General features: G+C 36.4%; 48 protein-coding genes. 32 read left to right on the top strand and 16 right to left on the bottom strand.

Annotated features, from left to right (window positions below; genetic code table 11):
• Positions 1 to 146: 146 nt before the first annotated feature.
• Complete coding sequence (locus ABIZ51_08375; GenBank protein ID MEO7088790.1) at positions 147 to 3230, bottom strand: PKD domain-containing protein; 3084 nt, start codon at positions 3228 to 3230, stop codon at positions 147 to 149.
• Between the two features lie 196 nt (positions 3231 to 3426).
• Between ABIZ51_08375 and ABIZ51_08370 the strand changes: the two genes are divergently transcribed.
• The 9 genes from ABIZ51_08370 (at position 3427) to ABIZ51_08330 (ending at position 12927) form a co-directional block, all read left to right on the top strand.
• Complete coding sequence (locus tag ABIZ51_08370) at positions 3427 to 4662, top strand: nucleoside recognition domain-containing protein (protein MEO7088789.1); 1236 nt, start codon at positions 3427 to 3429, stop codon at positions 4660 to 4662.
• Positions 4663 to 4819: 157 nt separating this feature from the next.
• Positions 4820 to 5227: a cobalamin B12-binding domain-containing protein gene (locus tag ABIZ51_08365; GenBank protein MEO7088788.1), complete on the top strand. Its 408-nt coding sequence runs from the start codon at positions 4820 to 4822 to the stop codon at positions 5225 to 5227.
• 9 nt (positions 5228 to 5236) lie between these two features.
• Entirely contained in the window at positions 5237 to 6016 is a 780-nt protein-coding gene (locus ABIZ51_08360) for an enoyl-CoA hydratase-related protein (protein ID MEO7088787.1), read from the top strand.
• Between the two features lie 47 nt (positions 6017 to 6063).
• On the top strand, positions 6064 to 7542 hold the full coding sequence (locus tag ABIZ51_08355; GenBank protein ID MEO7088786.1) for an oligosaccharide flippase family protein: 1479 nt from the start codon (positions 6064 to 6066) through the stop codon (positions 7540 to 7542).
• 10 nt (positions 7543 to 7552) lie between these two features.
• Entirely contained in the window at positions 7553 to 7987 is a 435-nt protein-coding gene (gene dut, locus ABIZ51_08350; protein MEO7088785.1) for a dUTP diphosphatase, read from the top strand.
• A 40-nt stretch (positions 7988 to 8027) separates the two neighbouring features.
• Positions 8028 to 9032 (top strand): sugar phosphate nucleotidyltransferase, encoded by a 1005-nt coding sequence (locus ABIZ51_08345; GenBank protein ID MEO7088784.1) that lies wholly within the window; start codon positions 8028 to 8030, stop codon positions 9030 to 9032.
• 17 nt (positions 9033 to 9049) lie between these two features.
• The gene (locus tag ABIZ51_08340) at positions 9050 to 10837 is read left to right on the top strand and encodes a tetratricopeptide repeat protein (GenBank protein MEO7088783.1); all 1788 of its coding nucleotides are present in this window, start codon (positions 9050 to 9052) and stop codon (positions 10835 to 10837) included.
• On the top strand, positions 10830 to 11696 hold the full coding sequence (locus ABIZ51_08335; GenBank protein MEO7088782.1) for a DUF4292 domain-containing protein: 867 nt from the start codon (positions 10830 to 10832) through the stop codon (positions 11694 to 11696). The genes ABIZ51_08340 and ABIZ51_08335 overlap by 8 nt, the downstream gene beginning before the upstream one ends.
• Positions 11697 to 11718: 22 nt before the next feature.
• Entirely contained in the window at positions 11719 to 12927 is a 1209-nt protein-coding gene (locus ABIZ51_08330) for a peptidoglycan DD-metalloendopeptidase family protein (GenBank protein MEO7088781.1), read from the top strand.
• A gap of 17 nt (positions 12928 to 12944) precedes the next feature.
• Here the strand turns inward: ABIZ51_08330 and ABIZ51_08325 are convergent, their stop codons facing one another.
• The 4 genes from ABIZ51_08325 to nadA form a co-directional block, all read right to left on the bottom strand.
• Positions 12945 to 13697: a response regulator gene (locus tag ABIZ51_08325; protein MEO7088780.1), complete on the bottom strand. Its 753-nt coding sequence runs from the start codon at positions 13695 to 13697 to the stop codon at positions 12945 to 12947.
• Positions 13690 to 17505, bottom strand: coding sequence for a PAS domain S-box protein (locus ABIZ51_08320; GenBank protein ID MEO7088779.1), 3816 nt, complete (start codon positions 17503 to 17505; stop codon positions 13690 to 13692). The genes ABIZ51_08325 and ABIZ51_08320 overlap by 8 nt, the downstream gene beginning before the upstream one ends.
• Entirely contained in the window at positions 17489 to 19003 is a 1515-nt protein-coding gene (locus tag ABIZ51_08315) for a hypothetical protein (protein MEO7088778.1), read from the bottom strand. Before ABIZ51_08315 ends, ABIZ51_08320 begins: the two co-directional genes overlap by 17 nt.
• Positions 19004 to 19071: 68 nt before the next feature.
• Positions 19072 to 20055, bottom strand: coding sequence for a quinolinate synthase NadA (gene nadA, locus ABIZ51_08310; protein ID MEO7088777.1), 984 nt, complete (start codon positions 20053 to 20055; stop codon positions 19072 to 19074).
• Positions 20056 to 20492: 437 nt separating this feature from the next.
• On the opposite strand from nadA, the gene rpiB reads away from it, so the two are divergent.
• The 3 genes from rpiB to ABIZ51_08295 all read left to right on the top strand — a co-directional run bounded on the left by rpiB (position 20493) and on the right by ABIZ51_08295 (position 23248).
• Positions 20493 to 20933, top strand: coding sequence for a ribose 5-phosphate isomerase B (gene rpiB, locus ABIZ51_08305; protein MEO7088776.1), 441 nt, complete (start codon positions 20493 to 20495; stop codon positions 20931 to 20933).
• A gap of 10 nt (positions 20934 to 20943) precedes the next feature.
• A complete protein-coding gene (locus ABIZ51_08300) occupies positions 20944 to 22323 on the top strand; it encodes a lactate utilization protein B (GenBank protein ID MEO7088775.1) in 1380 nt (459 codons plus the stop codon).
• A 172-nt stretch (positions 22324 to 22495) separates the two neighbouring features.
• Positions 22496 to 23248 (top strand): DUF2249 domain-containing protein, encoded by a 753-nt coding sequence (locus tag ABIZ51_08295; GenBank protein MEO7088774.1) that lies wholly within the window; start codon positions 22496 to 22498, stop codon positions 23246 to 23248.
• Positions 23249 to 23306: 58 nt separating this feature from the next.
• Here ABIZ51_08295 and ABIZ51_08290 read toward each other — a convergent pair whose 3' ends face one another.
• The 6 genes from ABIZ51_08290 to mnmG form a co-directional block, all read right to left on the bottom strand.
• The gene (locus tag ABIZ51_08290; protein ID MEO7088773.1) at positions 23307 to 23822 is read right to left on the bottom strand and encodes a hemerythrin domain-containing protein; all 516 of its coding nucleotides are present in this window, start codon (positions 23820 to 23822) and stop codon (positions 23307 to 23309) included.
• A gap of 86 nt (positions 23823 to 23908) precedes the next feature.
• Positions 23909 to 25012: an AI-2E family transporter gene (locus tag ABIZ51_08285; protein MEO7088772.1), complete on the bottom strand. Its 1104-nt coding sequence runs from the start codon at positions 25010 to 25012 to the stop codon at positions 23909 to 23911.
• Positions 25013 to 25100: 88 nt separating this feature from the next.
• Positions 25101 to 25340 carry a hypothetical protein gene (locus tag ABIZ51_08280; protein MEO7088771.1) on the bottom strand — a complete coding sequence of 80 codons (240 nt, stop codon included), beginning with the start codon at positions 25338 to 25340 and terminating at the stop codon, positions 25101 to 25103.
• Between the two features lie 42 nt (positions 25341 to 25382).
• Complete coding sequence (locus ABIZ51_08275; GenBank protein ID MEO7088770.1) at positions 25383 to 26540, bottom strand: aminotransferase class I/II-fold pyridoxal phosphate-dependent enzyme; 1158 nt, start codon at positions 26538 to 26540, stop codon at positions 25383 to 25385.
• Between the two features lie 325 nt (positions 26541 to 26865).
• Complete coding sequence (locus ABIZ51_08270; GenBank protein ID MEO7088769.1) at positions 26866 to 27756, bottom strand: class I SAM-dependent methyltransferase; 891 nt, start codon at positions 27754 to 27756, stop codon at positions 26866 to 26868.
• A gap of 45 nt (positions 27757 to 27801) precedes the next feature.
• Positions 27802 to 29664, bottom strand: coding sequence for a tRNA uridine-5-carboxymethylaminomethyl(34) synthesis enzyme MnmG (mnmG, locus tag ABIZ51_08265; GenBank protein MEO7088768.1), 1863 nt, complete (start codon positions 29662 to 29664; stop codon positions 27802 to 27804).
• Between the two features lie 982 nt (positions 29665 to 30646).
• Between mnmG and ABIZ51_08260 the strand changes: the two genes are divergently transcribed.
• The 11 genes from ABIZ51_08260 to ABIZ51_08210 all read left to right on the top strand — a co-directional run bounded on the left by ABIZ51_08260 (position 30647) and on the right by ABIZ51_08210 (position 45597).
• Positions 30647 to 32401 carry a PKD domain-containing protein gene (locus tag ABIZ51_08260; protein ID MEO7088767.1) on the top strand — a complete coding sequence of 585 codons (1755 nt, stop codon included), beginning with the start codon at positions 30647 to 30649 and terminating at the stop codon, positions 32399 to 32401.
• A 172-nt stretch (positions 32402 to 32573) separates the two neighbouring features.
• Complete coding sequence (gene holB / locus ABIZ51_08255; protein MEO7088766.1) at positions 32574 to 33701, top strand: DNA polymerase III subunit delta'; 1128 nt, start codon at positions 32574 to 32576, stop codon at positions 33699 to 33701.
• A gap of 40 nt (positions 33702 to 33741) precedes the next feature.
• Complete coding sequence (gene ricT / locus ABIZ51_08250) at positions 33742 to 34914, top strand: regulatory iron-sulfur-containing complex subunit RicT (GenBank protein ID MEO7088765.1); 1173 nt, start codon at positions 33742 to 33744, stop codon at positions 34912 to 34914.
• Positions 34911 to 35390: a gliding motility lipoprotein GldH gene (locus ABIZ51_08245; protein MEO7088764.1), complete on the top strand. Its 480-nt coding sequence runs from the start codon at positions 34911 to 34913 to the stop codon at positions 35388 to 35390. The genes ricT and ABIZ51_08245 overlap by 4 nt, the downstream gene beginning before the upstream one ends.
• Before the next feature lie 99 nt (positions 35391 to 35489).
• A complete protein-coding gene (locus ABIZ51_08240; protein MEO7088763.1) occupies positions 35490 to 35921 on the top strand; it encodes a DUF4442 domain-containing protein in 432 nt (143 codons plus the stop codon).
• 142 nt (positions 35922 to 36063) lie between these two features.
• Positions 36064 to 36738: an SCO family protein gene (locus ABIZ51_08235; GenBank protein ID MEO7088762.1), complete on the top strand. Its 675-nt coding sequence runs from the start codon at positions 36064 to 36066 to the stop codon at positions 36736 to 36738.
• Complete coding sequence (locus ABIZ51_08230) at positions 36735 to 37847, top strand: chorismate mutase (GenBank protein MEO7088761.1); 1113 nt, start codon at positions 36735 to 36737, stop codon at positions 37845 to 37847. Before ABIZ51_08235 ends, ABIZ51_08230 begins: the two co-directional genes overlap by 4 nt.
• A gap of 19 nt (positions 37848 to 37866) precedes the next feature.
• On the top strand, positions 37867 to 39576 hold the full coding sequence (recJ, locus tag ABIZ51_08225; GenBank protein MEO7088760.1) for a single-stranded-DNA-specific exonuclease RecJ: 1710 nt from the start codon (positions 37867 to 37869) through the stop codon (positions 39574 to 39576).
• Positions 39577 to 39744: 168 nt separating this feature from the next.
• Entirely contained in the window at positions 39745 to 40926 is a 1182-nt protein-coding gene (locus tag ABIZ51_08220; protein MEO7088759.1) for a choice-of-anchor tandem repeat GloVer-containing protein, read from the top strand.
• Positions 40927 to 41011: 85 nt separating this feature from the next.
• On the top strand, positions 41012 to 42340 hold the full coding sequence (locus tag ABIZ51_08215; GenBank protein ID MEO7088758.1) for a SpaA isopeptide-forming pilin-related protein: 1329 nt from the start codon (positions 41012 to 41014) through the stop codon (positions 42338 to 42340).
• Positions 42334 to 45597, top strand: coding sequence for a two-component regulator propeller domain-containing protein (locus ABIZ51_08210; GenBank protein ID MEO7088757.1), 3264 nt, complete (start codon positions 42334 to 42336; stop codon positions 45595 to 45597). Before ABIZ51_08215 ends, ABIZ51_08210 begins: the two co-directional genes overlap by 7 nt.
• A 97-nt stretch (positions 45598 to 45694) precedes the next feature.
• Here ABIZ51_08210 and ABIZ51_08205 read toward each other — a convergent pair whose 3' ends face one another.
• The 4 genes from ABIZ51_08205 to ABIZ51_08190 are packed head-to-tail and all read right to left on the bottom strand — an operon-like array spanning position 45695 to position 50360.
• Entirely contained in the window at positions 45695 to 46258 is a 564-nt protein-coding gene (locus tag ABIZ51_08205) for a UbiX family flavin prenyltransferase (GenBank protein MEO7088756.1), read from the bottom strand.
• Between the two features lie 53 nt (positions 46259 to 46311).
• A complete protein-coding gene (glmS, locus tag ABIZ51_08200) occupies positions 46312 to 48156 on the bottom strand; it encodes a glutamine--fructose-6-phosphate transaminase (isomerizing) (GenBank protein MEO7088755.1) in 1845 nt (614 codons plus the stop codon).
• A gap of 1 nt (position 48157) precedes the next feature.
• On the bottom strand, positions 48158 to 49519 hold the full coding sequence (locus tag ABIZ51_08195; GenBank protein MEO7088754.1) for a DUF4270 domain-containing protein: 1362 nt from the start codon (positions 49517 to 49519) through the stop codon (positions 48158 to 48160).
• Between the two features lie 10 nt (positions 49520 to 49529).
• Positions 49530 to 50360 carry a glycogen/starch synthase gene (locus tag ABIZ51_08190; GenBank protein ID MEO7088753.1) on the bottom strand — a complete coding sequence of 277 codons (831 nt, stop codon included), beginning with the start codon at positions 50358 to 50360 and terminating at the stop codon, positions 49530 to 49532.
• A 163-nt stretch (positions 50361 to 50523) separates the two neighbouring features.
• Between ABIZ51_08190 and panC the strand changes: the two genes are divergently transcribed.
• Genes panC through ABIZ51_08170 form a run of 4 tightly spaced genes read left to right on the top strand, consistent with a single transcriptional unit; the run spans position 50524 to position 53315 of the window.
• Complete coding sequence (gene panC / locus ABIZ51_08185) at positions 50524 to 51408, top strand: pantoate--beta-alanine ligase (GenBank protein MEO7088752.1); 885 nt, start codon at positions 50524 to 50526, stop codon at positions 51406 to 51408.
• Between the two features lie 13 nt (positions 51409 to 51421).
• Positions 51422 to 51775, top strand: a complete 354-nt coding sequence (gene panD, locus ABIZ51_08180) for an aspartate 1-decarboxylase (GenBank protein ID MEO7088751.1) — start codon at positions 51422 to 51424, stop codon at positions 51773 to 51775.
• 3 nt (positions 51776 to 51778) lie between these two features.
• The gene (locus tag ABIZ51_08175) at positions 51779 to 52810 is read left to right on the top strand and encodes a lysylphosphatidylglycerol synthase transmembrane domain-containing protein (protein MEO7088750.1); all 1032 of its coding nucleotides are present in this window, start codon (positions 51779 to 51781) and stop codon (positions 52808 to 52810) included.
• Entirely contained in the window at positions 52782 to 53315 is a 534-nt protein-coding gene (locus ABIZ51_08170; protein MEO7088749.1) for an adenylyltransferase/cytidyltransferase family protein, read from the top strand. The genes ABIZ51_08175 and ABIZ51_08170 overlap by 29 nt, the downstream gene beginning before the upstream one ends.
• Positions 53316 to 53352: 37 nt before the next feature.
• On the opposite strand, the gene ABIZ51_08165 is transcribed toward ABIZ51_08170, so the two are convergent.
• Positions 53353 to 53538 (bottom strand): hypothetical protein, encoded by a 186-nt coding sequence (locus ABIZ51_08165; GenBank protein MEO7088748.1) that lies wholly within the window; start codon positions 53536 to 53538, stop codon positions 53353 to 53355.
• A gap of 225 nt (positions 53539 to 53763) precedes the next feature.
• Between ABIZ51_08165 and kdsB the strand changes: the two genes are divergently transcribed.
• From kdsB to ABIZ51_08140, 5 genes are all read left to right on the top strand, one after another.
• On the top strand, positions 53764 to 54498 hold the full coding sequence (gene kdsB / locus ABIZ51_08160) for a 3-deoxy-manno-octulosonate cytidylyltransferase (GenBank protein MEO7088747.1): 735 nt from the start codon (positions 53764 to 53766) through the stop codon (positions 54496 to 54498).
• A gap of 81 nt (positions 54499 to 54579) precedes the next feature.
• Positions 54580 to 55266, top strand: a complete 687-nt coding sequence (locus tag ABIZ51_08155; GenBank protein MEO7088746.1) for a response regulator transcription factor — start codon at positions 54580 to 54582, stop codon at positions 55264 to 55266.
• 23 nt (positions 55267 to 55289) lie between these two features.
• On the top strand, positions 55290 to 56330 hold the full coding sequence (locus ABIZ51_08150; protein ID MEO7088745.1) for an ATP-binding protein: 1041 nt from the start codon (positions 55290 to 55292) through the stop codon (positions 56328 to 56330).
• Positions 56331 to 56417: 87 nt separating this feature from the next.
• Positions 56418 to 57428 carry a UDP-N-acetylmuramate dehydrogenase gene (gene murB / locus ABIZ51_08145; GenBank protein ID MEO7088744.1) on the top strand — a complete coding sequence of 337 codons (1011 nt, stop codon included), beginning with the start codon at positions 56418 to 56420 and terminating at the stop codon, positions 57426 to 57428.
• A gap of 32 nt (positions 57429 to 57460) precedes the next feature.
• The coding region (locus tag ABIZ51_08140; GenBank protein ID MEO7088743.1) for a Mur ligase domain-containing protein at positions 57461 to 57671 on the top strand (211 nt) is incomplete at its 3' end.

Here is a 57671-nt window from a genome sequence, read left to right as displayed (position 1 = left end):
GAAAAGTGAAAATAGAATGTGTCAAATTTAGTATAAAACGCGATTTTATTTCCTTCCAAAAAGCACGTTTAAAAAAATAATTTTTCGGAGCATAAAAAATCCCGCATTTTTAGGTGCGGGATTTCTGACAAAATGAAGGAAATGTATCAATAGACAATTATCTTTTTAGCGCCCTGATTATTTGAATTACGAAGCGAAAGCATGTAAATGCCTTTTCCGAAACCTGCTAAATTAATTTGTTTGGAATACGTTCCGAGAAAATTTCCAAGATTTTCTTTGTAAACAATTTGTCCTACAACGTTGTGAATTTCAATTGTATAATCACTCATTTTATTCACTGTAAAGTGAAGCGTAAAATTTCCGTTATTCGGATTTGGGAAAACGGAGAATGAATTTTGAGTAATGTTTTCTTGTATTCCGGCATCAATAACGGTATCGGCAGGTGATGTAGCCGAGCATCCGAAAGGATTGGTAACAATAACTGTATAATGACCATTTGTTGTAAACGTATAGGTTTGATTTACTGCGCCGTTTAAAATGTGACCATTATAATACCATTGATAACTTAAACCTGTACTTGTACAAGTAAGGATATTTCCAGCTTGTGTGATACTTGGCACGGCAGGATCTGGATTAATTGTAATAACACTGTTTTTTGTGATAGAATCAGCGCCATTGCTATTGGATACTTTCAAAAAAACATTGTATGTTCCAGCGGTATTATATACCACCGAAGGATTTTGCAGAAGCGATGTTGGAGGTGTTCCTCCTGAAAATTGCCAAGTCCATGAAGTAGGATTTGGAGATGATTGATCTGTAAAATTAACCGTGTTTCCTGCACAACTTGTTGTGGCACTTTGTGTAAAAGCAGCCGTTGGTAAGGCTAAAGGATTGTATAAATTATTTTCCCAAATTCCTCTTCCGTATGTGGCTGCTCTGAGTTTAGAAGTTGGATAATAAATGGCTAATTGATCCACTTTTACATTTGGCAAGCCTGTAAAATAAGGCTGAAAAGAAGCAAGAGTGCTGTCTTTGTAATAAACACCAACATCGGTTCCTACATAAACACCATCAGGAGATCCGTTTTGATAGACCACACAGTTTACAGGTAAATTAGGCAATCCATTGGAAAGATTGGTCCAAGTAGCTCCGCCATCATTTGTCATGAAAACTTTATTTCCAGCTGAATATCCTGAAAAAGTTACCCATGCTTTGTTTGCGCTGGTTGGAGAAATAGAAACATACGTCATTGCTGCTGCTCCTGCAGGTAAGCCTAATGTAATAGTTGTCCAGCTTGTTCCACCGTTGATTGTTTTGTAAACTCCGGATTGTTTCACAACGTATAACACTTGCGAATTAGAAGGGGCAATGGCAAATTGTACCACATTGTCGCTTCCTGGAACTGTACCCATTTGCGACCAACTGTTCCCTAAGTTCGTAGATTTCCACATATTGACATATCCCACATAAATCGTATTAGATGTGTTTGGATCTTGCCACCAAGGCGTAACCCAAGCCCCTGTTTCGCTGGTAGGGATGTTTAATCCTTGCCAAGAAGCACCACCATTGGTTGTTTTATTTAAACTTCCGTTGTATTGTTCTCCAAACATGTTGTTGTCATTGGACCAATCAATAAAACATTTCATTCCATCTCCTCCCAAGGTTTCTCCCCAAGAGCCTCCGCTTAAAAAATTCGTCCCATTATCTTGCCAGCCACTGATAATAGTTCCAGCATTAGTAGCAGACATTCCAAGTCCGTACATTTCTCCTATTTGCAAATTATTACCAATATCATTCCATGTGTTTCCATCATCTGGAGTTTGAAATACGCCTCCATCACAACCTGTAAAAAGCGTTGTGCCATTCAGAAAGTTGAGATTGTGAATATCTGCATGAACGTAAGGAGCGCCGGTTCCTGTCCAATCAGCATTCAAATTCCAATTTACCCCACCATCTGTAGATTGCCAAATATTTACGCCTCCTACTGCTACTTCATTCGCATTTGTTGGCGATACCGCGATTGAAAGGGTATACCATCCTTGCCCTCCCATGTCGCTTCCATCATAATTAAAGCCGAGTAAATTAGGCGTTGAATTTGCATCTTGTGTCGTAAAAGTAGTACCGCCATTAGTAGAGCGATACATTCCGTAAAACCCATTATTCGTAATATCAGCAGCTACCACATATACATAATTAGCATTAGCGGGAGATACTGCCAAAGACATTCGAACCACAGCACCAGAGGAAGGCAAGCCAGATGTAATCCCCGTAAATGTGAGTCCGTTATTGGTCGAACGAACAAATGACTTGTCGCAGCCGTAAATGATCGTTGGATTTCCTGGTTGAAATTCCATTGATTTTACAGGAGTGGCGGTAACTTGTGTCCAGCTTCCTCCTCCGTTTGAACTTCGATAAATACCTTTACTTCCTCCTGCATAAATAATACTTGGATTACTCGGATTGATCAACAATCGATTAATAGTATATCCATTGCTTACGGGCCAATTCAATCCAGTTGTATTCCAAGTAGCTCCACCATCAGTTGATTTTAAAACTCCTGCGCTGTACGTATCGCTTGCATCGCCATCTCCAGTAGCAAGATATAATATTTGGTTATTGCTTGGGTCAATAGCGACATCGGATACTCCGATGACAGATAATTGATCCGTGTTTACTTCAGTCCAGGTACTCCCAGCGTCTGTTGATTTCCACAAACCACCCACAGGAGCACCAATGTATATAATACTTGTGTTAGTAGGATCAAAACGCACTACATTCACTCTCCCAACACCGCCATTAGCGGGTTCTTGAGTAGGTCCTAAAAATGTCCAAGAACTTGCAAAAGCAGCAGGTGTTTTTTTGGCACTTCGGTGAGATAAATATTCTTTAAATCGTTCCATGTTGGTGGAAGGCAAGGTAATATCTCCAGAAGGATAAACCCTTGGAGCCATAAAATATTCCCATGTTTTATAAACTTCGTAACCTGGTCTCTCATTTTCTCCTTCTGCTCCTTCGCCATCGTTTTGCTCTTTCAACATTTTTGATTTGGAAGCAGACTTATTAGCTGTTTTTTCCGATTCTTGCATATTCCAATTCGAAAATGCCTTTTGGGTTTCATAAAAATTAACGGAAGGATCATGCATTTTCTGAACCCAGTTATTTTGTTGTGCCATCAAGGCACTCCCAATCAATAAAGATGCAGTTACGGATAAAGTAATTTTATTTTTCATCGTATGAATTATGTTAGAGAACATCAAATTTGATATAAAAAGAAGAGATTTCCTAATTTTCAGGTGAAAAATATTTTGAGACGTTTTTCTCTTCTCGAAAAATTAATTTTTCGAGAAGAGAAAAATTGGACTAAAAAAGACTTCCAAAAAATATTTTTACATTTGAAAAAGATATTTTTTCAAATAAGCATTTTCGATGATTCTGAATTATATTTGGGTTGCCTTTTTTATCATCGCTTTCATTGTAGGTTTGGTGCGTTTAATTGTTTTTGGTGATGCTTCCGCATTTCCGAATATGTTGAACAGCACATTTGACTCTGCTAAAACAGCTTTTGATATTTCATTAGGCTTAACGGGTGCTATGTCGCTTTGGATGGGCATTATGAAGGTGGGCGAAAAAGCAGGAGCTATTAATTTTATTTCGCGCATTGTTGGACCGTTTTTTAATCGCTTGTTTCCAGAAATTCCGAAAAATCATCCCGCCATCGGAAGTATATTAATGAATCTTTCTGCCAATATGTTAGGACTTGGGAATGCCTCAACACCACTCGGATTAAAGGCAATGCAGAGCTTACAAGAATTAAATCCTAATAAAGATACTGCTTCCAATGCTCAAATTATGTTTTTGGTATTGAATACTGCCGGATTAACATTAATTCCTGTATCCATTATGGCATTCCGCGTTCAGCTTGGTGCCGCCAATCCTGCCGATATATTTATTCCCATTTTAATTGCCACTTATTTTGCGACACTTACCGGAATGATTTTGGTGAGTATCAAACAAAAAATAAATTTATTCGATAAAGTAATTCTCTCTTGGATTCTCGGAATTAGTGCTTGTATTGGAGGAGTTATCTATTATTTTACATCACTGTCGCAAGCAGATATTTCTCGTATTTCGAACATTGTCAGCGCTTTTATTTTATTCTCGATTATTGTTTCTTTTTTTTCGGTCGCTTTTTTTCGAAAAATAAGTGTCTATGAAACTTTTGTAGAAGGAGCAAAAGAAGGTTTTACAACTACCATAAAAGTTATTCCGTATTTGGTCGCGATGTTGGTGGCAATTGGCGTTTTCAGAGCTTCGGGAGCAATGGATATAATTATTTCAGGAACTGGGCATTTGTTTGCCGCAATGGGTTTTAATACTGATTTTGTTCCTGCATTGCCCACTGCTTTTATGAAACCACTTAGCGGAAGCGGTGCGCAGGCTGTGATGGTAGAGACGATGCACACCTACGGAGTCGATTCTTTTCCGGGACGATTATCCTGTGTTTTTCAAGGCTCTGCGGATACTACTCTTTATATTGTTGCTCTTTATTTTGGTTCTGTTGATATTAAAAAAACACGTTACGCAGTTCCCTTTGGTTTAATGACCGATTTGGCTGGAGCCATTGCCGCCATTTTTATAGCGTATTTGTTTTTTCACAAATAAAATTTCGTTAAAAAAAGTCTTCAAAAAAATAATTTTTCGAACGTGTTTTTTATCATTCAAAAATTAAAAATATTTTTTCAAAACATCAATTTCAATTCCTTTCATTCGCTTCCGTCTGTAAATAAATTCTATTTTTGTGCTATTCAAAAAATAAATTATGAAGCGACCTATACGAGTTTTAGTAGCCAAAGTAGGGCTTGACGGACACGATCGCGGAGCGAAAATAATTGCTTCCTTTTTGCGCGATGCTGGAATGGAAGTAATTTATACAGGTTTGCGCCAAACGCCTGAAATGGTTGTAAATGCTGCTTTACAGGAAGATGCGGATGCCATCGGAATTAGTATTTTGTCAGGAGCACACAACACTGTTTTTCCTAAAATCATAAAGTTGATGAAGGAAAAAAAGATGGACGATGTGTTACTCACCGGCGGCGGAATTATTCCGGATGCGGATATGAAAAAATTAAACGGACAAGGCGTTGGGCGACTGTTTCCGCCGGGAACAGATACCAAAGGAATTATTGCTTACATCACCGAATGGGTGGAAAAAAATAGAAATTTCTAAATCAAAAATATGAGCTTCGAAAATCTTTTAACGAAAACAGAAAACGGTATTTTTACGATTACGATTAATCGTCCAGATAAATTAAATGCCCTCAATAAAAAAACAGTGCAAGAAATTGGCGAAGCAATCAAAAATGCGATTGCCGATAATCTGGTAAAGGCTATTATTATTACTGGTTCTGGTGCAAAATCATTTGTTGCTGGCGCTGATATTTCTGAATTTGTCGGACTTTCTGTTGAACAAGGAAAAGCCTTAGCACAAGCCGGACATGATGTTTTTAGAAGTATTGAAACTTCTCCGAAACCAGTTATCTCTGCCGTAAACGGATTTGCTTTAGGCGGAGGTTGCGAACTCGCAATGGCTTGTCATTTGCGCGTTGCAAGCGAAAATGCAAAATTCGGACAGCCGGAAGTAAACCTCGGATTGATTGCTGGTTACGGTGGAACGCAGCGTTTGGTGCAGCTTATCGGAAAAGCAAAAGCGTTTGAATTGCATGCTACTGCAGATATGATTACTGCGGAACAAGCACTACAATTGGGTTTGGTAAATCATGTAACAACGGTTGAACAACTTATTCCGAAGTGTATTGAAATTATCGAGAAGATAGAAAGCAAATCACCGAAAGCAATTACAGGTGTTATCAATGCGATAAATGCTTATTTCGAAAATGGAACAGATGGTTTTCAAACAGAAATAAATGAGTTCGGAAAATGTTTTGGTACAGAAGATTTTAAAGAAGGTACGAGCGCATTTTTAGAAAAAAGAAAAGCTAATTTTACAGGAAAATAATTTTTCAGACACCTATTTTTTACCTGAAAAAAACTTGAAAACAATCGTTGAATCCACTTAAAAAACTTGCCGGAGAAACTGCTATTTACGGACTTCCAACCATCGTTGGACGTTTGCTGAATTACCTCCTTGTTCCGCTTTACACTTACACGTTTACTACGCACGATTACGGTACTATGACCGAGATGTACGCCTACTCGTCTTTTTTGATGATCGTGCTAACGTACGGCATGGAAACGGCTCTTTTTAATTTTTGTCGCAACGAACCGAACAAAGAAAAAGTTTACGGAACAGCCATTGTTTCACTCTTAATTTCGTCTTTCGCATTTATTTTTTTACTTTGTTTTTTTAGGCAAAACATTGCAGATTTAATTCGTTATCCGAAACACCCCGAATACATTGTTTGGTTTGCTTTTATTTTAGGTTTTGATTCGATTACATCCATCGCTTTTGCGAAACTGCGCGAACAACACAAAGCCAAAACATTTGCATGGATGAAAATTGCAAATATTGCCATCAACATCGGATTTAATTTTTTCTTTATCGCCTTTTGTAGCAAGGTATATAAGAATCCGGAATCTATTTTTTACCTTTTTGTGAATTCATTTTACGATCCGAATATTGGTATTGGATATGCATTTATTGCCGGACTTTTTGCCAGCGTGGCTACACTTTTATTATTGATTCCCGGAATTTTAAAAACAGGATTTCAATTTGACAAAGTGCTTTGGAAAAGGATGATGGTTTACGCCTCGCCTTTATTGATAGCCGGTTTGGCGGGCATGATCAATGAAACGTTCGACCGGATTATTTTAAAATATTTACTTCCTTCCAATATCGGAGAAGCGCAAATCGGGATTTATGGCGCGTGTTATAAAATTTCCATCATACTTACCATTTTCACACAAACCTTTCGTTATGCGGCAGAGCCGTTTTTTTTCTCGCAAGCAAAAGAGGAAAATGCCAAAGATTTGTATGCCAACATCATGAATTATTTTGTAATTATTTGTTGCGCAATATTTCTGGGAACCTTGCTCAATCTCTCCTGGATTCAGTATTTTATCGGAAAAAGTTTTCGGGTCGGTTTATTTGTCGTTCCTATTTTGTTGCTCGCTAATTTATGTTTGGGTGTTTTTTTCAATCTATCTATTTGGTACAAACTCACGCACAAAACGCATTACGGAGCATACCTCACTTTATTCGGCGCCGCCATTACCTTATTCATTAATTTTATGTGGATTCCGAAATATGGATACCTCGCTTCGGCTTGGGCAACGCTTATTTGCTACGCATCCATGATGGTTGTTTCGTATTTTGTCGGAAATAAACATTACCCTGTTAATTATGATTTAAAAAGGTTTTTAGGATACCTCGGTTTATCCGTAGCTTTGTACTTTTTGAGTTTGCATTTGAATGCAAATTCAGCTTTTTTAAAATTGCTCGAAAATAATTTTTTATTGTTGATTTTTATCGCGACAGTCTACGTTTTTGAGAAACCAAAATGGACTCGAAAAAATATTTTTTGAAACTGATTTTATGAACGTGAAAATTATCAATAAATCGAAACATCCTTTGCCCAATTACGCTACAGAATTATCTGCGGGTGTTGATTTGCGTGCTAATCTAGAACAACCGGTTGAATTAAAGCCCTTGGAAAGAATCTTAATTCCCACCGGATTATTCATCGAATTACCAAAAGGAACAGAAGCCCAAATCCGTCCGCGCAGCGGCTTAGCATTTAAAAATGGAATTACAGTTTTAAACAGCCCGGGAACAATTGATGCAGATTATCGCGGCGAATTAAAAGTATTATTGGTGAATTTATCTTCCGAAAAATTTACGATAAACGATGGTGAGCGCATTGCACAAATGGTGATTGCAAAACACGAACAAGCGGAATGGTTAGAAGTAAAAGAATTACTCGAAACAGAGCGAGGAGCTGGCGGATTTGGGCATACAGGAACAAAGTAAAAAAATATTTTTTCTAAACGATAAATTTGAAAAGCGAATTATGAAGATAATTATTCCTATGGCGGGAATGGGAAAACGGATGCGCCCGCATACACTGACCACGCCAAAACCATTGATTCCGATTGCAGGAAAACCAATGGTGCAGCATATCGTAGAAGACATCACAAAAGTATGCGATGAAAAAGTAGACGAAATCGCCTTTGTTATCGGTCGTTTTGGAAAAGAAGCAGAAAATAATTTATTGAAAGTAGCGGAAAGTTTAGGCGCTAAAGGTTCTATTTTTTATCAAGATGAACCGCTCGGTACTGCGCATGCTATTTTATGTGCAAAAAATTGTTTAACCGGGAAAGTTACCATTGCCTTTGCCGACACGCTTTTTAAGGCTGATTTTAAAATGGATTCATCAAACGAAGGAATTATTTGGGTTCAAAAAATTGAAGATCCGCGCGCTTTTGGAGTGGTAAAAGTAAATGCTCAAAATGTGATTACGGATTTTGTGGAAAAGCCGCAAACATTTGTTTCTGACCTTGCTATTATTGGAATTTATTATTTTCAAGATGGTGCGTATTTGAGAAAAGAATTAGAATATTTGATTGATAATAACATCAAAGAAAAAGGAGAATACCAATTGACGAATGCCTTGGAAAACATGAAAGCGAAAGGCACAAAATTCGCTCCCGGAAAAGTGACAGAATGGTTGGATTGTGGAAATAAAGATGCGACGGTTTACACCAATCAACGTGTGTTGGAATATACAAAAGGCAATGTGAATGCGCGAATGCTTCATGCAGAATCGAAAAATGTACAAATTATCGAACCTTGCTTTATCGGAAAAAATGTAAAAATTATAGATTCCATAATTGGTCCACACGCTTCTATTGGAGAGAATTCCATCATCGAAAATTCGAAAATTAAAAATAGTATTCTGCAAACAAATTGTAAAATAAAGGATGCAGAAATTACCAATTCGATGTTTGGAAATTTTACGGAATATACTGGAAAGACAAGCAATGCGAGTATCGGAGATTACAGTACACATCATTGAAAAAATATTTTTTTTAAATGAAAAAAATTCGCATCACGTATTTAGAAAATAAATTTTCGAGCCTTCGAAAAATTATTTTTTTGAGCATGATTTTTTTCGTGCTAAATGCGTGTTCTGTTTTTCATCACAATGCAAAATCATCAACAACTACGAATGTTTCGAGCAAAAAATCGGACGACTCAAAAGTAGATATCATGTATTATTATTACAATGCATGCAAAGAAAAAATGTTGGGAAATTACGACATGGCGATTACGCTTTTTTCCAAATGTTTGAGTTTAGATCCTTCTAATTATGCGGCAGACTACGAGATTGCGGGTATTTATCATTTTCAAAAAGATGTGGACAAAGCGATGATGTATGCGAAACCTGCAGCATTGGGAAATCCTAAAAACCCTTGGTATCAATTACTTTACGGAGATTGCTTGAGCGATAAGAAACAATATAATGATTTGGTAAATTTATATCAGCAAATGGTGAAAAATTTTCCGACGCGAGAAGATTTTTATCTCGCTTTGGCGGATGCGCAAATGTTAGCAAACAAGCCCAATGACGCGATTAAAACGTACGATCGCATTGAAGCAATGAAAGGTGTTCAAGAAACCACTTCGCTCGAAAAAGTAAAAATTTATGAAAAACAAAATCATCTTTCGGATGCAGAAAAAGAATTGAAAAAATTAATTAATGCGTATCCCAATGAAAGCCGCTATTATGGCTTGCTCGGAAATATTTATTTGGAAGAAGGACAGAAAGAAAAAGCCTTCGATATGTATCAACAAATTTTAAAAATTGATCCGCAAAATGCTTTCGCGCATTTGTCTTTGGCAGATTATTATCGTGGTGCGAATCAAGATGACAAATCGTATGACGAATTAAAACAAGCGTTCGAAAATCCGAATTTAGATATTGATACCAAAGTGAAAATTTTACTTTCCTATTATACACTTTCCGACACACATCCTGAATATAAAAAACAAGCAATGACTTTGTGCGAAATACTTGTAAGAGTGCATCCTTCAGAAGCAAAAGCATATTCGATGTATGGCGATTTTTTGTATCGTGATGGCAGTAAAAAAGACGCGCGCAGTGCCTATCGAAAAGCTATTCAGATAGACAGTAGCAAATTTGTGCTGTGGAATCAAGTAATTATTATTGATTCAGAATTACCTGATTATCCGGCTTTGTTGAAGGAAAGCAATCAAACAATTGATTTGTTTCCGAGCCAGCCTTTGCCGTATTTATTAAATGGAATCGCAGAAATTCAAGCGCATAACGATAGCGCGGCACTTTCTATTTTGCAACAAGGCGTGGAGTATTCTGTATTGTCAGATGATAAAGGAATGACGGCGCAATTTTATTCCAATATTGGAGATGAAGCATTCAAATTAAAAAAATATCAAACGTGTTTTGATGCATTTGATAAATCGCTGGATGCCGATTCTACCAACGGTTTCGTGTTAAACAATTACAGTTATTATCTTTCATTACAAGGAAAAAACCTTCCGAAAGCAGAAGAAATGGCAAAACGCGCGAATCTTTTAGACAGCGCGAATAGCTCTTTTCAGGATACGTACGCGTGGATTTTTTACAAAGCAGGAGATTATGTAAATGCAAAAAAATGGGCAGAAAAAGCGATTAGCGATGGAGGAAATAATAACACGGTTATTTTAGAACATTACGGAGATATTCTTTTTAAAACAGGCGATACAGAAGGTGCATTAAAGTATTGGTCGGAAGCAAAAAAGCACGGAAAAGGCTCTGAGTTTTTAGATAAAAAAATTGCCGATAAAAAATTGTATGAGTAAAAAATCAGTTCAAAAAAATATTTTTTCAAACGTTCGGAAAGGTATATCTGTAGCGGGGATAATCCTGTTTGTTAGTTCTTGTAAAACGACGAAACCTGTTACCGAAAAAAAAATTTCCTTGCAGCACGAATCAGCAAAATTGTTGCTTTCCAATCTTCAAAAAAATGAATTCAATTACAATTGGCTTTCCGCAAAAATAGGTGTGGATGTGGCGATTGACAGCAGCAGCAATTCGTTTAATGTATCCATGCGCTCGAAAAAAGACAGCGTAATTTGGATGTCTATTTCGCCTGCTCTTGGCATCGAAGTAGCGCGCGTAATCATCACGAAAGATTCCATTAAATTTATGGATCGAATTCACCATACGTATTTTAAAGGCAATTACAGTTACGTGGATAGTTTGTTGCAAACCGAATTGGATTTTGAAATGTTACAATCTATGATGGTGGGCAATAGTGTGGCTTTTTACGAAGACGAAACGAAATTAAAATCTTCCGTTTCCAAATCTGGAAATTACATTTTGAGCACCATTCGAAAGAGAAAAGTAAGAAAAGTGTTGGAAAAAAACAAAGAGTTAAAAGACCCTGTAGAAATTATTTTTTTAGATCCTGTTCTGTATAAAATTACGCGTATCGTAATCAAAGATTTTGATAAAAACCGAACGTTTGATGCCAAATTCAGCGACTTTGAAAAACAAGATTCGTTGCTGTTTCCGCGCAAAGCGAATTTCGATATTAAAGCCGAAAAGCACATTTCTATTTTACTCGATTATTCGAGGATAAATACAAATGAAAAGACAATGAACGTACCTTTTTCCATTCCTCAGAAATACGAAGAAATTGATTACAAGAAAAATTAACATACGGTATTTAATTTTTTTTATGGCCTGCTTGTTTATACATGCAGACAAGGCTTTCGCGCAGAAATCGAAGAAAAAAGATTTAGAAAATAAAAAGAAAAGCTTACTGAAAGAAATTGCATATACCAATCAATTGTTGAGTGAGACAAAAAATAATAAGCGCATTTCCTTATATCAATTGGTTTCTCTCAATAAAAAAATAAGCACACGCGAAGAATTAATTGAAACGATTAACAATGAAATTGATTTATTGGAAAATCAAATCGGGAGTAATAAAGATTCGATACAAACCCTTACCGTATCACTCCAACAGCTCAAAGAAGAATATGCGAAAATGATCTATTTCGCTTGGAAAAACCAAGATGCATATAGCCGAATGATGTACGTTTTTGCTTCGAAAGATTTTAATCAAGCTTACATGCGATTAAAATATTTACAGCAATACAGCGAATATCGCCACAAACAGGCTTTAATGATTGAACAAACCGAGCAAGAATTAAATGACAAAGTGCAACAATTACAACAAAAAAAATCTGATAAGAAAGATTTATTATCCAACCAGATTTCTGAAAAACAAAATTTAACTGGTGAAAAAACCGAGCAAGAACAAGTGTTTGGAGAGTTAGAACAAAAAGAAAAACAGTTGAAAAAAGATTTGTCGAAAAAACAAGAAGACGCAGAAAAATTGCAAAAGGCAATTCAAAAAATTATTGAAGATGAAATTGAAAGAGAAAGAGCGAAGGCGAAAAAAAACAACAAGCCTTCTCCCAAAGGATTGGTATTAACGCCAGAAGCGCAAAAATTGTCGAATTCATTTGCGAGTAATAAAGGAAAATTGCCTTGGCCTGTGGTAAAAGGAATTATTGTGAGTACCTACGGCGTACATCCGCATCCGTTGTTAAAAGGCGTTACCATTTCGAATAACGGTATTGATATTGCTACCAATAAAGGAGCCTTGGCACGCGCTGTTTTTGATGGAGAAGTAACGGCAGTGGGTGATATTCCGGCTGCCGGGCAATTTATCATTATTCGCCATGGAGAATATCTGAGCGTGTACGCGAATTTGAAAGACGTGTTTGTAAAAACAGGCGATAACGTGAAAACAAAACAAAGTATCGGTACTGTTATTTACGATGACAGCGATTCAAAAACGGAATTGCATCTCGAAATTTGGAAAGGTCAAACCCGCATGGATCCTTCAGAATGGATTTATGACGCGTCGCCAAATTAAGCTAAAAGCCCACTTCTCTAAATTAAATTCAATCGTTTTGCTAATTCTTCTTTGTAGGAGCCGCCGACAGGAATTTCCTTTTTGTTGTCTTCCATAATCACATTGTAATGATCGATGGCAACAATTTTATCGATTCGCACAATAAACGAGCGGTGTACGCGAATAAATTCGGATGGAGAGAATTTTTTTTCGATATCTTTCATCGTAGAATGAATAGTGTAACGGTTGTTGGAAGTGTTGATAACCACGTAATCTTTCAAGGCTTCAATATAATAAACTTCTTCCGTACGAAGCTTTATTAAACGCGAATTTGATTTCACAAAAATAACATCTTGTGTATCTTTATTTTCGACGATGGAATACAAAAAATCGCGTTCTTTTTTAACGTCTTTTATTTTTTCGTTACGATACAAAGCCAGCTCAATGGAGGTATATAAATCAATTTCTTTGAAGGGCTTGATGATATATCCGTAAGGTTCAGAAATTTTTGCTTTACTGAGCGTGCTTTCGTCGGCATAAGCCGTTAAAAAGATCACGGGAATATTGGAAGTGGCACGAATGTGATTTGCCGCGTCAATTCCGCTCATTTCACCTTTCAACATAATGTCCATGAAAACCAAATCGGGCATTTTTTCTTCCACTTGTTTAATGGCGTCCTCTCCAGAAGCAGCAATTCCAACTACATTATAACCCAATTTTTTTAAACTTTGTTGAAGGTCTTTTGCAACAATGCTTTCGTCCTCAACGATAAAAATGTTTGTTTTACCCATTTTTTTTGGTTTTTTGATTGAACTCTATACTGAAACGTGTGCCATTATTGACTTCCTGCGTTATAGTGCCGCTCAACTGTTCTGTTAATGTAACCACCAATTGCAAACCCAACGATTCGGTGTTTTTATAATCCACTGCTTTCGGAAAACCGACCCCATTATCAATGACTGACAACGTTATTCTTTCGTTTTTTTCCTTCAATTCAATGGTTATTTTTCCGCTTGCCCGATCTTTAAATGCGTATTTCAATGCGTTAGTCATCAATTCATTTACAATCAATCCGCAAGGTATTGCGAGGTCTAAATTAATAAAAATATTTTCTATCTCGAGATTCAATTCTATCGGACATCTATTCGTGGCATAAGAATACACTAAATTTTCGGCCAACGTAATCAAATATTCCGAAAATTTAATATTTGCAAAATCGTTGGTACGATATAGGTTTTCATGAATATACGCCATCGATTTTATTCGATTCTGGCTCTCTTTTAAAAGATCTAAAATAGCGGGATCTTTCGCAGAAGAAGATTGCAAATTGAGAATGCTGGAAATCACTTGCAAATTGTTTTTTACACGGTGATGCACTTCTTTTAACAACACTTCTTTCTCTTGCAAAGAATGTCCGATTTGTATTTCGTTTTCCTTTTTTTCCGTTATGTCGTGTGCGATATACGAAACCTCTTCAATTTTTCCGTCTGGTAAAACAATCGGATCGAGCGAGATCTCAAACCATTTAACTTGTCCGTCTTGTCCTACAACTTTCTGTTCGTATTGTTGCGAAATACCGCTCAACGCGATTTGATGCGATAGCGTCGCTTGATCTAAAAATTGTTTCGAAATACTTTTTTCCTTCGAGGATGAAATAAATAAGCGCGAACCCACTTTCGGGCTTCCGCCATAAGCAAACTCGGTAATTTGGCGATAATTATCGTTGTACGAAGTTAAAATCCCGTCTCTGCTAACAGTATAAATTAAATGAGAAGAGTTTTGAAAAATAGCATTTATTTTTGCAGATTTTGTGATCAATTCTTTTTCATTTTCGCGCTTTTCCGTTACATCTTCAATCACACTCAAAAAATACATCGGTGAACCATCGATATCTTTTATCGCAGATCCGGTAACTTCAACAAAAACATTTTTTCCGCTTTTATGAATGTATCTTTTTTCGAGTCTTGTTTTATCCGTTTTTCCGGAAATTTTTTCTGTAAATGATTCTTTTGTTTTTTGCACATCTTCTGGATGTGTATATTCGAGAACACTTTTTCCAACAAATTCTTCCTGAGTAAAGCCAAGCATTCCCGAGAGATAATGATTCACTTGCAAAAATTTTCCTTTCAAGTCGGTACGTGCAATTCCAATATGCGCTTGGTCGTAAATAGCGCGGTATTTTTCTTCGCTTTTTTGTAGTTCTTGCTGTATTTTTTTTCGTACAGCTATTTCCCTTTCTAATTTTTCTTTTTGCTCTTCTGCCACCTGCGCCCGCAATTGTTCTTTTAAAAAGTTTTTTTCAATTGTAGTATCGTGTACTACCACTTGTATGGCATTTTCTCCATTGTATTTAATGGGCATCGCCTTAATTTCTAATTCTATTTTATTCCCTTTTAACGTAGTTGCTTTTACTTCATAAAAAGGCATCAGTTGTCCTTTTTTCGTTTGTTTTATTCGATCAATGGCAAGGGTATGATATTCTGGCAATAAAAATTTTAAAACAAGCTGCTCACTTACCTGCTCAAAGTTATCTGCTTCTATTATTCGAAGTGCACTTGGATTGGCAAATTTTACTTTTCCATCCACATGAATAAAAACGCCATCGGGCGAATAGTCTACTAAGCTCTTATAATTTGCTCTACTTTGCTTCAACTCATTTTCGTATTTCTGGCTTTCGGTAACGTCTGTTACTGCCGACATGCGCACTTCCAATCCATTATACGGGATTTTTCGCGAATGCACTTCCATCAAAAATTTTGTACCATCTACTTTTAAACACCAACACCTGTATAGACCAGAAATATTATTTGCAATTCTTTCTTTGACAATATTTTTACTTTCTGGAGCAATTAAAGACAGGCAACTTATGCCGATTATTTCCGAAGCCGCCTTCATCCCATACATGTGGGCGTATTGGTCGTTTGAGTCAATAATAACACCATCATTATCAATAATAGCGATCCCTTCATTGGTGGCTTTTGAAAGCAGCTTGAACCGAGATTCGCTTTCACGCAAAGCGATTTCCGCTAATCTTTTCTCTGTAATATCTTCGCCCGAAGAAATCATCGCAATTGGCTTTTTGTCGTCATCAAAAAGAATCGAATCTTTCCAGGCTATCCTTCTTTTCTTACCGCTTTTTGTGAGAATTTCGTTTTCAACTTGGAAAATAGTTGAGTCCGTTGCAAAACGTTTCAAAAAATTATTTTTCCTCTTTTTTGATTCTACTTTCGGAACAAAATGTTCGTACCAATTTTTTCCGATAATTTCTTCTTCTTTATAACCAAGTACTTCGCAGCCTTTCTGATTGACCAACAACACGTTCTGATTCGCATCTAAAGCCACCAATAATATGCCAGCAACATCCAAATAATGTTTTAATTTGTCTTTTTCGCGCACTATTTCTTGAGATGCTTTTGCTTGCTCTGTTACATCTCGCATTATCCCAAAATTGCCGATGTGTTTTCCTTTCGCATCTACTTGCGGGAAAATACGCTCTTCAATCCATTTGTATTCTTTCCACGATTTTAATTTATAGCGATACCTTTCTACCTGCGGCTCCTTTTCTTTTTTTATTTTTTTTGATGCCGCCAACATGCGCGCCACATCTTCCGGATGGCAATCCTCTAATAATTTATAGCCCGATTTTAAATACTCTTTTACCGTAAGTCCCATTAATTTTTCAGATTGGCTCCCTACATATTTTGGTTGTGGAAGTCCTTTTTCATCGTACTCAAAATAATAAACAAATTCATCTATTTTTTCGAGTACTTGCGAAAAATTTTTTTCAGATTCAATCAATAAATTTTTGGTTCGGATTGTTTCTGTAACATCATTTATAGTCGTTAAATCACAAACTTCTCCATTCATATAAATCGAAGTAGTACTGATTTCAACATCAATTATTTTTCCGTCCTTTTTTAGGTGTTTCCACAGTCCGTGATACCTAACATTTGAGGTGTCTTTTTGATTCTTTTTTTCGTGCTCAACTAATTTTTTTGCTTCCTCTTTCGGACGAATGTCTTTGATTGTTTTTGATAAAAATTCTTTTTCCGAATAACCGTATTTTTTTATCGCCGCATCGTTCACTTGCAGTATTTTGTGTGTGTTTCTGGAATACACAAACATAGGCACTGGACTTACTTTGAATAAAAGTCGGTATTCTTCTTCGCTTTTTTTAAGTGCTTGTTCGTATTTTTTTTGACTTGTAATATCTCTAATTGCCGTTACTCGAGCCTGTCTTCCTTCATAAATTATTTTCCTTCCTATCAATTCGGCATTAAATGTTGTGCCGTTTTCCCTCAACATTTCAGCTTCGTATTTATCTTCGCTGTCCTGTTTTACTTTTTCAAAAACAATTTTTTTCGATTCAGTAGTAACGTACGCTATTATTGATTTTCCAATCGGACTTGTTTTGTAGCCAAATAATTTTTTCAGCATTGGATTCGTTGCTAAAATAATTCCTTTTCTGTGAACAACAACGCCATCGAAAGAGGCTTCCGCCAATTTGTCAAACAAATTATCTTCCACAAAGGATCCTCCACCGAAAATTTTATTTTTTGGTGTAGGTTGCGAAATTTTTTTCTTATTCGTTTTCGGCATCTTGTTGAGTTGGTTTTACTTTTACGCCATCAAATTTTATTTCCACTCCATTTTTGTAAAGGATGGTCAAGTAAACTTGTCCGTCGTCCGAATAATATTTCCATTCTCCTTCTTTATTTCCCATCACGTATTTTCCTTCTTCTTTTACTTTTCCATTGTGATAATAATATGTGTGTTTTCCATCCGGATTTCCATCTACAAAATTACCTTCGAAACGCAATTTTCCATTCTCGTTGTAATAATATTTCCAGATTCCGTCTCTATTTCCGGCTTTATAATTTCCCTCTTCACGATAATCGCCTAACTGATAAAACCAAGCACCTTCTTTGTTTCCTTCGATAAATTCGCCTTTGGTAATTACTTTGTTGCTGTCGTCGTATTCCACCATTGGCCCGTCTTCCAAGCCGTTCAAATAGTTTTCATCTCGCAATATATTTCCGGTATTGTAAAACCATTTCCAATCGCCTTCTTCTTTTCCTTTTTTATCGTATTTCCCTTGCTCCATAATTTTTCCATTTTCATAATAAAAAATCCAGCTTCCCTCGCGCATATCGTTTACATATTTTCCTGTTGATTTTATTTTTTGATCTTCGTAATATTCTTTCCAGTCGCCTTGTTTAAATCCGTTTTCGTTACAAATTCCTTCTCCCATTAAAATACCATCTTTGTATATTTTGGATACGATTATTTTTCCGTCTTCTCCATAAAATGTGTGGATTCCTTCCGGCAAATTACTTTTGTAGCCTCCTGTTTCTTCTACTTTTCCATCTTTGTAATAAACCGTTCTTTCGTCTAATTTTGTCAGTTCCGGCACATTGTGTTGTTCCGCATCGTCTATATATTCCGTTGTGTTTTCCAAACTTCCATCTTGCGAATATTCTTTAAAAAATCCATTTTTTTTACCTTCTAAATAAGTGCCCTCTGTTTTCGTATTTCCGTTGGCATAAAAGGTTTTCCAAACTCCATCTTTCAAATTATTTTTATCTCTACGATTTATTTTTTCTCTACTTTTTATAAATCCTGCTTTGTATTCTACTAAAGAGATAATAGTTGAATCTTCCGCAAATTCGTAAGACATTCCGCTTTCAGCACCATCCAAAAAATTAATTTTTTCATGCACCTTTCCGTCTTTGTAATACGTGTAACTTTCACCTTGTTTTACGTCATTCACATAATTTTCTCGTGCCGATAAAACCGATTTTGTGCTGTCTGTCACGTACGTATTTTTAAATCCGTTCTTTTTTCCTTTCGAATAATTGTATTCGAGTTGCAACAATCCTTTATCGTTGTAAAATTGCCATGTGCTGTCCAACAGAAAATTTTTACGATTTCCTTGTGATTTTATTTGCCCGTTTTGATAAAATGTTTTCCAATATCCATCGGGTTTTCCGTCCAATATAGTTCCTTCGCTGGAAATAGCTCCATTGGCGTAATAATATTTTTGATATCCATTTTGTACTTGTTTTTCATCTTGCGAAAATGCACTCGAAAAAATCAAACAAAATAGTCCTAAAAATAAAATTTTCTTTCTTAAAAAGACATTCATAAAAAATAATTTTTCAAACATTATAAAGCAAATTTAGCAGATAATTCGAGCATTTTATCAATTGGTTTTTTTGATTTCGCTAAAATTTCTTCGCTCAATTTTATTTCTGGACTTTCATTTAACATGCATAAATATAATTTTTCGAGTGTATTTAATTTCATGTGCGGACAATCATTACATGCGCAATTATTATCTGGTGGCGCTGGAATAAATATTTTTTCTGGAGAATTTTTTGCCATCTGATGAATAATTCCCGATTCCGTTACTACGATAAATGTATTTGATTTTTCGTTTTTCGTATAATTTAATAAAGCGGATGTAGAACCAATAAAATCAGCATATTGAAGCACTATTTCTTCACATTCTGGATGCGCAATAATTTTTGCTTCCGGAAAATTTTCTTTTAACTGAATTAGTTTTTTTGCAGAAAATATTTCGTGAACCATGCACGATCCATTCCACAAAACCATATCTCTACCCGTTTTTTTAATGATATACTTTCCGAGATTTTTATCAGGCGCAAAAATAATTTTTTGATTTTTTGGTAATGAATTTACAATTTTTTCAGCGTTGCTGGATGTACAAATAATATCCGTCATTGCCTTTATTTCGGCAGTACAATTGATGTAAGAAATCACTAAATGATCAGGGTGTTCTTCTTTAAATTTATAAAATTTTTCGGGTGGACAAGAATCTGCGAGCGAACATCCTGCTTTCAAATCCGGCAATAAAACTTTCTTTTTCGGATTAATTATTTTTGCCGTTTCCGCCATAAAATGAACTCCTGCAAAAACAATTATGTCGGCTTGCGTTTTTACAGCTTGTTGCGCCAAAGCCAAACTATCTCCAATAAAATCAGCAATGTCCTGTATATCGGCTTCTTGGTAGTAATGGGCAAGTATAACGGCATTTTTTTCTTTTTTCAGTTTGTTTATTTCCTCGAACAAATCTAAGGATAAATCAATATCGCTTTCTGAAAAAAACTTTTTAGGTTTTAACAACATAATATATTTATATTTTATTTTTTAATAATTATAGTAGTAATAATAGCGTGTTGAAATGGTTTATAAAATAATTTTGTTTTGATAGTATTTATGATTTATTAAAAGTTAAGAACAATATTTTACTTTTTAGAAATAGATAAAGTACTGATTTTTAAAATAATTCACTTTTATAAACAATCAAGTAATAACTTATTTGTTGGTAAAAGAAACCACTTTTGACAGTATAAAATTACTAAAAACTTGTTATTAAAATGATGTAAAATAAAGTTTAAATATTTTCCAATTAGTTTTAATTTGATAAGAGAAATAAGAATTCAATAATTGTTCAGAAAAAAAAAAAATTTAATAACGATTTTTTAAAATTATCAACACAAAACTTGTTTATATATTTTTGTGTTGATAAAGAACGGTTTAGGATTTCTCGGTATTATTGTACCATGGAAAAAAAATTTTTGGCAATCGGTTCCGACCATGCTGGTTTTGCATTAAAAGAAAAAATAAAGTTACATCTTTCAAAACAAAATTTTGAAATAAAAGATTTCGGAACACATTCTGAAGAACGCGCCGATTACTCGGATTACGGACATTTAGTTGCAAAAGAAGTTGCCGAAAAAAAAATTTCCGGAGGCATTTTAATCTGCGGAAGCGGAAATGGAATTAATATGACAGCGAATAAACACGCCGGAATTAGAGCCGCTTTGTGTTGGAAAGAAGAAATTGCTCAACTCGCGCGACAACACAACGACGCGAATATAATTGTTTTACCCGCCAGATTTATTAGTGATGATGAGGCTTTTAAATGTGTAGATGTTTTTTTTAAAACAGCATTTGAAGGCGGAAGACATTGTGGAAGAGTAGAAAAGATAGATCTTAAATAATTTTTTTTAGATGGAACGTGTAGAGAAATTTTTAGAGAATGCCGAAAAACAAGTTTTTGATGTGGAACAGAAATCCATTCTCAAAAAAAGTTTTTCGCAGTACGAAAATTATTTTTCTGAAGCCGTTTTACAATACGAAAATTTAGATTTAGCAAAGAAAAGAGCCGCTAATCTGAAAAACAAAACCATCGAAGAATTGGATAAATATTTGGTAGATTTTGAAACCAATTTTACCAAAAAAGGCGGGAAAATAATTTGGGCGCAAGATGACAAAGAAGCACTTCAGGAAATTTTACAAATTCTAAAAAAGCACGACGCAAAAACCGTAGTAAAAGCAAAATCAATGCTTACGGAAGAAATTGAATTGAATAAATTTTTGCATGAAAATCAAATTGAAGCGCTGGAAACCGATGTGGGACAATACATTCAGCAAGTTGCCGAAGAAACGTCGTATCATTTAGTTAATCCATCCATTCATAAAAGTAAAGCCCAAATCAATAAATTATTGAACGAAAAAAAAGGTGTTCATCCGGAAAGTTCCGCGGAAGACATGGTTTTTTTTATTCGAAATTCCTTGCGCTCCAACTATTTTTCTGCGCAAGTCGGAATCAGCGGTGCTAATTTTTTAATTGCAGATACTGGCTCTGTAGCACTCACGGAAAATGAAGGGAACATTGGGCTTTCCGTTTCTTGTCCAAAAATTCACATTGTGATTGCAGGCATCGAAAAAATGATTCCGTCGATGAACGATTTGGATTTATTTTGGTCTTTATTGGCAACTTACGGAACAGGACAAAATTTGACGGCGTATAATTCGATTGTCAGCGGACCGCGCCAAACGGGCGAAACAGATGGTCCAGAAGAAATGTATGTGATTTTATTGGACAATGGCAGATCGAATTTATTGGCGGAGCAAGACAGGCGTGCGGCACTTTCCTGCATTCGTTGCGGCGCTTGCCAAAATGTATGTCCTGTTTTTCAAAATATTGGAGGACACGCTTACGATACAACGTACGGCGGACCGATTGGCTCCGTTATTACGCCGCATTTAAAAGGAATGGACGGATATAAACACTTGAGTTTTGCTTCTTCGCTTTGCGGAAAATGCACGCAAAGTTGTCCGGTAAATATTGACATTCATAAAATGCTTTTGTACAATCGCAGAGATTCTATAAAGACTGGTAACACTACGAAAGCAGAGAATTGGATGTGGTTTTTTTGGAAAGGCGCGATGTTAAAACGTGCGAAAATGGAAAAAGGCGGCGCGAAAGTGAAGAATTTTATGTTGAAACAATTCTTCAAAAAATCCTGGGGCGAAAGGCGCGATTTACCACAAGTTGCCGCAAAATCCTTCAATCAAATTTGGCGAGAACGAATGAAAATTTCGTGAGTTATTTTTGAAATTTAGGTCTTCAAAAATTATTTTTTCAAGAGGAGCTTTGTTGCAATAAGCGCAGGATCGGGAAATGCAATTTTCCATTAATAATAAAATTTCCATTTAAATCCGTAATATTGTCCTAAAATAAGATAAAAAGACCTTTATATCTTAAAATAAAAATATCATGAAAAATAAAATACACACAGAAGAGCTGGATATGCGCGTGTTTATCCCTATAGAAAGACATAAAAAATTAATACAACTCTTCAAGGAATTACCCGTTGATGGAAGTTTTATCTTTATAAATGATCATGATCCTATCCCGCTCTATTACGAGTTTCGTTCCATTTATGGAGATGTGGTTGGTTGGGAATATCTCAATCGTGCGGGTAGAGAATGGAAGGTAAAAGTTACACGAACTGAGGATTCTCAGGGCAGAGAATTTACGGATATTTCTACCTTGCTCGATCTTCGGAAAGCAGATGAAAAAGAGTGGAAACAAATCGTATTTCACCGTTACGGGATGATGGAACAAGGCAATACCATGGAAATTATTGCTGCGGAAGATCCAATAGAAATTCACGGTATTTTTGTAAGAAAGTTTGATGGACAACATTCTTGGATTTATAAAAAGCAAGAACCCAATGAATTCGTTGTTCACATCACTAAAAAAGTGAAAAGCGATTTAGAAGATGATGGTTTTTCGGTGGTGAACGAATTTGATTTACGATCTTTTCCGCCAACAGAACGGCATGAAATGTTTTATAAAGCCTTTGCTGATATAACGTCTGGTGAAGCCTTTGAATTTATCAACGATCATGATCCCAAACCGCTTTATTATCAAATGGAAGCAGAAAGCAAAGAACCTTTTAAGTGGGAATATTTAGAAAAAGGTCCTGAAGAATGGAAAGTGAGAGTCATCAAAACAAAAGCATGATTTTTTAGAGAACAAAAAATAGTTCCCTTTTTCATTTTTAGGATTTTATCTTGGATAATTAATTAGAGTTTCTGCTAATTTCATCAAAATCATAACCGGCTCTCGCCAATGCTCGCCGTGCCGATTCTATTGCAATGGGCGCTGGATTAGACGGATGAACAGGCACTTCTTCGGTATTTGCCAGTTGGATTAAAAGCTCCTTTGTTTCTCCGTGCGTCAACGCTTCACACACATCGTACAATCCTCCGGGCTCCTCTTCAGCCAAATCGTGTTTTTCTAAAAGATGCCTTATCACTTTTATCAGAGACGAAGTAGGCGGAGGCACCATTAAGGCAGTTATTGCTCCATGATCGAGGCGATACCTTGGAATAAGTTGCTGCATCAATTCAAGATTTGCTTTTTTTGCTGCAGGAAAAAGAGTTTTTTCTTCCATTTTAATGTGACGCAATAATCGGGTTCTGAATTGATGATAATAATTCATTTCGATTTCGTCCGCTTGCTCAGTTGCCTTATGCAATAATTGATCAATGCGGTGATGGTCTTCTGTAAAAAATTGATGCAAGGGTTTGTTCATAGATTTTGAAGTGCTAAATTCAAATTACTAATGTTGTTTATTTTTTGTGCCCGTCAAATAATTGATGAAAAATATTTATAGTCAGTTTACTTATTAATTTTTTTCTTCCTCTTTTTAATTTTAAAACGTATAATATCAGGCATGGTATCTCCCAATAAAAATCCAAAAGGTTTTACTATTTCAATACGGTCAAAAACAAGCTTAATAACTCCAGTAAGCGGGATTGCAAGAAACATACCGGGTACTCCCCAAATTGCTCCTCCAGTAAGTACTGCGGTTATTGCTACAAGCGCATTAATTTTTACCTTGGCGGCAACTACCTTAGGAATAATATAGCTGTTATCAATTACATGAACGAACACAAAAAGCATTGCAATCCAAAGCACACCAGATGCTGAATCTTTGGTTGTGAAATCAATGAGCATATATAAAGTAACAGCCAGAACTCCACCGATATATGGAATAATATTCAGTAGCGCTCCGATAATCCCCAATAGTATTGCATATTCTATTCCTATAATTAAAAGTCCAGCCGAATACATGGTAGCTACAATAGCAGCTTCAATAAGCAATCCGATTAAATAACTTTGAATCAGCGATTTTGTGCTCGAAAGAAACTCGTCCACCTGTTGCTTGTGAAGCTTTCCGGCTAATTTCTGCAAAAATTCCATCAACAATGGTTTGTAAAATAATATCATGAAAATATAAATAGGAATAATCAGCAATACAAACAGAGTACTTTCCATACTCGAAATGGCTGAACTTATGCCGGAGCTGAATTTGCTCAGTTCTTCCCCTCTTGTTTTTGCTAACCAATCCATAATAGACCCCGCGCTGATATTAAAATATCCTGAAAAATCGTTTACAGATTGATCTAATAATTTATAAAATTTATCAATAACAAGAGGCAGTGATTCGCTGAAATGGCTTGCCTGAGAAGACAGGAAAATAAAAAGCATCGCAATTGAGAAAAGCGCCAATATTAAAGTGATTATAATTGAAAGCACCCTATTTAATCCAATACGTGTAAACAGCCTGACAATGGGATTTAACAGAATCGCAAACAGACTTGCATAAATTATTGGCACAATAATGCTTTGTCCGGCTATTAAAATAGCGAATAAAAAATAGATACCGATGATAGATATTACTATTCTTAGGTAAGTTGGAAATCTGGAAGATTCGTTCATTGTATTTGTAAAAAGATTAATTTATACGAATGTTTGGAAAAATAATGTTCAAAAAATTAATTTTTTGAACGCGAAAAAAATCGAAAAATTATTTTGGAAGATGTTTGTAATCGTCAGCATCAATAATTGTTTCGTCTGGATTTTCAAAAAAATCTAAAGTCCCCGGAACAGAATATAAAATGTCTGAAAGATCCAAATTTACAGAATGTACAACGGCGGTTTTTATTTTTAAGCTATCCGAAAAATTATTTTTTGAAACAGCGTTTTGAGCTTCGCTGTTAAAGCAAAACAAAGAGACAAAACAGATTGCAAAAAAATATTTTTTCATGTCTGAAAAATTACTTTTTCAAATCAAAGATATAAAAATTGTTTAGCCTTTTACTTTTTCCAGTGCTTGTTTTAAATCGGAAATCAATAAATTAGGATCTTCCAAACCGATATAAATGCGTACTAAATTAAAAGGTAATTCGCCAGCTTTTGCTTTAGGCATCGCACAAATAGGAAAAACCAACGATTCGTAACCGCCCCAAGAAGTTGCCATTAAAAAATGTTTTAAGCTGTCGCAGAAAGTATCAATGTCAGAACTATTTTTTGTTTTAATTTGAACAGAAAATAAGCCAGTCGCCTTTTTCATCTGTTTTTTAGCGAGTGCTAATTGCGGATTATTTTTCGAAAAAGGATAAAATATTTTTTCAATTTTCGGATGATTTTCTAAAAATTCTACTACTTGCGCTGTACTTTCAGAAGTCCTGTTGACGCGGATTTCCAGCGTCCTTAATCCGCGAATCATCAACCATGCATCGTGCGGAGAAATAATTCCTCCGATATTCATAAACTCTTCTCCAAACATTTTTTTTATTCTTTCGGACGAGCCGCAAACCACGCCAGCAACCACATCGCTGTGTCCGTTTAAATATTTACTGGCAGAATGGATGACTAAATCAATGCCCATTTTTATAGGACTTTGCTGTAACGGCGATGAATAACTGTTGTCCAGAATCGTAGTAATGTTCTTTTGCTTCGCGATTTTTGATATTGCTTCAATGTCTTGGAGCTCAAAAGTCAATGAATTCGGGCTTTCCAAATAAATTAATTTGGTATTTTCACGAATGGCATTTTCAAAATTTTTGGTTTCGGTTCCATCTACCATTGTGGTGGAAACGCCATATTTTACAAGGTAATTATTCAATAAAGCATTCGTCCAACTATACGGTTTTTTTACGCAAACTACATGATCTCCGGCTTTCGCCACGGACATAATTGCAGCCGCCATTGCAGCAGTTCCGCTTCCAAAAACGAGTGCATCTTCTGCACCTTCCAATGCCGCAATTTTCTTTCGCAAAATTCCTACAGTCGGGTTATAGCCGCGTGTGTAGAAAGGCGTTTCGTATTCATTTAATAAAACTTTTCGCAAATCTTGAACGCTTTTCGCGCAAAAATTAGTGCTTTGCATAATAGGAGGCGTTACCGCATTGAAATAATTGTCGCGCTCTTCGCCCAATTGATTGATGATGTAGGATATATCCATTTGAAAAATTATTTTTTAGAAAGAGAAATTGAATGGCTAAAAGTAAAAACAAAAATCAATCGAAGACGAAAATCAAGTTCGAAAGTGTTTTTATATCCCGAAAAATTATTTTTTTAGTGTAAAAGTATTGATTTTATTGACGCGTGGAACAACCTGTGTTTCTATGCGATTTCCGAGAGGTTCGTTAAAATTGCGAAGCAATGCTCCAAAATAAATGTTTTTGATATTAGAAGGCTTTATTTTTGATTTTTCTTCGTTTTTCGGAGATTTTTAGAGGAGAAATGAATTGCTTCGAAAAAATAATTTTTCAAAAGAGAAAATTGATCTATTTATTTTTGATGATATAAATTTGGCTCGAAAATTCTTTTCCAGATTTAATGGCGTTTATATTGGAACGAAATCCATTCCAACATCCCAATATAAAATTGGAATTTCCACGCTTGTATTTTTCACTTAACATAGAAACGTAAAATGAATCCAAGCGCATTGGCAAAACTTGCGTTACTTTCATTTCGTGCTTGGCAAAAATAAATTCAATGTCTTTTGGCGTGAAATGATAAAGGTGTCTCGGCAAATCGTAAGCTGCCCAAAATTGCTTGTAAATTTTTGCGTCTAAGGAAGAACAATTCGGAACGGCAATTAGTAAAGTTCCGTCTTTTTTGAGTAATCTTTTGAGTTCTAAAATACGTTCGTTTAGTTTTGAAACGTGTTCCAAAACATGCCACATGGTAATTATTTCGAATTGATTATTGGAGAAATCTTTTAGTTCTGCTTCTTCTTTTACGTTCAAAAAATAATTTTCGGAAGCGTATTTCCGAGCATCACTTCCGGGTTCAATTCCGAAGGTATTCCATTTCGCTTTTTTGCAGATATTTAAAAATTCTCCAGTTCCACAACCGATGTCCAAAATGTTCTTTTTGTTCCCGCGATTTAATCTTTCTACCAACTGTAGTTTTTTAATTAAGGTGTATTTTCGGACAAATTGATAGATGGAATTAATGAATCCTTTGGAGGAATTGGAATGCGAAATATAGTCTTCAGATTTATAATAATCGCCCAAATTTGCTTCTTCTGGACGGGGGTTTGTGAACTTAAAGCCGCATTTGGCGCAAGCGACAATTTGGAATGTTTCACGTGAAACAGTATTGTCTTTGCAAGATAAAAATGGCGTAAATGAATCTGATTCGCAAGCCGGACAATGAGTTAAAGTTTCCATAAAATCAATAAGAATTGGATGAGTGTTTCACGTGGAACAATGTTTTTATCTTCCTAAATAAACCATTAAAACAGAAATATCCGAAGGGTTTATTCCGCTAATTCGAGATGCTTGTCCGATTGTTTTTGGTTTAATTTTTGAAAGCTTTTCTCGAGCTTCTAATGATAAAGAAGTGAGTTGTTTGTAATCAAAGTCATCGTGTAAAATTAAATTTTCCAAGCGAGTTAGTTTCTCCGCCATTTCATTTTCTCTCGAAATATATCCTTCGTATTTCATTAAAATTTCGGCTTGTTCCAAACTGTCCAAATCGTATTTAGAAATAAAATCTTTAACCTTTTCAGAATGAATCGCGAAGTCAGAAAGTTGAATATTTGGTCGCGTTAAAACACCAAACATTTTTACTTTTTGAGTAATTGGAGAAGAGCCAATCGTTTCTAAAACAGGATTTATTTCAGACGGATCGATACTTTCTTGTTTAAAATAATGTATGATTTCTTGCGTTTGTTTTAGCTTAATTTTTACTTTTTCCAAACGTTTATCATCTGCTAAACCTAATTCGTGTGATTTAGGAGTTAGTCGAATATCAGCATTATCTTGGCGCAATAAAATTCTGTATTCTGCACGTGAAGTAAACATCCGATAAGGTTCGTCCGTTCCTTTCGTTACTAAATCATCAATCAATACACCGATATATGCTTCGGAACGTTGTAAAATAAAAGAATCTTTTTCAGCGACTTTTAAATGTGCGTTAATGCCTGCCATTAAACCTTGACAAGCAGCTTCTTCGTAACCAGTTGTTCCGTTAATTTGTCCTGCGAAAAATAAATTTTCAATTAATTTTGTTTCCAGTGTAAGCGAAAGTTGTTGAGGTGGAAAATAATCGTATTCGATGGCATATCCCGGTCGGAACATTTTAACGTTTTCAAAACCCTGAATCTTTTTAAGTGCCTTATATTGAACATCCTCTGGCAAGGAAGTAGAAAATCCGTTCACATAAATTTCAATCGTATTCCAACCTTCGGGCTCTACAAATATTTGATGGCGTGTACGTTCTGCGAAACGAGTTATTTTATCTTCGATACTTGGACAATAACGCGGACCTAAACCTTTTATGCGCCCTTGAAACATAGGAGATTTCTCAAATCCTGTTCTTAAAATCTCATGTACTTCCTCGTTGGTATAAGTAATGTAGCAACTTTTTTGTTTAGTAAGTGCTTTTGTATCTGTATAAGAGAATTTAGCAGGATTTTCATCTCCGGCTTGTTCTTCCATTTTCGAATAATCAAGAGATCTTCCATCAATTCTGGGAGGTGTACCAGTTTTCATTCTACCGCTTTCAAAACCCAACGATACTAATTGCTCCGTAATTCCTGTCGCGGCTTTTTCTCCCGTTCTTCCTCCTCCAAATTGTTTTTCTCCGATATGAATAATTCCATTTAAAAAAGTACCATTGGTAAGTACTACGCTTTTCGCGAAGATTTCAACACCCATGCCTGTTACAACACCTTCTATTTTGTTGTTTTTGACAAGCAATCCCTTCACCATATCTTGCCAGAAATCAACATTAGGAGTGCTTTCGAGCATTAAACGCCATTCTTCCGCGAAGCGTAAACGGTCACTTTGTGCGCGAGGACTCCACATGGCAGGACCTTTCGAGCGATTCAACATTCGAAATTGAATAGCCGTTTTATCAGTTACAATTCCGGAATATCCACCCAAAGCATCAATTTCTCGTACAATTTGTCCTTTTGCAATACCGCCCATTGCAGGATTACAACTCATTTGGGCTATTGTTTGCATATTCATCGTGATAAGCAAAACAGAAGATCCCATATTGGCAGCAGCAGCGGCAGCTTCGCAACCAGCATGACCGGCACCAACAACTATAACATCGTATTTTTTAAACATTTGCGTGCAAAGATAGGAAAAAGGCTAAAATCAATGGATTAAGAATAAGGTCTTCGAAAAAATAATTTTATGAAGATAAAAAAATCGCATCTTTGGTTGATAAAGAAAAAGCCTTTTTTGGATACAAAGCTTACAAGTTTAATCTGTAACGAAGCACAAAACCAATGCTTCAGCTTCGTGCCTACGAGGGAAACACAAAGCGGATATTTAAATAAAACCACTTACTTCTAAATGACGACAATTATGATTTTATTAGAAATAGAAATACCCCTATCGGGTTTTACTTGGGGTGCTGGCTGCCTTATAGGAGCTATTGGTACCGCCTATTATATTATTCAATCTCCTATGGGAAGAAAAAATCCATCAGGTATATTCGGCATCCTTTGTCATTGGGTGATAGGTTTTGCGATAGCACTTCTATTTTTATGTTTAAGCATTAGCTTTTTTTATGACTGGTGGTTTCATATACCGTTTCGGTAGTGTTCCAAATGTTCCTCAGAGAAATTCTTTTTCGATTTAAAAAACCAGTTTCAAAAAATAATTTTTCAGCAATGAAAAAGGAGCTGAACATGCCTCACGCACAGCTGAACATGTCATACATTTAGGTGAACATGCCTCACGCACAGCTAAACATGTCATACGTTCAGGTGAACTTGCCTCATGCACAGCTGAACATGTCATACATTTAGATGAACATGCCTCACGCACAGCTGAACATGTCATACGTTCAGGTGAACATGCCTCACGCACAGCTGAACATGTCATACGTTCAGATGAACTTGTCTCATGCACAGCTGAATATCAATACGATACAGAAGCCTTCTTTATTTATCCGCGTAAAGCGAATACTGACTACAAGGACAAAAATGTAGATATCTATGATTGGAGCTTCCAATAAAATGCGTTTGAAAAAATAATTTTTGAACGTATTGCTTTTATATTACCTTTGGATACCACATAGAAAAACTGTAAATAAAATCAGATGGAAAAATATACTCAAAAAGAGAAAAGCAAAAAATGGTTATCCATTTTATTGTTTGCTGCCATTATTCTCAACGTAAGTTCAACGCGAGCTTGTACTGGAACAGCAAATTTTACCTACACGTTGGGACCTAACGGATACGTAACATTTAAAAGTACGAGTACTAATCTTCCTGCTTCCCCAAGCTATCAATGGAATCCGGGAGATGGAAATCCGATTGTATATGGCGACACAACCTATGCGCACAGTTATACAGCTAACGGCACTTATACCGTTTCGCTTATTCTTAGCGCTGATAGCAGCACTTGCAGCGATACCGCGAGAATTGCAATTACAATCAGCAATGTTACCGCTCCTTGTATGTTAAGCGCCAGTTTTACAGATACCGTAAACGCAAGTGGAATGGCTAACTTTACCAGTTCATCTACAGGAACAAATTCAGGAACGCAATATTATTGGAATCCTGGAGATGGAAGTCCGACCGTTTTAGGAACTAATATATTTACGCATACTTACATTTATGCAGGTGGATATAATGCTACACTTTCTTTGCGAGATACAGGTACTTCATTTTGTTTAGATTCTATTACGAACTACTTGTATGTATCTACAGCCGATAGCAACGTGTGTCATTTACATGCTAATTTCACATACAGCATTGGTCTTAACGGCAATGTTACATTTACAAATACATCTACCAGTATATCAGGAACTCCAAATGCTCATTGGAATTTTGGCGATGGAAATTCGGACTCCACATCAAATATTAATTACAATCATGCATTTATCGCCAATGGTAATTACAAAGTTGTATTAATGGTGGAAGCAAACGATTCTATGAGTTGTTCGGATACAATTAGTCATACCATTACAATTAGCAACGTATCTGCCTTTCCTTGTACGTTAAGCGCCGGCTTTACTACGGTTAATGATACCACAACAGGACAAGTTCAATTCATCAATACATCTACTGGTACAAATTCTGGAACACAATATTATTGGAGAACAAGTCCAAGTTCAACCGTTGATTCTCTTGCTGGACCCCATTTTGCTCATACATACGGCGCCAATGGCACTTTTCCTGCTTGGTTAATTGTGAGAGACACAGGAACTGCTTTTTGTGTGGATTCTATTATGGAAATGGTAAATGTTTCGAATGTAGATTCTTTGCATGCCAGTTTTGTTGTCGGGAATACACAGTGGAATGACACTTCTTACATCTATACTTTTGTAAGTACATCAACTGGCACCAATAATTTAACAACTTATGCATGGAATCCAGGTGATTCTACTGCAAGTGATACAGGTGTAAATTTGACAACATACACACACGGTTACTTATATCCTGGATTACACACCGTAACGCTATCATTATGGTTTACCAGCTATCCGCGAATAAATCATAAAAATGAACAATCCAGTGCTCCAAAGTATGACCTGACCACTTTTAGTGAAGTCATCAATGTTACTTCTGGTATTCCTACTGTTGCTGGAGAAAATACAATTTTTAAATTATATCCAGATCCAAGCGATGGATTGTTTCGACTCTCACTCAATGGCATAGAACATACTGGTAATGCGGAAGTTCAAATAAGTAATTTACTTGGAGAAGTTGTTTATCAAACTACTATTTCATCTGGCAACGGCGCAATTGTTAAGGATATTAACCTGAAAAATATTTCTAACGGAACATATTTTGTACGCGTAATAACTGCTAATAAAGTGTATAATTCTAAAATTGTTATCAGTAAATAAGCTGAAAAAATAATTTTCTGAGACGAAATTTTGATTCGAAAAAGGGGTTCAAAAAGATATTTTTTTGAACCCCTTTTTATTGCACAAATTTTTGCGATACTTTTTTGATACTCGAAAAAATAATTTTTCAATCCGCCGAAGCGATTATCTTTGTTTTTCAAAATAAAAGGAGATGCAATTCAAAGACGTCATTGGTCAGGAAGATGTAAAAACACGTTTAATTCAATCGTATAAAAACAATCGTGTCAGTCATGCCCAACTTTTTTTAGGTCCGGAAGGCAGCGGGAATTTGCCTTTGGCATTGGCGTATGCACAATTTATTTCGTGTACGGATAAACAAGAAAACGATTCTTGCGGACAATGTAATTCTTGCGTCAAATACAGTAAAATGGCACATCCCGATTTGCATTTAGTGTATCCCATCGCTACTTCTAAAGAAGTAAAAACGAGCGAAAGTTTAGTGGAAAAATGGCGAAATTTATTTTTAGAAAATCCATACATGAGCCTTTTTCAGTGGATAGAACAGTTGGATGCTGAAAATAAACAAGTAATGATTGGCAGTGACGAAAGTGCCTCTATTTTAGAAAAATTAAGTTTAACCAGTTATGAATCTTCGTACAAAATAATGTTGATTTGGATGGCAGAAAAAATGAATGTTTCTGCTGCCAATAAATTATTGAAAATATTAGAAGAGCCTACTGAAAACACTTTGTTTTTACTAGTTTGCGAGAACGAAGAAAATTTATTGCGCACCATTATTTCGCGCACGCAATTGATAAAAATAAAACGCCTTTCGACAGACGAAATTTGTAACGCACTTCAAAAAGACGAGCATTTAGAACGTCCAGAAGCCGTCCGAATCGCTTTATTAGCCGATGGAAATTACAATTCCGCATTAAAGTTTTTACGCGAAGGAAGCAGCAACGAAAATAATTTTTCACTCTTCCGCGAATGGATGCGCATGTGCTTGAAATTTAACGGTGTAAAAGTGGTGGAATGGAACAATCAAATGGCGGCGTTGGGAAGAGAAGAACAAAAGAATTTTTTACATTACGTGTTGCATTTACTACGGGAATGCATGATGTACAGTTATACGGGAACAGAATTAATGCGAACAGAAAATGAAGAATTGGCGTTCGTAAAAAACTTTTCGCCCTTCATTCATGAAAATAATTTGGAGAAATTTATTGATGAAATAAACAGCGCCTGTTTGCAATTGGAACGAAACGCAAATCCCAAATTATTATTCACCGATTTGGCTTTTAAAATCAATGAATTGCTCAACATAAAAAAATCATAACTTTGGGCTTTTAAAAAATAATTTTCTAACACATAAAATCATGGGATGCGGAGGTTGTTCAACCGGAAGAGGATGTAGTACTGCTACCAGCGGAGTGCCTGCGGGTTGCAACAATAACGGCTCTTGCGGAACAGGTGGTTGTAATAAACTCAACGTTTTTGATTGGCTTGCCAACATGGAATTACCGAAAGGTCAGCCCAAAAATGATTGTGTAGAAATCCGTTTTAAAAATAGTCGAAAAGAATTTTGTCGCAATGTGAACGATTTACCACTTGCCGTTGGAGATGTGGTAGCTGTTGAGGCTTCCCCCGGACACGATATTGGAATTATTTCTCTTACCGGAGAATTAGTTCGTTTGCAAATGAATAAAAAAAATGTTTCTGACACTTCTCCTGAAATCAAAAAAATATATCGCAAAGCAAAATCGGTAGATATTGATAAATGGAAAGAAGCACAAGCTTTGGAAGACACTACAATGCACCGTGCGCGCACCATTGCTGTTCGCTTAAAATTGCACATGAAGATTAGCGATGTAGAATATCAAGGCGATAAAACAAAAGCTATTTTTTACTACACAGCCGATGAACGCGTTGATTTCAGGGAATTGATAAAATTAATGGCGGATGAATTTAAAGTGCGAATTGAAATGCGTCAGATTGGCGCCAGACAAGAAGCGAGTCGTTTAGGTGGAATTGGATCTTGTGGGCGCGAATTGTGTTGCTCTACTTGGCTTACCGATTTTCGTTCGGTTACTACCGGTGCGGCGCGTTATCAGCAGCTTTCGCTGAATCCTTTAAAACTTGCTGGACAATGTGGAAAATTAAAATGTTGTCTCAATTATGAATTAGATAGTTATTTGGATGCGCTGAAAGATTTTCCGGACACTTCTCTCAAAATTGAATCCGAAAAAGGAAAAGCATTTCATCAGAAAACAGATATTTTTCGTCGAATCATTTGGTATTCGTATACTTCCGAGCCGGATAAATTTATTCCGATTGAAGTAACGCGAGTAAACGAAATTATTGAAATGAACAAAGGTGGAAAATTTCCGGCAGAATTTGTGAAAGAGCAAGCACCTGTTGTTGTGGAGAAAAAACTGGATTATGAAAATGTGGTTGGACAAGACAGTTTGACGCGCTTTGATCAAAAACGAAAAAAACACAAAAACAAAAAACGCAAAAAACCTTTTGTAAAAACGGCTCCAAAACCATGACGAAAAAAATATTTTTTCGGACGGCTTTTTTTTTAGGATTGATTTTAATCACATTTTCTTCTTGCGATAAAAATCGAGTGTTCGAACAAAATCAAAAAATTCCGGACGATACTTGGGACGCAAAAAACGTGTTGAAATTTCAAGTAAACATTACAGATACCGTTACTCCTACTAATTTTTATGTGAATATTCGCAATACAGATAATTATCCTTACCGAAATATTTTTTTGTTTATCACCACTCGTTTCCCAGACGGAGGAAAAGCAACGGATACCTTGGAATGTACACTTGCCGATCAAAATGGAAAATGGTTGGGTAGCGGCTTAGGCGATATTTGGGACAATCAAATTCTCTTCAAAAAAAATGTGCGTTTTCCGCATACTGGAAATTATATTTTTGAGTACCAACAAGCGATGCGCGCCGAACAACTTCCTGAAATTATGGATGTTGGTTTGCGAATTGAAAAAACGAGATAGAAAATTATTTTTTTGAAGCTGATTTTTACTGCAAAAATAATTTAAAATCGATTGAATTTGAAATTTCGAAAAGTTGTAAAAAATAATTTTCTATTTCGCATGTATTTGCTAAAATCCTTGCCAATGGCTTATTTAGCGGGCATTCGGGTAAAAGAATTTTCGGCAGAAAAAACAATTTTAAGCATTCAGTTTTCGTGGCTCACACAAAATCCTTTTCGTTCTATTTACTTTGCCTGTTTGGCGATGGCGGCAGAAATAAGTACGGGATTATTGGTAATGAACGGCATTTATAATTCATCTCCAAAAATTTCGATGTTGGTAACAAAAAATCAATCTTCATTTTTTAAAAAAGCAGTTGGAAAAATTTCTTTTACGTGTTCGGATGGCAAATTAATTTCGGAAGCCATTCAACAAGCAAAGCAAAATGAAAGTGGAATAACAATTGATGTAAAATCAGTTGGCGTGGATGAAGCAGGCGATACAGTCGCAGAATTCTTTTTTACTTGGTCGTTAAAAGCAAAAAATAAATAGACCAAAAATGCGTTTGAAAAATTATTTTTTTGAGACCAATTTTTGAGTTCAAAAAACAGTGTCGAAAAATTAATTTTTCGACGGAATAAATAGCTTTCCTTCTGTTCTTTGAGTAATTTTGTCGCGAAAAAAATTTCTCGTCATGAAAAAATCAACCACCAATATCATCCTTGTTTTTTCTGCAATTGTGGCGCTTGGCATCGGCTATTTTATTTCCGCGCACCCAAAACCCATGCATTATTTGCCGTATTACGGCCCAAAAGAAGTAGATTCTGCACTCGTAAATGGGCAATACAAGCGCGATACGGTTTATCATCGCGTAGGCGATTTTAATGTGATTGACCAAAGCGGAAAAAAGATTTCTCAAAAGGATTTTGATAATAAAATTTACGTCGCTGATTTTTTCTTCACCACTTGCCAAGGTCAATGTTTGCAGATGTCTTCTCAAATGGAACGCGTTTTCAAAAAATATAAAAACAATTCATACGTAAAATTTATTTCGTATTCCGTCAATCCTGTCGGCGATTCTGTGCCTGCTTTAGCGGCTTACGCGAAGTTGCACGATGCGGATCCGAACCAATGGCATTTGGTTACTGGCGATAAAAAGGAAATTTATGATTTGGCGCGCACGTCTTATTTTGCTTCTGTTTCGCAAGGTGATGGCGGCGCGGATGATTTTTTACATCCGAAAGAATTTTCGTTGGTGGACAAAGAAAAACACATTCGCGGATTGTACGATGGCACGGATTCTACGGATATTAACCGAATGATGGTGGACATCGATTTGCTTTTGCAGGCGTACGCGCAAAAAAAATGAACCAACATCCTACATTAAAAATAAGCGCCTTGCGCGATTGGCTGCCAAATGCCGGAAATCCTTTATTAATAAGCGGTCCCTGTGGTGCCGAAACCGAAAAACAAGTGTTGGAAACGGCACTGGAATTGAAAAAAAAAACGGCAGTAAGTATTTTTCGCGCTGGAATTTGGAAGCCGCGCACACGCCCAAATTCCTTTGAAGGAGCGGGATCCATCGCATTACAATGGTTAAAAAAAGTGAAAGCAGAAACGGGTTTGCTCACTGCCGTGGAAGTGGCGAATGCGCATCACGTTCACGAAGCTTTGGAAGGCGGCGTTGATGTACTTTGGATTGGAGCGCGCACGACCGCAAATCCTTTCTCTGTGCAAGAAATAGCCGATGCATTAAAAGATGTTGATATTCCGGTGATGGTGAAAAACCCCGTTAATCCAGATGTTCAGTTATGGATGGGCGCTTTGGAAAGAATTAACCAAGCAGGAATTACCAAGCTAATTGCTATTCACAGAGGTTTTTCTGCGTTCAAAAAAACAAAATATCGAAATGATCCGCAATGGCAAATTCCGATTGAGCTAAAACTTTTTTTTCCGGAACTGCCCATTATCTGCGATCCCAGCCACATTTGTGGGAAAAGGAATTTGCTAGCATCCGTTGCTCAAAAAGCGCTTGATATGGATATGGCAGGCTTGATGATTGAGTCGCACATCCATCCCGACAAGGCTTTGAGCGATGCGCAGCAACAAATTACGCCCGACGAACTCGCAGCATTAATGAAGGGCTTAATTGTAAAAAATCCAAATTCACACAATAAAGAATTTAAAAATAGGTTAGAACAACTGCGTGTTTTGATGGATGAGATCGACGATGAATTGTTTCAATCGCTTGCAAAAAGGATGGAAATTGCGGAAGAAATTGGGGAATACAAACGCGATAATAACGTAACTGTTCTTCAAATAAAAAGATGGGAAAGCATTTTAAACAGGCAATTAAAAATGGCTGAAACATTGGGTTTAAGCGAAGATTTTATCAAAGAAATATTAGAAGCGATACATAAAGAATCCATTCAAAAGCAAATTCAAATTGTGAAAAAAAATTCCGTAAAACGAGATTGAAAAAAATATTTTTTTGAGGATGGAAAAACGTTGGGAAATCAAAAAAGCGGGAGATAAAACGTTGGTGGAAAATCTGGCGGAAGAACTCAAAATAGATTCAATAACAGCGAATTTATTGGTGCAACGCGGCGTACACAATTACGACGAAGCAAAATTTTATTTTCGTCCGCAATTGAGTTTTTTACACGATCCTTTTTTGATGAAAGACATGGACAAAGCCATTCTGCGAATTGAAAAAGCACTTGCAAAAAAGGAAAAAATTTTAATTTACGGAGATTATGATGTAGACGGGACAACCGCTGTAGCATTGGTTTATGCGTTTTTCAAAAAAATATTTTCTCAAATAGATTATTACATTCCAGATCGTTATTCGGAAGGTTACGGAATTTCTTTTGCGGCGATTGATTTTGCTCAAAAAAATAATTTTTCGCTCGTCATTGCGTTGGATTGCGGCATCAAAGCGAATGAAAAAATAAAGTACGCAAACGAAAAAAACATCGATTTTATTATTTGCGATCACCATCGTCCAGGAGATGAGATTCCCAATGCTGTTGCGGTGCTCGATCCTAAACGCGCAGATTGCACGTATCCTTTTGATGAACTTTCCGGTTGCGGAATTGGATTCAAATTAGTGCAAGCTTACACTCAAAAAAATAATTTTTCGACGAGTGAATTAAACGCTTATTTGGATTTGGTTGCGATTAGTATTGCTGCGGATATTGTACCAATTGTAGGCGAAAATAGAATTCTTGCACATTTTGGATTGAAACAGTTGAATACCGCGCCGCGACCAGGAATAAAAGCAATTTTACAATTAAATAATCTCAAAAAAGAACTTTCCGTTACGGATATTGTGTTTGTAATTAGCCCGCGCATTAACGCTGCTGGCCGCATGGAAAGCGGAAAAAAAGCCGTTGAATTATTGATTTCGGAGAAAGAAGAAAACGCATTGGATTCGGGTAGAAACATCAACATCACCAATTCGGAACGTAAAAATATCGACACCATAATTACGCAGCAAGCCATTGATATGATTGAAGAAGATGCGGAAATGGTGGACAGGAAAACAACCGTACTTTTTTATCCCGAATGGCACAAAGGCGTTATCGGAATTGTGGCTTCGCGCTTGATAGAAAAATATTATCGCCCTACGATTATTTTAACGGAATCGTCAGGAATGGCAACAGGCTCCGCGCGATCGGTAAAAGATTTTGATGTGTATTACGCGATTGAAAAATGCGGCGATTTACTCGAACAATTTGGCGGACATAAATATGCGGCAGGCTTGACAATGAAATTGGAAAATGTGAAAATTTTTATGGAACGATTTGAAAAAATTGTTTCTGAAACGATTGAAGAACGTTTGCTAACGCCAGAAATTGAAATTGACGCTGAATTAAAATTTGAAGATATTACGCCGAAATTTTTTCGATTGCTAAAACAATTTGCACCATTTGGTCCGCAAAATATGACGCCGATTTTTATCTCAAAAAATGTTATAAGTGTCGGAAATCCAAGTATTGTAGGCGTAAATCATTTGAAAATAATGATTGGAAATTCAAGCGCTCCAAAAAATAATTTTTCGGCGATTGGATTTAATATGGGGCAATATTATCAACACGTTTCAGAAAAAAAATCGTTTGATATTTGTTATTCTATTGAGGAAAATGAATGGAACGGAAACGTTTCGTTGCAATTGGTATTAAAGGATATCCGAAAATCAGAATAAAAAACCTTCTTATAAAAGGAGCTTTGAAAAATTATTTTTTCGAAGTCACTTTTGATACGCTTTCTTTTGCTGTTGTTCGTGCTTTCTCCAAAATTATATGCCAACGTAACATTTTTTTGATACTTTTGTTTGCAGCTAAAAAATCGCACCTAATTCCAAACCTAAGAGATGAAAAAACTAAGTCTTATCCTTCTATCAATCGTAGTAATTACTTCGTGTAAAAAATCAGATACCCCTACTTCAACATCCACACCATCTACGCCAGTTACACCAAGTGGAGGAACATTTACAAATCTTTTCAACTTTACTTCAACAACCGGACAAAATCCCTACGGCTCATTAATTCTCTCGGGTACCATCTTATACGGAATGACATCAGCTGGCGGAACAAATGGACTTGGAAACATTTTCTCTATTCAAACTAACGGAACAGGATATACTGATTTACATGATTTCGCAGGAGGCACAGCAGATGGCAGTGGACCTAGCAGTGATTTAATAATTATTGGCAGCACCCTGTATGGCATGACACCACAGGGTGGCGCTAATGGCGCTGGCGTTATATTTTCCATAAGCACCAGCGGAGGTGCAATTAGTATACTTCACGCTTTTGGAAGCACTGCAAACGACGGTGTTCATCCTCAAGGCGGTTTAACCGTTTCCGGAAACACCCTCTATGCAACAACGCCGACTGGAGGAGCAAATGGACTCGGAAATATTTTTTCCTTCAACCTTACTGGAAATGTTTATACCGACCTATATGACTTTAATAGCGGAACAACTGGCATGGAGCCATATTGCACATTAGCACTTGCCAATGGCGTATTATACGGAACCGCTTATTTGGGCGGCGGATCTGCCAACGACGGAACTGTATTCTCATACACTATTAGCAGCAAAATTTTTACTAAATTGGTTACTTTTACTGGAACCAATGGTGCCAACCCCGACGGTTCAGTAATTCTATCAGGAACTACATTGTATGGAATGACTAATGCGGGAGGAGCCAATAGCCTTGGTAATGTATATGCTGTAAGCACCACTGGCACAGGCTTTACCGACTCATTCGATTTTACAGGAATAAATGGCTCTACGCCTTATGGCACTTTTATAATTAACGGAAGCACCCTGTATGGTATGACAACCGATGGCGGAACAGCTGCTGGAGGAGATGTTTTTTCTATAAGTACGGGAGGTACTGGGTTTACCAATTTGGTCAATTTCAGTACTACTGCTTCTCCGGGCGCGTTTCCACATGGTTCCTTGGTTCTTTCAAACAACGTATTGTATGGAATGACTAATGCTGGCGGACTAAATAGTTTTGGCACTATTTTCAAGTACTCACTTTAATATAATTAACTCAAGTTTTTTATCTTCCGAAAAAAGTTTATCTTTCGTTGCTAAATTTTAGGCGCAATAATCGAGAAACTATTTTATGCCCTTGAAAAAATATTTTTTCGAAACACTTTTTAAGCGCTTGCTTTTGTTGCTGTTCGTGCTTTTCGGAAGTGCGATTGTTGTTTCGGCGCAACATAAAGTAGTGGGCTATTTGGAGTTTGACGGAAAATGTTTGAAGAACAACAAGCCGCTTTCTGGCGCAGTGGTAACGTTGTACAAAAATACCGAAAAACAAACGCAACTTACCACCGGGAAAAATGGAAAATTCAAATTTTTTCTGGATTTCGGTGCGAATTATAAAATTACTTTTTCTGCCGAAGGCGCAGTAAACATGAGTTTGCTGGTGATGGCAACTATCCCAACAGACAAAGAAAATATTTTTCCGATATACGAAATTGAAGTCCCTTTTTTCGAAGCAGGAAATGCGGATGTAAATGTTTCGAAATACAAAAATCCTTTTACAAAAGTGATTTTTGATGGCAAAAATACGTTTATGGATGACGAAGATTATCTGAAACAATTTGCAAACGGATTGTTGATAGATCACGATGCGGAAGCCAAAGCATTGGCGGAAAAGCGGGCAAAAGAAAAAGCAGAACAAGATAAATTGGCAGCGCAAAAAGCCGCCGATGACAAATCAAAATCGGACGCCGCAAAGCAATTGGCGGCACAACAACGTGCGCAAAAAGATGCGGCTGAATTAGCGAAATTAAAATCAAGCGAAGAAACGGACTTAAAGACAAAAGAGAGCGATAAAAATCCTTCGGAAAGCATGGAAACAGACGCAATCAAATTAGAAAAAGAAAAAGAAGCAAAAGCAGAATTAGCGAAAAAAAATGCAGGTATTCGTTCGAAATACGAAAATGATTTATTGAAAGCCGTTGCCGAAAATGAACGCATCGAGAAAGAAAAAAAATACGAAAAAATGAAAGCCGTTGCCGAAAGTAATTCTGTCATTGAAACCTTGCGAAGAGAAGCGGAATTAAAATCAAAATCAAACGGATTGCATAAGCAGGAAGAAAAAAAACAAAAAGAAACTATTATCAATGAGCAAGTACAAGAGCAAGAAATAAAAGGCTTGATTCAGGCGGCGGCATTTGCGAAACGCTCCATCAAAATAAACGAGCAGAAAAAAGTGCCAGACATTCATTCGTATCAAATGGAAGAAGCGCCAAGCGTTGCGGTGATGGAAGTTCCAGGGTTTCTCAAAAATGTAAAAACAATTACGGTTACACTCGGCAAAAAAATAATTTCTTACCGCAGAGAATCCTACGTTTGGGGAAGCGAATATTATTACAAAGACAATGTCGAAATTAATGTAACAAGATACATCCAAGAAACTTCAAAATATACGTCCGCATGGTAATCAAAAAAATATTTTTTTCGCTCCTTTTTCTCTGGAGTTTTGTGCTATTTTTATCCGAAAAAATAGAGGCACAAACAACCAGTTTTATTCATTATGGAGTAGAACAGGGTTTGCCGCAATCGCAGGTGCAATCGATTGTTCAGGACAACGAAGGAAATCTTTGGATTGGAACACTTTCTGGCTTGACCAAATACAATGGAAGAACGTTTAAAACCTATTCTAAAAAAGATGGTTTGGCGGAAGATTGGGTAACTACTTCTTACAAAGATAAAAACGGAAATATTTGGTTTGGGCATTGGGCGGGAAGTGTATCGAGATACAATGCGGAGACGAAAAAAATTGTGGATTTAAACCTCGATCAATACACGCGCTTTAAAACAATTACCTCGATTTTAGAAGATGGAAATGGAAAATTTTGGATTGCTACAGAAGGTGCAGGAATTTTTATTCACGACCCAGCATCCAACACCATGATTTCGCTTTCTAAAAAAGACGGTTTAGCGAGCGATAATGTGTATGCGCTTTGTAAAGATAATAAAGGAAATATTTGGATGGCAACGGATAATGGGATCACGATTTACGACCCGAAATTTGATTTGAGTTCTTCCGCTTCTTTTTCGCAACTCAACACCGACAAAGGACTTTCGAGTAATCACATCACGGCTTTGACATTGGTTAATAAAAATGAAATGTGGGTAGGAACGGCTGACGCAGGCGTTTCTGTGCTGCAAATCCCCGATGGTTTTTCAGCAAAATATCCCGAAAAGGCATTGGATAAAAAAATTCCTTCTATCAATTCTCAAAATAATTTAGAGTCGGATTTCATTGAAAGTATTTGTGAAGATCGCGATCATTCCGTTTGGATTGGAACTACTGGCGGCGGCGTTACGAAAGTGATTCCTTACGCATCGTCCGACAGAGAAGAAGCCATTTCAAAAGCTATTTTTAAAACGTACAGTACGAAACAAGGCTTGAGTTATTTCAATGCGAAAGTGGTGTTTCAAGATAAAGAAGGAAATGTGTGGATTGGAACGGATCTCGGATTAAATCAATATCGCGGTGAGCGTTTTCAATTGTACGATGAGCAAGATGGATTGGTAAATAATTTGGTGTGGTCGGTTTTGTGTGATCACGAAGGGAATATTTGGTTGGGCACGAATAATGGCGTTTCAAAAATTATTTTTTCGAAATCGTCGGTGAACGAACAAGAAGAACATAAAATTGTGAATTATACCGCAGAAGATGGATTGTCAAGCAATGTGGTACTTTCGATGTACGAAGACAACGCACACAATTTATGGTTTGGTACCGGATTTGGCGGCGTATGTGAATTACCTTTCGGAAAAAAGAAATTTAAAACGTATACCAAAGACGACGGTTTAGCTGGAAATGTGGTGTATGCAATTAACGAAGACAACAAGGGAAATATGTGGTTTGGCACGAAGGAAGGCGCGTCCAAATTTGATCCGCAAACTAATTCGTTTCGCAATTATTCTGCCGCCGACGGCTTGGGCGGTGATAATATTTATCGCATTTTTAAAGACAGCAAAGGCGATTTATGGTTTGGCGCTTTGGGCGGATATCTTTCGATGTACGACGGAACGAGCTTTAAAACCTTTGATGAATCCACCGGAATTACACATCGTTTTATTTTGTGTATTACGGAAGATCAAAATCACAACCTTTGGTTTGGCGCGTATGGCGGCGGTTTGTATAAATACGACGGAAAAACATTTACCAATTTTAACACAAGTAACGGCTTAAGCAGCGATTCTCCGTACTCCGTAATTGCAGACAAAGAAAATAATATTTGGATAGGAAACAGTCGCGAAATAGATAAAATAGACAGCAAAACCAATCAGGTATTCCATTACGGAAAAGACGAAGGATTTTTAGGTGTTGAAAATAATCCGAATGCCGTTTGTATGGATGCCAATCACAATTTGTGGTTCGGAACTATTATGGGTGCCTTAAAATTTAATCTTTCAGAAGATAAACCCAATACGGTGGAGCCGAATACGGTTATCAGCGGATTAAAAATTTTTATGAAGGACACCACTTTTCCTACGAATGCGAAATTTGCCTACAATCAAAATCATCTTACGTTTCAGTTTGTGGGTATTAGTTTGACTTGTCCGCAAAAAGTGTTGTATCAGTATAAATTAGAAGGATTTGATAAAGATTGGTCGCCCGGATTTACCGTACTGAACGAGGCAACGTATTCCAATATTCCTCCCGGAAATTACACATTCATGGTGCGTGCGTGTAATAACGATGGTTTGTGGGACAGCAAGCCAGCAACGTATTCCTTTTTTGTAGCGCCGCCTTTTTGGCAAACCGCTATTTTTTATATTCTGATGCTCATTTTAATTGTATTTGCGATTTATGGATTTGATAAAATGAGAACTCGAAATCTTAAAAAATCTCAAAAAGAATTGCAACAAAAAGTAGCCGAACGCACCATCGAATTAGCAGTTAAAAACGAAGAACTCGCCGAAAAAAACAAAGATATTACGGACAGTATTCGCTATGCAAAACGAATTCAAGAAGCGATTTTGCCTCCGGAAAGGCTGATAAAAGCGTATCTCCCGAATTCGTTTGTGTTGTATAAACCGAAAGACATTGTGAGTGGAGATTTTTATTGGATAGATAAAAAATCGGATCGTATTTTAATTGCCGCTGTGGATTGTACTGGGCACGGTGTTCCAGGCGCATTTATGAGCATCGTAGGATACAACTTATTGAAGCAATCGGTGGATGCAGAAGGAACAGAACCAGCAAAAATTTTAGATCGTTTAAACAAAGGAATAAGCGAAGCCTTTAAGCAAACTTCCGAAACAAATAAACTCCGAGATGGTATGGATTTAGCGCTTTGCTCCATTCAATTTGAGAAAAAAGAAATTCAGTTTGCAGGCGCTTATAATCCAATGTATTTAGTTAGAAATAAAAATGTGCAAGAAATAAAAGGAGATAATATTGCTATTGGAAGTTACCACGAACTCGAACAAAAATTCTCGAACCACACCATGGCAATTGAAAAAGGAGACATGATTTATTTGTTTTCGGACGGTTATGCCGATCAATTCGGCGGACCAGAAGGCAAGAAATTCAAAGTGAATAGATTTAAAGAAATTATCACCGAAATAAGCAATTTGTCGATGGACGAACAAAAAAACATTCTTTCCAAAACAATAGAACAATGGAGAGGAAACTTAGAACAAGTGGATGATATGCTGATTATAGGATTTAGAGTATAATCGTTTGAAAAATTATTTTTTTGAACGATAAAATCTTCTTCCAAAATTCATCTTCGAAAAATTATTTTTTTGAAAAACTTTTTTTCTTCGATATAATTTATTCTTTCCAGCGAAAAGTTTTTTGTTCTAATCCGCAAAGGTCGAGTACGCGATCAATAACAGTGGCAGCTAATTCGTCCAATGTTTTCGGATTGCTGTAAAAGGAAGGACTTGCTGGACAAATAATTCCGCCTGCTTCGGTAATCGTTTTCATATTGTTGATGTGAATCAAATTCAGCGGAGTGTCGCGCGTTACCAAAATTAATTTTCTGCGCTCTTTTAAAATTACGTCTGCCGAACGCGTAGTTAAATCGTTTGAAATTCCGGAAGCAATACGCGCCAAAGTTCCCATCGAACACGGACAAATAATCATCGTATCGTAACGCGCAGAACCAGATGCAAAGGGCGCGTAAAAATTATTTTTTTCGTAGGTCTGAAAAATTATTTTTTCGAAGTCATTATTTTGGAGTTCGTGTTTCCAAACTTCTTTGGCATTGTCGCTCATTATCACGCCAACCGTTTCTATTTGCGCGCTTAAAGCGGATAATTTTTCGAGTAATACTTTTGCGTAAATCGAACCGCTCGCACCTGTTATCGCTAAAACTATTTTTTTCTTAGACATTGATTTTTGAAAAAAAGTTTCTCGAAAGAGAAAATAAAAAGTGGAAAATAAATTTATTCTACCGTTACTGATTTTGCCAAATTTCGTGGCTGATCTACATTACAACCGCGCATTACAGCGATGTGGTACGAAAGTAATTGCAAAGGAATAACAGAAATAAGTGGCACCAAAATTTCGTCTGTTTCCGGAATTTCAATAACATAATCCGCCATTTCTTTCACCACAGTATCGCCTTCGGTAATCACGGCAATAATTTTTCCTTTGCGCGCTTTTACTTCCTGAATATTGCTCACCACTTTTTCATAAGACGAACCTTTTGTAGCAATTACCACTACCGGCATTTCCTCGTCAATCAAGGCAATTGGACCGTGTTTCATTTCTGCTGCAGGATAACCTTCGGCATGGATGTACGAAATTTCTTTTAATTTTAACGCACCTTCCAAGGCAACTGGAAAACTATATCCTCTGCCTAAATAAAGGAAATTGCGTGCTTTTTTATAATTGTCAGCAATGAATTTTATTTTGTCATTCAGTAATAAAACCTTTTTTACTTTTTCAGGAATTGCTTCTAATTCGTTTAATAATTGTCGGAATTTTGATTCGGAAATAGTTCCTTTTAAATGAGCGATTCGCAAAGCCATCAAGGTAAGAACGGTAACTTGTGCGGTAAATGCTTTGGTGGATGCAACGCCAATTTCTGGACCAGCATGTGTATATGATCCGCCGTCTGTAGCGCGTGCAATAGAAGAACCAACCACATTACAAACGCCAATAATAGTAGCGCCTTTTGATTTTGCCAATGTGATGGCTGCCAATGTATCAGCAGTTTCACCGGATTGTGAAATGGCGATGATTACATCGCTTTCATAAATAATCGGATTCCGATATCTAAACTCAGAGGCGTATTCTACTTCCACCGGAATGCGTGCTAAATCTTCAAAAAGATATTCGCCTACAAGTCCTGCGTGCCAAGAGGTTCCGCATGCCACGAAAATAATTCGTTTAGCGTTCAAAAATTTTTTTTCGTAATCAATAATTCCGCCTAAAATAACCGTTCCCTTCTCGGCGCTCAGTCTGCCGCGCATGCTATCGTGTATGGAACGTGGTTGTTCGTAAATTTCTTTCAGCATGAAATGATCAAAGCCGCCTTTTTCCAGCGTTTCCAATTTCATTTCCAATTCTTGGATGTAAGGAATTTTTTCTTTGTTCTTAATCGTTTTTAACTTGAGTTTTTGTCCTCTTGTGATGATGGCGATTTCTTCGTCTTCCAAATACACTACGTTTTTTGTATATTCCACAATGGGTGTGGCATCCGAAGCAAGAAAAAATTCATCTTCTCCAATTCCGATAACCAATGGGCTGCCTTTTTTTGCAGCAATTAATTCGTTCGGATTATTTTTTGATAAAACAACAATCGCGTAAGCGCCAATTACTTGATTCAGCGCGATTCTTACGGCTTCTGTTAAATCTGTTTTTAAATTTTGTTGCACATCTTCGATGAGATGGATCAATACTTCCGTATCGGTATCACTCAAAAAATGATGTCCTCTTTTTTTCAATTCCGCGCGCAGTGGTGCGTAATTTTCAATAATTCCGTTGTGAATAATAACCAACTCTTTTGATTCGGAATGGTGCGGATGTGCATTCACGTCATTTGGTTCGCCGTGTGTAGCCCAACGCGTATGCCCAATACCGATAATTCCTTCTTTATCCTTTCCGGAAATAAATTTTTCGAGCTCGGCAACTTTTCCTTTGCATTTGTAAACATTTAGTTCGCCTTTTTTATTCAATAAGGCAACTCCTGCGCTGTCGTATCCTCTGTATTCAAGGCGGTGTAAGCCTTTTATTAAAATGGGATACGCTTCTTTTTGACCGATGTAAGCAACAATTCCACACATTTCAATATAATTTTGTATAGGTTAATCGCAATCGCATTTTTCCCGGATTTGTTTTTGAACCTCCATAAAGAACAACACGGTTGGCATTTACAGCACTTCCTCCGGCAACTAAATAAAGTCCTCTGTTTTTCAAATGCCCATTTAACACTTGTTGTACGTAGCGGGCAATATCGAATGTGTAGGTGGAATTGGCAGTATTATAAACTCCACCGAAATAATTGGAACTTACATTTTGATCTGGGAGTATTTCCTCTTTACCCATGGAATCAATAGCAACTAAATACATTTGTGTAGGAGCTAGATAGCTATTGTCTGCATAAGCAGCATTAACGCTGATGTCAAATTCGGCTTTATTGACAACTATTTTTCCAGAGTCTGTCCAATTTTGTAAGTGTGGAATTTTAATTTCCGTTTTTACTCCCGCGATGGATTGCACATAGACATTATTGGTTCCCAAAGTGGTGTCTGAGTATTGCGCTAAAACAGATGTTCCGCGATAATTGTGGTAAAAATGTCCGAAACGCGCAGAACTGCCATTAATAGAGAATGTAATTGTATTGGCACTCAAGTATGGAGGTGTTTTTGGATTCCGATAATACAACTGAATTCCGCAAATAGGGTCTAATAAATTAAACGTCAAAATAGCTCCTTGGTGTTGGTATTGATGACCATTAGCAGGGGTAATGTATATTCCTTTAAAATAATTAACGAAGGCGGCGTTACTCACTAAATTAGAATCTGGACTCCTCAAAAAAGTCGATTCGAAAAAAGCTGTATTCAAACGAATACGAAGTTGCGGCTCTTGACTCACTCCATTTACGATGCTTCCAATTGTTGGTTGAGGAAACACAAGTTGGCTGCCAATCAAAGCTCCTGTGGCTAAATTACGAGAAGAGTAATAAGTACTATCGTTGTAAAAATCTTGTGTTACTTGATATACTTGTACAGTTTGAGGATCCAAATTTCCGTAGTAATACAAGCCATAAGGTAAGACTAAAACAGCAGAATCGAGTATTTGTCCAGTAGGACCTAAATTCACATTTGCTAAGCCATTTGGTAATAGCACTTGTGTGTAAATAGAGGCAGACGAATATCCAAAAACAGGATCATTGTAGCTACCCAGTAAATTAAAAGAAGTATTGCTGGTTGGAATAGAATCCTCTCGCACAGAATAAGCAATCAAGGTGGTTGTATCTTTATACGCCACATTCAATAAATCGGATTTCGGTTGGACGTTTACTCCAATTACTCCAGATTCGGTACAAGAAGTTATTCCCAATATTGCGAAACAAATGCACCCTAAAAAAAATTTCGCGGACAAACGCGCCCGCAAAATGAATTGTTTTTGTTTATTCTCAGTCATAAATAAATTATCAATCTGCCAATACTGCTTCTTCTTCCAACACTGCATCGTAAAAATCCGAATAAGCATCAATGTATTCTTCCATGGATTGATAATTGAGTATGGGTTTACCACTTTTTTTAAGATGTTTTTCTATTTCAGGATTTAATTTTTCACTGCCTTTTATAACGCCATCCGAGTGATTAATAGCAGATTTTGTAATGTTCACAAAATTTGGATCTTTGTATAAATCCAATTCTTTTTTACCGATTCCTTCCAAGGTTAATTTTTTAGAAAAATCTTTGTGCAAACTGTCTGTAAATTCATCATCGTAAATCGAATAAATAATTTTTGTGTTGGCAAACAAAGGATTATCGCTGAATGCTTTTTTCAAATACAAAGGCATTAAACTAGTCATCCAACCTTGGCAATGCACCACATCTGGCGCCCAACCTAATTTTTTAACAGTTTCAATAACGCCGCGACAATAAAAAATGGAACGCTCATCATTGTCCTCAAAAAACTTTCCTTTTTTGTCGGAATGCGTAAACTTTCGTTCGAAATAATCGTGGTTATCTATAAAATAAACTTGCATCCTTGCCGCCTGAATAGAAGCAACTTTGATGATTAATGGATGATCATTTTCACTGATGATGAGATTCATTCCCGAAAGGCGAATCACCTCATGCAATTGGTTTCTGCGTTCATTTACGCAACCGTAACGGGGCATAAATGTGCGAATCTCTTTTCCTCTTTCCTGAATTCCTTGTGGAAGATGGCGACCGATAAGTCCCATCGGACTTTCATCCAAATAAGGCGTAATTTCTTGCGAAACAAATAAAATCCTTGTCTTCTTTTTCATGAGGTATTATTTAGGTGAGATTTTATAAAAACATACAAAAGTAAACATTTTTTAGCAAAGATTCAAGTTTTCGTTTAGCTTTGCCCGCTCGGATAAAAGTATGCACGATAAAATAGAATTAAAATACTAACTGTCAATCGTTTATAGATATTCAAATTCTCCGATGAATGTTTTTTCTTCCATAAAAGAGTTACAAAAGCACCTTGATTTTTTTCGAAAAAACACGAAAAGCATTGGTTTTGTGCCTACGATGGGTGCGCTGCATGCCGGACATATTTCTTTAATTGAAAAAGCGAAGCAAGAAAACGACGTGGTGGTTTGCAGTATTTTCGTAAATCCTACGCAGTTTAATGAAGCATCTGATTTAAAAAATTACCCGCGTACGCTGGATGCCGATAAAAAGCTTTTAGAGCAAGCCAATTGTGCTATTTTATTTATTCCGGAAACGGCAGAAATCTATCCTGAAAAAAATAATTTTTCGACGATGGATTTTTTTACTTTTCCGCAAAAAGCATCAAAAATTAATTTCGGAAATATAGATACAGTTATGGAAGGAAAGCAGCGACCGGGGCATTTTAGCGGCGTTGTTAATGTGGTAAGCAGATTGTTCGAAATTGTGAATCCGCAAAAAGCCTATTTCGGCGAAAAAGATTTTCAGCAATTGGCAATTATCAAAAAAATGGTGCGCGAATTACAATTGCCGATTCAAATTATTTCGTGTTCCATTATGCGCGAAAACGATGGATTGGCAATGAGTTCACGCAATGTACGCCTTTCGGCGGATGAGCGAAAAATAGCGTCGTTTATTTATGAAACGTTGTTGTTCGCAAAAAATAATTTTCGAAACTATTCCGTAACTGATTTAAAAAACGTGCTCGAAAAAAAATTTTTCGGAAGTGACTTTTTTCGATTGGAATACGCCGAAATTTGTGATGCCGAAACGCTTATTGCCATTGATAATTATGAAAATAACAAAAGCGTTGTGTTGTGCATCGCGGTACAATTGGGCAGCATCCGACTTATAGATAATATTATTTTATTTCCTTAGTTTTGCAGCCGCTATGCAAATAAATGTTTTAAAATCGAAAATTCACCGCGTACGTATAACGCAAGCGGAGCTGGATTATATCGGAAGCGTAACCATTGACGAGGATTTGATGGACGCTGTAAACCTCATTGAAAACGAACAAGTACATGTGCTGGATTACAACAACGGCGAGCGTTTTGTGACGTATGTGATAAAAGGAAAACGAGGCTCAGGAACTATTTGTTTAAACGGTCCGGCAGCATTAAAAGTAAAAGTAGGGCACGAAGTAATTATTCTTTCGTATGCCGAAATGGATTTCGAAATGGCTAAAAAACACAAGCCGGCTGTAGTTTTCCCAGATTCGAAAACAAACGCACTAAAAAAATAAACGTTGAAGCAAAAACTGCTGTCCATCGTAAAAGTGTTGCTATTTTTATCGCTTGGCATTTTTTTAATTTGGATTTCTGTTTCAAAACTTTCTTCAAAAGATATTTCTGATATCACCAACGCCTTGCACAATGTGCGTTACGGCTGGATTATACTTTCTGTTTTCATCGGTTTAATAAGCCATGTGATTCGCGCCATTCGATGGAAAATGTTGCTCGAGCCGCTCGGACATCACCCAAAATTATCAAATACTTTTTTTGCTGTAATGGTGGGTTATCTTGCCAATTACGCCATGACTAGAATCGGAGAAGCTACGCGCTGCGGAATTTTAAGTCGCTATGAAAATATTCCTTTTGCCGAATCGTTCGGAACAGTAATTGTAGAACGGATTATAGACGTGTTGGTATTTTTTTTATTTATTATCGCAATGTTTATTTTACAATTCAAAACTATTTACGGATACATGCAAACATCTATTTTTCCTATTATCAGTGCGGAAACAAATCATTTTTCGAGTGGGAAAATACTTTTTTTTGTTTTTATCGGAGTAGTTTTTTTTGCTTTGATAATTGGCATTTTTGTTTTCCGAAAAAAATTCAAAGGCGCATTTTTCGATAAAGTAAAAAACATACTGAAAGGTTTTTCTGGAGGCTTAAAATCCATCCGTAATATCAAGAAACCATTTTTGTTTTGGTTCTATTCTTTCTTCATTTGGATATTGTATTATTTGATGTTGCACGTTTGCTTTTTCAGTTTGGATCAAACCACCAATCTTACTGTTCCTGATATTCTCACCGTATTTATTTTCGGTACATTTATGGTAATGCTTACGCCTGGCGGCATTGGCGCGTATCCGTTTGCGATGAAACAAGTATTGCTTTTATATGGAGTGAATGCAAATATTGGTTACACTTTGGGTTGGCTCACTTGGCTTTCGCAATTTGGTACCATTCTTTTTTTCGGATTACTTTCCTTAATTTTACTGGCAGTTTTAAACAAACGCAAAAATGGAAACAACGCCACAATCGGTACTTGACATCGTTCAGAAAAAAATTTTTCCCATTGATGTTTTGCAACGCACGCTCGCTATATGGCGGATGAAAAGCAAAAAAATAATTTTCACGAACGGTTGTTTCGATATTTTACATCTCGGGCACATTGATTATCTCGCGAAAGCTGCCGATTTGGGCGACGAATTAATTGTTGCCATAAATTCCGACAGCTCCGTAAAAATGCTCGAAAAGGGCAATAGCAGACCGATACAAGACGAACATTCGCGCGCCATGATAATCGCTTCCCTACATTTTGTAAGTGCTGTTATTCTGTTTGACGAAGCCACTCCGCAACATCTCATCCAACAAATTTTGCCAGATGTATTGGTAAAAGGCGCGGATTACGATGCCAACGAAACCGATCCGAAAAATAAAAAATACATTATTGGTTCCGATATTATTCGCAAAAATAAAGGCATTGTAAAAACAATTTCTTTTCTGGAAGGTTTTTCTACTTCCGCTATCGAGAAAAAAATAAAAAGTTTTTAAAGGAAACTGCTTCTGTTTTTTTGATTTGTGCTGTTGGCTATAACCAAGCAATTAATGGTTGTAAAATGTATGTCCATATCCAAGAAATAAGTATAAATAACGCCATAATAAAAACGATAATACCCCACGCACGCGCATACACACTGTCCCACTTAAAAACAAAGACTGTAAAGTAGGCGGAAATTCCAAGTACAACGATTCCAATATCTAAACTAAACTGCATAATAAATACAGCTAATCCGCCGATTCCTAATACTATTATAAGCTGATACAAATCTTTTTTCATAATTTATCTTTTCTTTTTAATATGGCATCTTTCGTCTAACACAGCGTTTTGTTTAACTCATATTTGTATATCAATTTCAATAAACCAAAGTTAAATCATTTTTCATCAAAAAAAAAGAACCAAAAATTCAATATCTTTAGCTTCAAAAAAATAATTTTTCAAATGGAATTTATCGGAATCATTCCTGCACGTTTTGCCTCTACACGTTTTCCTGCAAAACCTTTGGCGATTATTAACGGAAAACCGATGATTCAATTGGTTTTTGAACAAGCCAAAAAAGCGAAATCGCTTTCGAAAGTTATTGTTGCAACGGATGATAAACGCATCGAAAATTGTGTGAAAAATTTTGGCGGAGAAGTGGTAATGACGAGCGAAAAAAATCGTAGCGGAACAGATCGTTGTGCGGAAGTTTCAGATAAATTAGATCTCTCGGAAAATGCTGTTATCATTAATATTCAGGGCGACGAACCATTTATTCATCTCGAACAAATTGATTTGGTAGCGAGTTGCTTTAAAAATGAAAATACGCAAATTGCAACGCTCGTAAAACGCATCAAAACTATTGAAGAATTACAAAATCAAAATACACCAAAAGTGATTTTAAATAAACTCAACGAAGCTGTTTATTTTAGTCGCGCTGCTATTCCGTTTTATCGCGGAAAGCCTCAAGAAGATTGGCTGAAAAATTATTTTTACTACAAGCACATCGGCATTTATGCCTACAAAGCAACTATTTTGAAGGAGCTTTCTCAACTCGAAGAATCGTCTTTGGAAATAGCCGAATCGTTGGAACAATTGCGTTGGATAGAAAATGGATATAAAATTAAAGCAGCTGTTACAGAGCTTGAATCCATTGCGATTGACACACCAGAAGACATTCAAAAAATTATTTTTTGAAACAGTAAATTAATGTTCTGATAACATTCGCTTAATCTGTAGCCTCCAAAATAAAATTATCTTTACACAAAAATAAACTGAATGTCAGCAAACAGTGATTACAAAATTTTGTTGGTAGATGACGAGCCAGATATTTTGGAATTTGTCGGCTACAATCTTAAAAAAGAAGGCTATTCCGTTTATACCGCAGGCAACGGAAAAGATGCTTTGACAATTGCGAAAAAAGAATTTCCGCACTTAATTATTTTAGACGTGATGATGCCCAATATGGATGGCATCGAAACCTGTATTGAAATACGAAAAAATGATGCGCTGAAAAATACTGTCGTTGCTTTTTTAACCGCTCGAAACGAAGACTATTCTCAGATTGCAGGTTTTGATGTAGGCGCAGATGATTACATCACAAAACCAATTAAACCAAGAGTTTTAATGAGTCGCGTGAAAGCACTTTTACGCAGAAATTCAGAAACAGAACCGAATAATCACCTCATCGAATTAAACGGAATTATTATTGATCGCGAAAAATATTTGGTGGTAAAAGAAGGCGAAGAAATCTTTTTTCCGAAAAAAGAATTTGAATTATTAGCCTTGCTTGCTTCCAAACCAGGAAAAGTTTTTACGCGCGAAAATATTCTTTCTAAAGTGTGGGGAAACGATGTAGTGGTGGGCGATCGGACGATTGATGTACACATCCGAAAATTGCGCGAAAAATTGGGCGAAAATTACATTCGTACCGTAAAAGGAATCGGATATAAATTTGAATTTTAATTTTTTTCACCGTAAAAATTAGTATGAAAAACAGAAGTCTAAAAAAAATTTCTTTACTTACTTCGCTTTGTGTTGCTTTCATTACGGGACTTTTGCTATTTATTTTTTACTTTATTTTTCCACAACAAGAATCGAATTATACGATTTATTTTGTGGTATTTATTTCTTTTTTTGCATCCTTTTTCCTTTCTCTTTTCTTTTTCAGAAAACACATTCATCAAAATGTAAGTGGTATTTACCAAACGATTCAGAGTGTTCGAAAAAAAGATTTTCCGAAGGATGACATATATTGTCCGCAAGAATTATTAGAAAATTTACACGCCGAAGTATTGGATTGGGTAAACGAACGAAAAGTAGAAATGGAACAATTGCACAAATTGGAATTGTACCGAAAAGAGTTTTTAGGAAATGTTTCGCACGAGCTGAAAACGCCTATTTTCAACATACAGGGCTATGTTTCTACGTTGCTTGACGGAGCGATGAACGAGCCAGAAACTAATCGTTCTTTTCTTTCAAAAACAGAAAGAAGCGTGGAACGGATGATTCGTATTGTGGAAGATTTGGAAGCCATTTCTCAACTTGAAACAGGCGATTTACAGCTCGACCCGGAACGTTTCGACATTGTGGAATTAGTAAAAGATGTATTGGAAGCAGAAGAAATGCAAGCGAGCACCAAACATATTTCGTTGCGATTAAAAGAAACAAAACCTTTGTTTGTGAACGCCGATAAATTCCGAATTCGTCAAGTGTTTACCAATCTCATCGTCAATTCCATCAAATATGGAAAAGAAAATGGTGAAACAAATGTTCGTTTTTATGAACACGAAAATCAGATAACAACCGAAATTTCAGACAACGGAATTGGTATTCCTGATAAACATTTGCCACGTTTATTTGAGCGTTTTTACCGTGTAGATAAAAGTCGTTCACGCGAGCAAGGCGGCACCGGACTTGGTCTTGCGATTGTGAAACATATTTTAGAAGCGCATGGACAAACCATTTCTGTGGACAGCACGGAAGGTATCGGATCGCTTTTTTCTTTCACTTTGAAGAAGGAAAAATAAGCGTTCAAAAAAATAATTTTTCAAACGAAAAAAACTTGCTCCTTCCATTATTTCCTTATTACTTTGTGTTGTACTTTGTAATCGGAAATGAAAGAAAATTATTCGCTTAAAAATTTTAATACGTTTGGCATAAATGCTTTCGCGAATTATTTTTCAGAAATAAATTCTGTTGAAGAAACACTCGAAATCCTTGATAATCCAATCGCAAAAAAAAATCCGCTTTTGATAATCGGTGGCGGAAGCAATTTGCTTTTCACTAAAAATTTCTCTGGGCTTGTTCTGAAAAATAATATCAAAGGCATTGAATTGATAAAAGAAGATACGGATTACTATTACGTAAAATCAGGCGCAGGCCTTGTTTGGCATCAGTTTGTGATGTACTGTATTGAAAAAAATTACGCAGGTATAGAAAATTTATCTTTGATTCCTGGAAATGTGGGAGCAGGTCCGATGCAAAATATCGGTGCTTACGGCGCAGAATTAAAAGATGTTTTTTATGAATTAGAAGCCTTGCACATTCACGAAAAAAAAATTCATACATTCTCAAATAAAGATTGTCGTTTTGGATACAGAGAAAGTGTTTTTAAACGCGAATTAAAAAATCAATACTTGATTACGTCCGTTACTTTTCGTTTAAATAAAAAACCAAAATTTAATATCGAATACGGAGCTATCAAAAAGGAATTGGAAACAATGAATGTTTCAGAACTGACAATTGGTGTGATAAGTAAAGCGGTTTGTACTATTCGCAGCAGCAAATTGCCCGATCCAAATAAGATTGGTAATGCCGGAAGTTTTTTTAAAAATCCAGTGGTGAATGTTGAGAAATTCAATGCGCTGAAAAATAATTTTTCAGAAATAGTTGGGTATAAAAATTCGGAACAGGAAATAAAATTAGCTGCCGGTTGGCTGATTGAACAATGTGGTTGGAAAGGCAAAACGTATGGAGATGCGGGCATTCACAAAGATCAAGCATTGGTGTTGGTAAATTATGGAAATGCAACTGGAAAGGAAATTTTCGACTTGTCAGAAAAAATTTTACAATCGGTAAAAGAAAAATTTGGGGTACAATTAGAACGAGAAGTGAATATCATTTGATTCGAAAAAATAATTTTTCAACCCTCTAAAATATGCGCGTACATTTTATTGCAATCGGTGGAAGTGCCATGCACAACTTGGCAATTGCGATGCACAAGAAAGGTTTTTTGATAAGTGGTTCGGACGATGAAATTTTTGAACCTTCCAAATCGCGGCTCGCGAAATACAATTTATTGCCCAAAGAAAATGGCTGGAATGTTTCTAAAATTACGAATGAGTTAGATGCTGTAATTCTTGGTATGC

Source organism: Bacteroidia bacterium, assembly GCA_039924845.1.
In the GTDB taxonomy this organism is placed as follows: Bacteria; Bacteroidota; Bacteroidia; order DATLTG01; family DATLTG01; genus DATLTG01.
Note: the sequence above shows the minus strand (reverse complement) of the source record. Positions and strands in the feature narration are given on the sequence as shown.

What these genes read in the sequence shown, in the direction of transcription:
- ABIZ51_08325 (MEO7088780.1), bottom strand. Translation starts at nt 13,697, where the DNA reads ATGGGTAAAACAAACATTTTTATCGTTGAGGACGAAAGCATTGTTGCA.
- ABIZ51_08240 (MEO7088763.1), top strand. Translation starts at nt 35,490, where the DNA reads ATGTATTTGCTAAAATCCTTGCCAATGGCTTATTTAGCGGGCATTCGG.
- ABIZ51_08155 (MEO7088746.1), top strand. Translation starts at nt 54,580, where the DNA reads ATGTCAGCAAACAGTGATTACAAAATTTTGTTGGTAGATGACGAGCCA.
- ABIZ51_08370 (MEO7088789.1), top strand. Translation starts at nt 3,427, where the DNA reads ATGATTCTGAATTATATTTGGGTTGCCTTTTTTATCATCGCTTTCATT.
- ABIZ51_08210 (MEO7088757.1), top strand. Translation starts at nt 42,334, where the DNA reads ATGGTAATCAAAAAAATATTTTTTTCGCTCCTTTTTCTCTGGAGTTTT.
- ABIZ51_08340 (MEO7088783.1), top strand. Translation starts at nt 9,050, where the DNA reads ATGAAAAAAATTCGCATCACGTATTTAGAAAATAAATTTTCGAGCCTT.
- panC (MEO7088752.1), top strand. Translation starts at nt 50,524, where the DNA reads ATGAATGTTTTTTCTTCCATAAAAGAGTTACAAAAGCACCTTGATTTT.
- ABIZ51_08295 (MEO7088774.1), top strand. Translation starts at nt 22,496, where the DNA reads ATGAAAAATAAAATACACACAGAAGAGCTGGATATGCGCGTGTTTATC.
- ABIZ51_08150 (MEO7088745.1), top strand. Translation starts at nt 55,290, where the DNA reads ATGAAAAACAGAAGTCTAAAAAAAATTTCTTTACTTACTTCGCTTTGT.
- ABIZ51_08280 (MEO7088771.1), bottom strand. Translation starts at nt 25,340, where the DNA reads ATGAAAAAATATTTTTTTGCAATCTGTTTTGTCTCTTTGTTTTGCTTT.
- ABIZ51_08170 (MEO7088749.1), top strand. Translation starts at nt 52,782, where the DNA reads ATGGAAACAACGCCACAATCGGTACTTGACATCGTTCAGAAAAAAATT.
- ABIZ51_08195 (MEO7088754.1), bottom strand. Translation starts at nt 49,519, where the DNA reads ATGACTGAGAATAAACAAAAACAATTCATTTTGCGGGCGCGTTTGTCC.
- ABIZ51_08245 (MEO7088764.1), top strand. Translation starts at nt 34,911, where the DNA reads ATGACGAAAAAAATATTTTTTCGGACGGCTTTTTTTTTAGGATTGATT.
- panD (MEO7088751.1), top strand. Translation starts at nt 51,422, where the DNA reads ATGCAAATAAATGTTTTAAAATCGAAAATTCACCGCGTACGTATAACG.
- nadA (MEO7088777.1), bottom strand. Translation starts at nt 20,055, where the DNA reads ATGTTGTTAAAACCTAAAAAGTTTTTTTCAGAAAGCGATATTGATTTA.
- mnmG (MEO7088768.1), bottom strand. Translation starts at nt 29,664, where the DNA reads ATGTTTAAAAAATACGATGTTATAGTTGTTGGTGCCGGTCATGCTGGT.
- glmS (MEO7088755.1), bottom strand. Translation starts at nt 48,156, where the DNA reads ATGTGTGGAATTGTTGCTTACATCGGTCAAAAAGAAGCGTATCCCATT.
- kdsB (MEO7088747.1), top strand. Translation starts at nt 53,764, where the DNA reads ATGGAATTTATCGGAATCATTCCTGCACGTTTTGCCTCTACACGTTTT.
- ABIZ51_08215 (MEO7088758.1), top strand. Translation starts at nt 41,012, where the DNA reads ATGCCCTTGAAAAAATATTTTTTCGAAACACTTTTTAAGCGCTTGCTT.
- ABIZ51_08235 (MEO7088762.1), top strand. Translation starts at nt 36,064, where the DNA reads ATGAAAAAATCAACCACCAATATCATCCTTGTTTTTTCTGCAATTGTG.
- ABIZ51_08220 (MEO7088759.1), top strand. Translation starts at nt 39,745, where the DNA reads ATGAAAAAACTAAGTCTTATCCTTCTATCAATCGTAGTAATTACTTCG.
- rpiB (MEO7088776.1), top strand. Translation starts at nt 20,493, where the DNA reads ATGGAAAAAAAATTTTTGGCAATCGGTTCCGACCATGCTGGTTTTGCA.
- ABIZ51_08270 (MEO7088769.1), bottom strand. Translation starts at nt 27,756, where the DNA reads ATGGAAACTTTAACTCATTGTCCGGCTTGCGAATCAGATTCATTTACG.
- dut (MEO7088785.1), top strand. Translation starts at nt 7,553, where the DNA reads ATGAACGTGAAAATTATCAATAAATCGAAACATCCTTTGCCCAATTAC.
- ABIZ51_08330 (MEO7088781.1), top strand. Translation starts at nt 11,719, where the DNA reads ATGGCCTGCTTGTTTATACATGCAGACAAGGCTTTCGCGCAGAAATCG.
- recJ (MEO7088760.1), top strand. Translation starts at nt 37,867, where the DNA reads ATGGAAAAACGTTGGGAAATCAAAAAAGCGGGAGATAAAACGTTGGTG.
- ABIZ51_08375 (MEO7088790.1), bottom strand. Translation starts at nt 3,230, where the DNA reads ATGAAAAATAAAATTACTTTATCCGTAACTGCATCTTTATTGATTGGG.
- ABIZ51_08190 (MEO7088753.1), bottom strand. Translation starts at nt 50,360, where the DNA reads ATGAAAAAGAAGACAAGGATTTTATTTGTTTCGCAAGAAATTACGCCT.
- ABIZ51_08335 (MEO7088782.1), top strand. Translation starts at nt 10,830, where the DNA reads ATGAGTAAAAAATCAGTTCAAAAAAATATTTTTTCAAACGTTCGGAAA.
- ABIZ51_08365 (MEO7088788.1), top strand. Translation starts at nt 4,820, where the DNA reads ATGAAGCGACCTATACGAGTTTTAGTAGCCAAAGTAGGGCTTGACGGA.
- holB (MEO7088766.1), top strand. Translation starts at nt 32,574, where the DNA reads ATGCAATTCAAAGACGTCATTGGTCAGGAAGATGTAAAAACACGTTTA.
- murB (MEO7088744.1), top strand. Translation starts at nt 56,418, where the DNA reads ATGAAAGAAAATTATTCGCTTAAAAATTTTAATACGTTTGGCATAAAT.
- ABIZ51_08205 (MEO7088756.1), bottom strand. Translation starts at nt 46,258, where the DNA reads ATGTCTAAGAAAAAAATAGTTTTAGCGATAACAGGTGCGAGCGGTTCG.
- ABIZ51_08275 (MEO7088770.1), bottom strand. Translation starts at nt 26,540, where the DNA reads ATGGATATATCCTACATCATCAATCAATTGGGCGAAGAGCGCGACAAT.
- ABIZ51_08300 (MEO7088775.1), top strand. Translation starts at nt 20,944, where the DNA reads ATGGAACGTGTAGAGAAATTTTTAGAGAATGCCGAAAAACAAGTTTTT.
- ricT (MEO7088765.1), top strand. Translation starts at nt 33,742, where the DNA reads ATGGGATGCGGAGGTTGTTCAACCGGAAGAGGATGTAGTACTGCTACC.
- ABIZ51_08285 (MEO7088772.1), bottom strand. Translation starts at nt 25,012, where the DNA reads ATGAACGAATCTTCCAGATTTCCAACTTACCTAAGAATAGTAATATCT.
- ABIZ51_08260 (MEO7088767.1), top strand. Translation starts at nt 30,647, where the DNA reads ATGGAAAAATATACTCAAAAAGAGAAAAGCAAAAAATGGTTATCCATT.
- ABIZ51_08320 (MEO7088779.1), bottom strand. Translation starts at nt 17,505, where the DNA reads ATGCCGAAAACGAATAAGAAAAAAATTTCGCAACCTACACCAAAAAAT.
- ABIZ51_08290 (MEO7088773.1), bottom strand. Translation starts at nt 23,822, where the DNA reads ATGAACAAACCCTTGCATCAATTTTTTACAGAAGACCATCACCGCATT.
- ABIZ51_08360 (MEO7088787.1), top strand. Translation starts at nt 5,237, where the DNA reads ATGAGCTTCGAAAATCTTTTAACGAAAACAGAAAACGGTATTTTTACG.
- ABIZ51_08345 (MEO7088784.1), top strand. Translation starts at nt 8,028, where the DNA reads ATGAAGATAATTATTCCTATGGCGGGAATGGGAAAACGGATGCGCCCG.
- ABIZ51_08230 (MEO7088761.1), top strand. Translation starts at nt 36,735, where the DNA reads ATGAACCAACATCCTACATTAAAAATAAGCGCCTTGCGCGATTGGCTG.
- ABIZ51_08165 (MEO7088748.1), bottom strand. Translation starts at nt 53,538, where the DNA reads ATGCAGTTTAGTTTAGATATTGGAATCGTTGTACTTGGAATTTCCGCC.